At 60.7% G+C, this 57,007-nt stretch carries 53 protein-coding genes (2 of these 53 cut by a window edge); 24 read left to right on the top strand and 29 right to left on the bottom strand.

All coding sequences use genetic code 11. The features are described 5' to 3' along the window. The 11 genes from LOY55_RS27340 to LOY55_RS27290 all read right to left on the bottom strand — a co-directional run. Positions 1-1,737, bottom strand: partial view of an OsmC domain/YcaO domain-containing protein gene (locus LOY55_RS27340; RefSeq protein ID WP_223525632.1) — the 5' portion only. The gene continues 468 nt to the left of window position 1, outside the view; the window shows 1,737 of its 2,205 coding nt (coding positions 1-1,737); it begins with the start codon at positions 1,735-1,737; the stop codon falls past the left edge of the window. A gap of 158 nt (positions 1,738-1,895) precedes the next feature. Next, positions 1,896-3,053 carry a glutathionylspermidine synthase family protein gene (locus LOY55_RS27335; RefSeq protein ID WP_223525631.1) on the bottom strand — a complete coding sequence of 386 codons (1,158 nt, stop codon included), beginning with the start codon at positions 3,051-3,053 and terminating at the stop codon, positions 1,896-1,898. A gap of 12 nt (positions 3,054-3,065) precedes the next feature. Next, positions 3,066-3,785, bottom strand: coding sequence for a DUF1190 domain-containing protein (locus LOY55_RS27330; protein WP_046028842.1), 720 nt, complete (start codon positions 3,783-3,785; stop codon positions 3,066-3,068). A 19-nt stretch (positions 3,786-3,804) separates the two neighbouring features. Further along, on the bottom strand, positions 3,805-4,233 hold the full coding sequence (locus LOY55_RS27325) for a DUF350 domain-containing protein (RefSeq protein WP_027924370.1): 429 nt from the start codon (positions 4,231-4,233) through the stop codon (positions 3,805-3,807). 14 nt (positions 4,234-4,247) lie between these two features. Next, complete coding sequence (locus tag LOY55_RS27320) at positions 4,248-4,922, bottom strand: DUF2491 family protein (protein WP_046028840.1); 675 nt, start codon at positions 4,920-4,922, stop codon at positions 4,248-4,250. Continuing rightward, positions 4,909-5,943, bottom strand: a complete 1,035-nt coding sequence (locus LOY55_RS27315) for an ion channel (RefSeq protein ID WP_046028838.1) — start codon at positions 5,941-5,943, stop codon at positions 4,909-4,911. The genes LOY55_RS27320 and LOY55_RS27315 overlap by 14 nt, the downstream gene beginning before the upstream one ends. Positions 5,944-6,014: 71 nt before the next feature. Next, positions 6,015-6,578, bottom strand: coding sequence for a rhomboid family intramembrane serine protease (locus LOY55_RS27310; protein ID WP_109787313.1), 564 nt, complete (start codon positions 6,576-6,578; stop codon positions 6,015-6,017). A 66-nt stretch (positions 6,579-6,644) separates the two neighbouring features. Beyond that, the gene (locus LOY55_RS27305) at positions 6,645-7,343 is read right to left on the bottom strand and encodes a PspA/IM30 family protein (protein WP_046028833.1); all 699 of its coding nucleotides are present in this window, start codon (positions 7,341-7,343) and stop codon (positions 6,645-6,647) included. A 21-nt stretch (positions 7,344-7,364) separates the two neighbouring features. Next, positions 7,365-7,946 carry a YjfI family protein gene (locus LOY55_RS27300; protein WP_175648965.1) on the bottom strand — a complete coding sequence of 194 codons (582 nt, stop codon included), beginning with the start codon at positions 7,944-7,946 and terminating at the stop codon, positions 7,365-7,367. A gap of 250 nt (positions 7,947-8,196) precedes the next feature. Continuing rightward, positions 8,197-9,021 carry an alpha/beta fold hydrolase gene (locus tag LOY55_RS27295; protein WP_046028829.1) on the bottom strand — a complete coding sequence of 275 codons (825 nt, stop codon included), beginning with the start codon at positions 9,019-9,021 and terminating at the stop codon, positions 8,197-8,199. Positions 9,022-9,063: 42 nt separating this feature from the next. Continuing rightward, positions 9,064-9,618 carry a cysteine hydrolase family protein gene (locus LOY55_RS27290; RefSeq protein ID WP_046028827.1) on the bottom strand — a complete coding sequence of 185 codons (555 nt, stop codon included), beginning with the start codon at positions 9,616-9,618 and terminating at the stop codon, positions 9,064-9,066. A gap of 102 nt (positions 9,619-9,720) precedes the next feature. Here LOY55_RS27290 and LOY55_RS27285 point away from each other — a divergent pair, with 102 nt between their 5' ends. Further along, positions 9,721-10,716, top strand: coding sequence for a GlxA family transcriptional regulator (locus tag LOY55_RS27285; protein WP_046028825.1), 996 nt, complete (start codon positions 9,721-9,723; stop codon positions 10,714-10,716). A gap of 31 nt (positions 10,717-10,747) precedes the next feature. Here the strand turns inward: LOY55_RS27285 and LOY55_RS27280 are convergent, their stop codons facing one another. Continuing rightward, on the bottom strand, positions 10,748-11,710 hold the full coding sequence (locus tag LOY55_RS27280) for an IS110 family transposase (RefSeq protein ID WP_046031124.1): 963 nt from the start codon (positions 11,708-11,710) through the stop codon (positions 10,748-10,750). Positions 11,711-12,176: 466 nt separating this feature from the next. On the opposite strand from LOY55_RS27280, the gene LOY55_RS27275 reads away from it, so the two are divergent. Both LOY55_RS27275 and LOY55_RS27270 read left to right on the top strand, forming a co-directional pair. Then, positions 12,177-13,286, top strand: coding sequence for a DUF3182 family protein (locus LOY55_RS27275; protein WP_223525630.1), 1,110 nt, complete (start codon positions 12,177-12,179; stop codon positions 13,284-13,286). After that, a complete protein-coding gene (locus LOY55_RS27270) occupies positions 13,276-14,034 on the top strand; it encodes a S9 family peptidase (RefSeq protein ID WP_223525629.1) in 759 nt (252 codons plus the stop codon). The genes LOY55_RS27275 and LOY55_RS27270 overlap by 11 nt, the downstream gene beginning before the upstream one ends. A 113-nt stretch (positions 14,035-14,147) precedes the next feature. On the opposite strand, the gene LOY55_RS27265 is transcribed toward LOY55_RS27270, so the two are convergent. From LOY55_RS27265 to LOY55_RS27255, 3 genes are read right to left on the bottom strand one after another with little or no spacing between them, the layout of a single operon-like run. After that, the gene (locus LOY55_RS27265; RefSeq protein ID WP_223525628.1) at positions 14,148-15,134 is read right to left on the bottom strand and encodes a lysylphosphatidylglycerol synthase domain-containing protein; all 987 of its coding nucleotides are present in this window, start codon (positions 15,132-15,134) and stop codon (positions 14,148-14,150) included. After that, the gene (gene clsB / locus LOY55_RS27260) at positions 15,121-16,416 is read right to left on the bottom strand and encodes a cardiolipin synthase ClsB (protein WP_109787320.1); all 1,296 of its coding nucleotides are present in this window, start codon (positions 16,414-16,416) and stop codon (positions 15,121-15,123) included. The genes LOY55_RS27265 and clsB overlap by 14 nt, the downstream gene beginning before the upstream one ends. After that, on the bottom strand, positions 16,413-17,210 hold the full coding sequence (locus LOY55_RS27255; protein WP_077431182.1) for an endonuclease/exonuclease/phosphatase family protein: 798 nt from the start codon (positions 17,208-17,210) through the stop codon (positions 16,413-16,415). Before LOY55_RS27255 ends, clsB begins: the two co-directional genes overlap by 4 nt. A 330-nt stretch (positions 17,211-17,540) precedes the next feature. On the opposite strand from LOY55_RS27255, the gene LOY55_RS27250 reads away from it, so the two are divergent. Then, on the top strand, positions 17,541-19,664 hold the full coding sequence (locus LOY55_RS27250; protein WP_109787322.1) for a mechanosensitive ion channel family protein: 2,124 nt from the start codon (positions 17,541-17,543) through the stop codon (positions 19,662-19,664). A gap of 115 nt (positions 19,665-19,779) precedes the next feature. Here the strand turns inward: LOY55_RS27250 and LOY55_RS27245 are convergent, their stop codons facing one another. Further along, positions 19,780-24,096 (bottom strand): DEAD/DEAH box helicase, encoded by a 4,317-nt coding sequence (locus LOY55_RS27245; protein WP_223525627.1) that lies wholly within the window; start codon positions 24,094-24,096, stop codon positions 19,780-19,782. Between the two features lie 325 nt (positions 24,097-24,421). Between LOY55_RS27245 and LOY55_RS27240 the strand changes: the two genes are divergently transcribed. Beyond that, entirely contained in the window at positions 24,422-25,306 is an 885-nt protein-coding gene (locus tag LOY55_RS27240) for a sugar nucleotide-binding protein (protein WP_077431185.1), read from the top strand. After that, on the top strand, positions 25,299-26,228 hold the full coding sequence (locus LOY55_RS27235) for an NAD-dependent epimerase/dehydratase family protein (RefSeq protein ID WP_046028808.1): 930 nt from the start codon (positions 25,299-25,301) through the stop codon (positions 26,226-26,228). The genes LOY55_RS27240 and LOY55_RS27235 overlap by 8 nt, the downstream gene beginning before the upstream one ends. Positions 26,229-26,325: 97 nt before the next feature. On the opposite strand, the gene LOY55_RS27230 is transcribed toward LOY55_RS27235, so the two are convergent. The 5 genes from LOY55_RS27230 to LOY55_RS27210 form a co-directional block, all read right to left on the bottom strand. After that, positions 26,326-27,027, bottom strand: a complete 702-nt coding sequence (locus tag LOY55_RS27230) for an OmpW family protein (protein ID WP_109787325.1) — start codon at positions 27,025-27,027, stop codon at positions 26,326-26,328. Between the two features lie 177 nt (positions 27,028-27,204). Further along, entirely contained in the window at positions 27,205-27,723 is a 519-nt protein-coding gene (locus tag LOY55_RS27225; protein WP_046028806.1) for a DUF3299 domain-containing protein, read from the bottom strand. 11 nt (positions 27,724-27,734) lie between these two features. Further along, on the bottom strand, positions 27,735-29,000 hold the full coding sequence (locus tag LOY55_RS27220; protein WP_077431186.1) for an ABC transporter permease: 1,266 nt from the start codon (positions 28,998-29,000) through the stop codon (positions 27,735-27,737). A gap of 1 nt (position 29,001) precedes the next feature. After that, positions 29,002-29,712 (bottom strand): ABC transporter ATP-binding protein, encoded by a 711-nt coding sequence (locus LOY55_RS27215; protein ID WP_046028882.1) that lies wholly within the window; start codon positions 29,710-29,712, stop codon positions 29,002-29,004. A 131-nt stretch (positions 29,713-29,843) separates the two neighbouring features. Further along, positions 29,844-30,434, bottom strand: coding sequence for a DUF2796 domain-containing protein (locus LOY55_RS27210; protein ID WP_223525626.1), 591 nt, complete (start codon positions 30,432-30,434; stop codon positions 29,844-29,846). Between the two features lie 134 nt (positions 30,435-30,568). Here LOY55_RS27210 and LOY55_RS27205 point away from each other — a divergent pair, with 134 nt between their 5' ends. Continuing rightward, positions 30,569-30,922, top strand: a complete 354-nt coding sequence (locus LOY55_RS27205; RefSeq protein ID WP_109787328.1) for a hypothetical protein — start codon at positions 30,569-30,571, stop codon at positions 30,920-30,922. Between the two features lie 63 nt (positions 30,923-30,985). Here LOY55_RS27205 and trxA read toward each other — a convergent pair whose 3' ends face one another. Genes trxA through LOY55_RS27190 form a run of 3 tightly spaced genes read right to left on the bottom strand, consistent with a single transcriptional unit; the run spans position 30,986 to position 33,015 of the window. Next, entirely contained in the window at positions 30,986-31,858 is an 873-nt protein-coding gene (trxA, locus tag LOY55_RS27200) for a thioredoxin (RefSeq protein ID WP_109787329.1), read from the bottom strand. Positions 31,859-31,897: 39 nt separating this feature from the next. Next, entirely contained in the window at positions 31,898-32,554 is a 657-nt protein-coding gene (locus LOY55_RS27195; protein WP_223525625.1) for a methyltransferase, read from the bottom strand. Beyond that, a complete protein-coding gene (locus tag LOY55_RS27190) occupies positions 32,551-33,015 on the bottom strand; it encodes a YbaY family lipoprotein (RefSeq protein WP_046028791.1) in 465 nt (154 codons plus the stop codon). Before LOY55_RS27190 ends, LOY55_RS27195 begins: the two co-directional genes overlap by 4 nt. A 127-nt stretch (positions 33,016-33,142) precedes the next feature. Between LOY55_RS27190 and nrdR the strand changes: the two genes are divergently transcribed. From nrdR to LOY55_RS27130, 12 genes are all read left to right on the top strand, one after another. Next, positions 33,143-33,607: a transcriptional regulator NrdR gene (gene nrdR / locus LOY55_RS27185; RefSeq protein WP_003228656.1), complete on the top strand. Its 465-nt coding sequence runs from the start codon at positions 33,143-33,145 to the stop codon at positions 33,605-33,607. Beyond that, on the top strand, positions 33,604-34,737 hold the full coding sequence (gene ribD, locus LOY55_RS27180) for a bifunctional diaminohydroxyphosphoribosylaminopyrimidine deaminase/5-amino-6-(5-phosphoribosylamino)uracil reductase RibD (protein WP_046028789.1): 1,134 nt from the start codon (positions 33,604-33,606) through the stop codon (positions 34,735-34,737). The genes nrdR and ribD overlap by 4 nt, the downstream gene beginning before the upstream one ends. A 46-nt stretch (positions 34,738-34,783) precedes the next feature. Beyond that, positions 34,784-35,461, top strand: a complete 678-nt coding sequence (locus tag LOY55_RS27175; protein WP_109787331.1) for a riboflavin synthase — start codon at positions 34,784-34,786, stop codon at positions 35,459-35,461. 16 nt (positions 35,462-35,477) lie between these two features. After that, positions 35,478-36,569 (top strand): bifunctional 3,4-dihydroxy-2-butanone-4-phosphate synthase/GTP cyclohydrolase II, encoded by a 1,092-nt coding sequence (gene ribBA, locus LOY55_RS27170; RefSeq protein WP_007944233.1) that lies wholly within the window; start codon positions 35,478-35,480, stop codon positions 36,567-36,569. A gap of 91 nt (positions 36,570-36,660) precedes the next feature. Then, positions 36,661-37,137: a 6,7-dimethyl-8-ribityllumazine synthase gene (ribE, locus tag LOY55_RS27165; RefSeq protein WP_003185938.1), complete on the top strand. Its 477-nt coding sequence runs from the start codon at positions 36,661-36,663 to the stop codon at positions 37,135-37,137. Beyond that, positions 37,134-37,634 (top strand): transcription antitermination factor NusB, encoded by a 501-nt coding sequence (gene nusB, locus LOY55_RS27160; RefSeq protein WP_008033741.1) that lies wholly within the window; start codon positions 37,134-37,136, stop codon positions 37,632-37,634. Before ribE ends, nusB begins: the two co-directional genes overlap by 4 nt. A gap of 18 nt (positions 37,635-37,652) precedes the next feature. Further along, positions 37,653-38,618 (top strand): thiamine-phosphate kinase, encoded by a 966-nt coding sequence (gene thiL, locus LOY55_RS27155; protein ID WP_109787332.1) that lies wholly within the window; start codon positions 37,653-37,655, stop codon positions 38,616-38,618. Next, positions 38,615-39,118, top strand: a complete 504-nt coding sequence (locus LOY55_RS27150) for a phosphatidylglycerophosphatase A (protein WP_109787333.1) — start codon at positions 38,615-38,617, stop codon at positions 39,116-39,118. Before thiL ends, LOY55_RS27150 begins: the two co-directional genes overlap by 4 nt. A gap of 21 nt (positions 39,119-39,139) precedes the next feature. After that, positions 39,140-39,871, top strand: coding sequence for an ABC transporter substrate-binding protein (locus LOY55_RS27145; protein WP_109787334.1), 732 nt, complete (start codon positions 39,140-39,142; stop codon positions 39,869-39,871). A 282-nt stretch (positions 39,872-40,153) separates the two neighbouring features. Continuing rightward, complete coding sequence (gene ribA / locus LOY55_RS27140; RefSeq protein ID WP_046028778.1) at positions 40,154-40,771, top strand: GTP cyclohydrolase II; 618 nt, start codon at positions 40,154-40,156, stop codon at positions 40,769-40,771. Further along, positions 40,768-41,187: a hypothetical protein gene (locus LOY55_RS27135; protein WP_046028775.1), complete on the top strand. Its 420-nt coding sequence runs from the start codon at positions 40,768-40,770 to the stop codon at positions 41,185-41,187. Before ribA ends, LOY55_RS27135 begins: the two co-directional genes overlap by 4 nt. Further along, entirely contained in the window at positions 41,187-41,987 is an 801-nt protein-coding gene (locus tag LOY55_RS27130; RefSeq protein ID WP_223525623.1) for a cobalamin-binding protein, read from the top strand. Before LOY55_RS27135 ends, LOY55_RS27130 begins: the two co-directional genes overlap by 1 nt. 100 nt (positions 41,988-42,087) lie before the next feature. On the opposite strand, the gene LOY55_RS27125 is transcribed toward LOY55_RS27130, so the two are convergent. The 5 genes from LOY55_RS27125 to LOY55_RS27105 form a co-directional block, all read right to left on the bottom strand. After that, positions 42,088-43,971 carry a TonB-dependent receptor domain-containing protein gene (locus LOY55_RS27125; protein WP_223525622.1) on the bottom strand — a complete coding sequence of 628 codons (1,884 nt, stop codon included), beginning with the start codon at positions 43,969-43,971 and terminating at the stop codon, positions 42,088-42,090. A gap of 187 nt (positions 43,972-44,158) precedes the next feature. Further along, positions 44,159-46,057, bottom strand: a complete 1,899-nt coding sequence (dxs, locus tag LOY55_RS27120) for a 1-deoxy-D-xylulose-5-phosphate synthase (protein ID WP_109787337.1) — start codon at positions 46,055-46,057, stop codon at positions 44,159-44,161. A gap of 92 nt (positions 46,058-46,149) precedes the next feature. Continuing rightward, positions 46,150-47,037: a (2E,6E)-farnesyl diphosphate synthase gene (gene ispA / locus LOY55_RS27115; protein ID WP_077431191.1), complete on the bottom strand. Its 888-nt coding sequence runs from the start codon at positions 47,035-47,037 to the stop codon at positions 46,150-46,152. Then, positions 47,034-47,276: an exodeoxyribonuclease VII small subunit gene (locus LOY55_RS27110; protein WP_007894317.1), complete on the bottom strand. Its 243-nt coding sequence runs from the start codon at positions 47,274-47,276 to the stop codon at positions 47,034-47,036. Before LOY55_RS27110 ends, ispA begins: the two co-directional genes overlap by 4 nt. Before the next feature lie 155 nt (positions 47,277-47,431). Next, a complete protein-coding gene (locus LOY55_RS27105; protein WP_223525621.1) occupies positions 47,432-48,574 on the bottom strand; it encodes a Fic family protein in 1,143 nt (380 codons plus the stop codon). A gap of 279 nt (positions 48,575-48,853) precedes the next feature. Here LOY55_RS27105 and LOY55_RS27100 point away from each other — a divergent pair, with 279 nt between their 5' ends. The 5 genes in view from LOY55_RS27100 to LOY55_RS27080 are tightly spaced (at most 51 nt apart) and all read left to right on the top strand, a layout consistent with a single transcriptional unit that may run on beyond the window. Then, on the top strand, positions 48,854-49,645 hold the full coding sequence (locus LOY55_RS27100) for a YfaP family protein (protein WP_046028768.1): 792 nt from the start codon (positions 48,854-48,856) through the stop codon (positions 49,643-49,645). Between the two features lie 51 nt (positions 49,646-49,696). After that, the gene (locus LOY55_RS27095; RefSeq protein WP_046028766.1) at positions 49,697-51,409 is read left to right on the top strand and encodes a DUF2138 domain-containing protein; all 1,713 of its coding nucleotides are present in this window, start codon (positions 49,697-49,699) and stop codon (positions 51,407-51,409) included. Then, entirely contained in the window at positions 51,379-52,044 is a 666-nt protein-coding gene (locus LOY55_RS27090; protein WP_046028765.1) for a DUF1175 domain-containing protein, read from the top strand. The genes LOY55_RS27095 and LOY55_RS27090 overlap by 31 nt, the downstream gene beginning before the upstream one ends. Next, complete coding sequence (locus LOY55_RS27085) at positions 52,041-56,606, top strand: alpha-2-macroglobulin (RefSeq protein ID WP_223525620.1); 4,566 nt, start codon at positions 52,041-52,043, stop codon at positions 56,604-56,606. Before LOY55_RS27090 ends, LOY55_RS27085 begins: the two co-directional genes overlap by 4 nt. A 1-nt stretch (position 56,607) precedes the next feature. Next, a protein-coding gene (locus tag LOY55_RS27080) for a DUF2300 domain-containing protein (protein WP_223525619.1) crosses the window boundary here: on the top strand, positions 56,608-57,007 show its start. It continues 1,220 nt past the right edge of the window; only the first 400 of its 1,620 coding nucleotides appear in the window; its start codon is at positions 56,608-56,610; its stop codon lies off the right edge, out of view.

Genomic DNA, 57,007 nt, shown 5'->3' with positions numbered 1-57,007 from the left:
AACCAGCGATTGCAGTTCTTCTTCGTCCAGACGATGCAGGTTGAGGATATCGGCGCGGAAGAACAGCGCTTTGTTGGTGTTATCCCAGATCAGATCGTCCACGGGATAGATTTCCGAGTAGTCCGGCACCAGGATGCGGCACGCCTTGGCGCCGATGTGCTCGTAGACCGCCATGTACACTTGCTTGCCCATGCCTTCGAGAATGCCGAACAGGGTCGCGGCTTCCTCGGCATTCGAGTTTTCACCCTGGCCGGAGAAGTCCCACTCCACGAATTCGTAGTCTGATTTGGCACTGAAGAAGCGCCACGACACCACGCCGCTGGAGTCGATGAAGTGCTCGACGAAGTTATTCGGCTCGGTCACCGCATGACCTTCAAACGTCGGCTGAGGCAGATCGTTGAGGCCTTCGAAGCTACGGCCCTGCAACAATTCGGTCAGGCTGCGCTCCAGTGCCACTTCCAGGCTTGGGTGCGCGCCGAACGAGGCGAACACACCGCCGGTGCGCGGGTTCATCAGCGTGACGCACATCACCGGGAATTCGCCGCCCAGGGACGCATCCTTCACCAGCACGGGGAACCCTTGCTCTTCCAGCGCCTGAATCCCGGCGAGAATCCCCGGGTACTTCGCCAACACATCGGCTGGCACATCCGGCAGGGCAAACTCACCTTCGATGATTTCGCGTTTGACCGCGCGTTCGAAGATCTCCGACAGGCACTGCACCTGGGCTTCGGCCAGCGTGTTGCCGGCGCTCATGCCATTGCTGAGGAACAGGTTTTCAATCAGGTTGGACGGGAAATACACCACCTCGCCGTCCGACTGACGCACGAATGGCAGCGAGCAAATGCCACGCTCTTCATTGCCCGAGTTGGTGTCGATCAGATGGGAACCACGCAGCTCGCCGTCCCGGTTGTAAATTTTCAGGCAGTGTTCGTCGAGAATTTCAGTCGGCAGCGCATCTTTGCGACCAGGCTTGAACCAGCGTTCGTCCGGGTAATGCACAAACGGCGCGTTGGCGATGTCTTCGCCCCAGAACTGGTCGTTGTAGAAGAAGTTGCAGTTGAGTCGCTCGATAAACTCGCCCAGCGCCGACGCCAACGCGCCTTCTTTGGTCGTGCCCTTGCCATTGGTGAAACACATTGGCGAGTGCGCATCGCGGATGTGCAGCGACCACACGTTGGGAACGATATTGCGCCACGAAGCGATTTCAATCTTCATGCCCAGGTCAGCGAGGATGGCCGACATGTTGGCGATGGTCTGCTCCAGCGGCAGGTCCTTGCCGGCAATATAAGTGCTCGCCTCTGAGTTAGAAGCAGGCATCAGCAACGCCTGGGCATCGGCGTCGAGGTTTTCCACTTCTTCGATCACAAACTCAGGCCCGGCTTGCACCACTTTTTTCACGGTGCAACGGTCGATGGAGCGCAGGATGCCCTGGCGGTCCTTGTCGGAGATGTCTGCCGGCAACTCGACCTGAATCTTGAAAATCTGGTTGTAGCGGTTTTCCGGATCAACAATGTTGTTCTGCGACAGGCGGATGTTATCGGTGGGAATACTGCGAGTGTCGCAGTACAACTTCACGAAATAAGCCGCACACAACGCCGACGAAGCCAGAAAGTAATCGAACGGACCCGGTGCCGAGCCATCGCCCTTGTAGCGAATAGGCTGGTCGGCCACCACCGTGAAGTCATCGAACTTTGCTTCAAGCCGAAGGTTGTCGAGAAAGTTGACCTTGATTTCCATGGGGGATTACCAGAATAACGGGCTAGACGAATTGGCCGCCATTATCCGGCTTTTCGGGCGTAAGTCTTGTCGTTGTCTCGTCTTGACCTTGGTTTAGCCCTGTTTTCACCCGAACGCCCGATGCACGGCACCGGGGTTTCTTATGCACGACGTATTGCTCAGTCGAGTATCAGGTGCGGCAAAAACCGGCTCGAATCCTTGGTGATCAAACTGTTGTCTTCCCGCACGCCAATACCGGCGGCCTGATCGCCAATCACCCAAGAGCCAATCAGCGTATAGCTGTCGCCAAACTTCGGCAGCGGGGCGAACTCCTGGAGGATAAACGGCGCATCCGTGTAGGGCCCATCTTCTTTGACGATCAGGCCATCGGCCGTTTGCAGCTCGATGTTGGCGCCTTCACGGGAGAAGAACGGTTTACGCACCCAGCCCTTGGGCACCGCTTTGTTCGGATCCGTGTCCAGGTGAGCGGCGAGCAGGTTCGGGTGACCTTTGTTGAACTCCCACAGCAACGGCAGGATGCCCTTGTTGGAGATGGTGGATTTCCACGCCGGCTCGAAAAACTGGGTGTCACTCTGGGTAATCGCGGCGCCGAAGGGCTCGTGGAAAATGAATTCCCAGGCATGCAGCTTGAACAAGTGCGGGATCCAGCGATCTTCGAGATCGACGAATCGTCCGTCGCTGGTGAGGCCGATGTCTTCGATATCGATGTGCCGGGATTCTATGCCGACCTTTTCCGCGACCAGTCGCAAATAGTCGGTGGTGCCCTTGTCTTCGACCGAGTGTTTCATCGAGGCGAAATAGAAGGGCTGTTTGAGCTGCAGTTGAGCAAAGGCCTGATGGAGTTTGGTGTCGATGCTATTGAACTGGTCGGCATGCTTGGGCAGCAAGCCGCGTTCGATGCATTGCTCCAGCCAGCCCCATTGAAACGCCGCCGCCTCATACAAGCTGGTCGGCGTGTCGTAGTTGAGTTCCAGCAACTTGGCCGGCCCGGTGCCGTTGTAGGAGAAGTCCATGCGCCCATACAGGTGCGGGTGACCTTCAAGCCATGATGTGCGAATCATGTCGTAGAACGCCGACGGAATACTCAGGCGTTCCAGCAACTCCTCGCTCTGAACCACGCGGGCCACCAGGTCCATGCACATCTCATGGATCTCGGTGGTCGGGTCCTCCAGATCGTTTTCGATTTGCTTGAGCGTGAACTGGTAATACGCGCTCTCGTCCCAATAGGGTTCGCCATCGATGGTGTGAAACAGAAAGCCGAGACCTTCGGCGGTCTGTTTCCAGTCATGACGCTCTGCGCAATGGATCTTCTTCATGGCCCGGTTTCCTTAACTGCTCGACCCGCCGCCCCAGCCGCTGCGTGCGCTGGCCTTGCTGCCGAAACCGCCACGCGACGTCGACGAGGCAACGGAAGAAACCGGCTTGCTTGCCGATTTGCTGATGGTGTTGCTGTAGCTGCCGCTGCCGCCGTACTTCGCCTGGTTGGACCGGTTGAACGTCGAACCGTTGGCGATGCGTTGGTTGAGGGTTGAGGAGCCATAGTTGCCGCGATCATCGCGGTAGCGGTAGACCGGTTGGGAGTAATAGCTGTTGCGGTTGTTGCTCAGCATGTTGCCGATCAACAGCCCGGTCAGCAGGCTGCTGGTGGAAAACCCCGAGCCGCCGGTGTTGGCTTCCGAGGCCGGCAGTTGTGCCTTGGCGGCGTCCACCTGGGATTGCGTCACCTGGCCATCAGCGGTCAGCTCGAAGCCGCCCAGCCTGGGGATGAACTTGCCGGTCGAGTCCTGCTGGCACCAGTCGGCGACAAAATCGGCATCGCAATCGGCCTGGTTGTCGTACACCGGGGCAATGCGACGATGCTCGGCCATGGCGCTCATGTAGGCATCGGAGCAGACGTCCACCGGGAGTTTTTCATCGGCGCATTGCTGGACGGACTGGAAGTTGTACTTCTTCTGCACCGCATAGGTTTTTTCCGTTGGCCCGCAACCGGATATCGCCATGGCGACCGATGCGGCCAGCGAGAGCTGAACGTACTTGCTTCGTTTCATCGAAATCTCCGCTGCGCGATCAGTTCTGGGAAGGGGTCATGCACGCGGCGTTGAGCATGCCGACGCTGATGGCCACTGCCGCCACATAAATGCCCGCGGCGATTTCACCTTTTTTGATGCGCTCCGAGGTGCCTTTGAGTACCAGGCTGGTCATCAAGAACGCCAGCAGTTGCACGAATGCGGCGATGACGGCCCAGACAACGAAGTCGAGCAGGCTGATCGAATAGGCAATCACATTGCTGGCCGGGATGGCGAAACCAATGATGGCACCACCGAGGGCGATGGCGGCCGCCACGTTGCCCGAGCGGATCAGTTCGAACTCTTTGTGCGGCGTGATGCGGGTGTAGATGAACTGGAACAGCGCGAACAACACAGCGGCGCCGAGGATGTACGAAACAAACCCGAGCACAGCCGCCGGGTTCAGAGAGATGGAGAGTGCTTCTAGCATGGACGTCTTCCTTGTTAAAAAGTGTTCAGGTCGGTGGTGTACAGCGAGACACCCAGCGACGTGCTCAAACTGATGGTGCCTTCAGCGTCTTCTTCGACGGAGAACAGCAGGAATTCCCGGCGATCGGTCAGGCCGGTTTCGCGGGCGTACAGCATTGAACGGTGCTCGATGCTGTAGGCGTCCTCCGGGTTTTTCAGCTGTTCGCTCAGCGCCACCAATTCGGTCTGGCCATTCTCGGTGCCCCATTCGCGGGTGTATTCGACGCCGTTGTGGGTGTAGGTCGGCAAGCCGATCAGGCTTTGCGGGCCGGCCAGTCGGCGCAATTCCGCCTCGCTGCTGATGGTGATGTAGCTGAGGTAGTTGAACAGGATCACCGACTCGACCTGCCCGGCGATATCGCCGGTGGTGTGCACCTGCAGCCAGTATTCTTCGTCGTTCATGTAGTAGCGCGAGAGCCAGGTAGACTGCCCGAGATCGATGGTGCCGTTGCTCCAGATCTGCTGGGAACCCGGAATCGTCACGGTGGTGTTGCCGTCGAGCAACAATTTCAGGCTGGTGTCGAACATCACACCTTTGCCCAACCCCAGGCCCAGTGGGCCCGCTGCCGGCAGGGTTTCACTGGCGGTCCATTTCGAATCGGTATTCGCGTTCGGGGCCTCAAGCCCCATCAACTGTTTAAACCATCCCATGGGAGATCTCCTTGAGGCGAGTGGAGGCGATGTAGAAGAGTTCGCCGCCCTCAACGCGTGTCGCGTTGGGCGGGTTGATCGAAGGGTGTTGGGCGCCTTTGGCGCGATAGCCGATGAGGGTGGCGTTATGGCGTTCTTTCATCTGCGCGTACAAGTCACCAAAGGTGGCCTCATACGTTTCGGGCAGTTTCATCAGGTATTGGGTGGCGCCTTCACCCACGCACAGCAACTCATTGATGACCATGGACGATCCCGGGTCCTGAGAGGCGCGCACCAGCATCTCGATGGCCATGCTTGAGGTGCATTCCAGGGTGGGGGCGTAGGCGCTGGCGAGTGCGGCGATTTCGCTTTCATTGAAATGCGCGACCACGTGCCCGATGGGGTTCAGTTGATTGACCGCCAGCACGGTGGCCAGGGTCAAATCGTCTGACGGGGTTCGCACCAGCACGCGCTCGGCACCCGGAACACCGGCGCGCAGTAATAACGCCGCCGAGGACAGGCTGTCACCTTTGATGAAGCTGGCCTTGCCCGGCATGGGGTTTTCTTCAAGGGTGCAATCGCAAATCACGATCAGGTTGTCGTTGGAGGTTTCGTCCTGCAACAACAATTCAATGACCCGTTCGCTGCACGCGCCTTCCCAGCCGATGAGAACCGTATGGCCGACCTTACCGGTGAAATCTCCTTTGCCCTTCATGCCTTTTCTCCATGCATCGATAACACTGCTGGTGGTTTTGCCAATCGCCGCTGTCAGCAGCGCAATGCCGCCGAGCATGACCCAGGTCGCCACGAAAATCCGCCCGGCCGAGGTCTGCGGCGCGAGGTCGCCATAGCCGACGGTCAGCGTGGTGGTGAGATAGAAGTAGGTAAACGTGGCGGGGGTGGTGAGCTGATGTTCGCCCAGCAACACCAGCCCCAGCCAGGCGGTGGTCAGGTGGATGCCCAACGCAATCACCAGGCCCGCCCAGCCGAAACGGTGGAACAGGGACGAGGCATACAGGCGTAATAAAAGGAATATCGACATTTCGTCCCTGACTCTGTGGGGCACGCGTTCCTGGCGAAGTCATCGCCTCGGTGTCGGTGTGCCCGAATGCGTTAACGGGCGGCATTAAACCTGCTGCGTGGTGCAGATAGAAGTACCTTGGCTGCAATAAAACCGGCGAATGCCCCGAACAGATGCCCTTCGAATGAAATGCCCCGACGAGGCAGGAAGCCAAAGACCAATCCGCCGTACAACAAGGCAACGAGGCCTGCCGTCATAACGTTGCCCCAGCTCTTCTGGAACCAGGCGCGCGACAGAATGTACGCCCACAGCCCGAAAACCCAACCGCTGGCGCCAATGTGTACGCCGGTAAAACCGAACAGCCAGACCAGCGAGCCGCCCAGCAGAATAATGATGGCGCTGACGGCCATGAACCGATTGAGCCCATCGACGATCACCAGCGTACCCAGTACCAAAAAGGCAATCAGGTTGGCGCTCAGGTGCGAGAAGGACGCGTGCAAAAAAGGTGAAGTGACGATGCCCATCAGTCCATGCACGGTTCTGGGAACCAGGCCGAACGCCATAAGGCTGTAACCGGTGGCGAAATTGATCACTTGCAGCGCGACCATGACGATGGCCAGGCCGGCGATAATCTTGAAACCCTTCAGGGTGTCCATCGTTGCCCTCGACTCAAAAAAAGAAGGGCAATCAATGCCCTTCTTTTCGGGGTGTTGCCGGGTCGATTACTCGGCCGACTTTTGCTTCAGGCGTTCCAGGATCGCGTTGGCGCTGCCTTCGTTCGGCGTGATGCCGGCTTCGCGCAGTTTGCGTTCCAGATCGGTGCCAGTCGAGGCGTCGGCCAGTTGGTCCTGTGCTTCCAGTTCTGCAGCGCGTTGCTGCTGCTTGGCCTGCAAACGGTTCAGGGTGCCGACGGCGGTTTCCAGCTTGCCGTTGGCGCCGCCGCTGGCGATGGAGGCGCTGACCTGGGCTTTCTGCACGCTTTCGCGGGCCTTGGCCATGTCCACTTGCTGGCGCAGGCTCTTGATGCGGTTTTCGGCCTTGGTGATGTCTTTACGCATGTTGTCCGCGTAACCGCCGAATTCGGTGGCCTGCTTTTGCTCGACATCGAGTTCGTTGGTCAGGGTCGAAATCGCTTCGGCCACTTCCATCGCCAGGTCTTCGCGGTTGGCCTGGATCGCGGCCATGGCCTTGGATTCCAGGTCCTTGATTTTGGCGTGGTACTCGCTGACGCGGTCGGCCGACAGTTTGTGCTTGGCCATGATGGTGACCAGCTCGCGCTTGGCATTGGCCAGCGCGCTGTCAGCATCGCGAATTTCCTGGTCGAGGATGCGCAGGGCCTGTTGGTCGACGATTGCTTCGCCAACTTCGCTGGCACCGCCACGCAGCGCGGTGAACAGTTTGCTCCAGATGGACTGAGTCATTGGATCTTCCTTTCCTGATAATTACTTGAAGAAGCGTTCGAAGGCTTCGCTGGCACGCTGGACGTTGTCGACCAGGGTTTTCACCTCGGTCACCACGTTGGTCAGGCTGGAGTCGGAACTCAGCGCGCCGAACATGTTGTAAACGACCTGGCCGTTGGGCATGGACTCGATACCGATGGAGGACAGCGGGAACATTTCCCGGCTGCGCAACACGGCGTCGTTGAAGGCCGGCACGTCGTGGATGGATTCAACGTCGACCAGCACGGTATCCACGATGATCTGATCGCCCACCACCGCGATGTAAATCGGCAAGCCACCGAAATCGTTCATTTCCAGCTTGATGCTGGACTCGGAGCCTTGAACAAGGGAAAGGGTGATGTCGTTCGAAACCACTTCGTCGAGGGCCTTCAGGGCGTTGAAGAGGCTATCGATGTTCCAGTTGTTGCCTGCGCTCATGTAATTCTCCGACATGAATGAGCCAGCCAGAATCGGTTGGCGTAGCTGTTGCTCCATCTGCTTGAGCAAGCTTCGGTTTTCGGGAAGCACCCAAGTCTCGTGTTTCACATAACCGGCGGCTGCCAGGCCCGCGCGCATCTGCTTCATGTAGAAGCTCGATGGTTTTTTCGCGGACGGTTTCGAGCGCTCACCCTTGGGGCTCTTTGATGCAGCAGGCTCGACAGGCGAACCTGACGGGGAGCGGCTTTGCATGGCAGTGACTCCGTTGTGAACATCTCACGCGTGAGAAACCCTACGCCCAAAGCACAGCGTCTTCAATGGCTCACGCGTGAGTTTTTTCGGCCATACGCCAAAAGGCCCGCAGCATGGCGGGCCCTGTGGTATTTCAAAGTATTTCTCAGCCTTTGGCGAAGGCCAGCATGTCCGCGTTCACTTGCTCTTTATGGGTATCCGTCAGCCCATGCGGCGCTCCCGGATACACAATCAGCTCGGCATGCTCGATCAATCGCTTGCTCTCAAGCCCCGCCGCTTGAATCGGCACAATCTGGTCGTCATCGCCGTGGATGATCAAGGTCGGCACATCAAACTTTTTCAGGTCGTCACGGAAATCCGTTTCCGAGAAGGCCTTGATGCTGTCCAGGGTGTTCTTGTGACCGCCCATCATGCCTTGCATCCAGAACGAGTCGATCAACCCTTGCGATGACGTGGCGCCGGGGCGGTTGAAGCCAAAGAACGGCCCGCTGGCAACATCCTTGTAGAGCTGCGACCGGTCGGCGATAGACGCCGCACGGATGCCGTCAAACACTTCAATTGGCAGGCCTTTGGGATTGCTCTCGGTTTTCAGCATCAGCGGCGGTACGGCGGAAATCAGCCCGGCCTTGGCCAGACGGCGTGTGCCGTGGCGACCGATGTAGCGTGCAACTTCACCGCCGCCGGTAGAAAAGCCGAAAAGAATCACGTCCTTCAAATCCAGGTGTTCGATCAACTCGGCCAGGTCATCGGCATAGTGATCCATGTCGTTGCCGTCCCACGGCTGGCTCGACCGGCCATGGCCCCGACGATCATGCGCGATGGCACGGAAACCGTTGTTGGCGAAGTGCAGCATCTGCGATTCCCAACTGTCGGCGCTCAAAGGCCAGCCGTGGCTGAACACCACCGGTTGTCCGCTGCCCCAGTCCTTGTAGTAAAGGGTGTTGCCTTCGCGAGTCGTCAGAGTAGCCATGTCGATGATCTCCAATGAAGTACGTGAATCGGGCGTTTACATTTAGAAGCTGGCGGCGAGGAACTCGTCGGTGGACACTACCTTGGCGTAGGCAAAACCCAGCGCCGACATGAAGGCGGCGTGTACGTGGGCAGCCGGTACGGTCACACCGTTGAACTCCAGGTCCCGGGAGGCGCAGGCGTCGTGGATGACCGTGACAGCGTAGCCGAAGTCATTGGCGGCGCGAGTGATGCCGTCGACGCACATGTGGCTCATGCTGCCGACCACCACCAGCTCCTTGACCCCTTGCTCATCGAGGATCGATTTCAGGTCGGTTTCGCGGAACGAGTTGACGAAGTGCTTGAGGACCACCGGCTCATTGGCCTGGTTGAGGACCTTGGGGTGCAGCTTTGCGCCTTCGGAGCCCGGGGTGAAGAACGGTGCTTCTTCGGAGGTGAATTCGTGGCGGATGTGCACCACCGAATCACCGGCCTCACGAAACGCCTTGAGCAGGCGAACGGCGTTATCGGCAGCGGCGTCGGCGCCGACCAGCGGCCATTTGCCTTGTGGGAAGTAGTCGTTTTGGATATCAACTACGATGAGTGCTTGCTTGGCCATGACTGTTTCCTCGAAGTGCTTGTTGGGTGTGGGATGAAGTATTGGGTTTAGCAGGCCGTCCGAGGATTGGCCGCACCGACAATAGAAGGGGGAAAACTGACAATGGATGCAAAAAGGGCAATCGCCGAGCTGGGCGTGCTGATTTATCCCGGTGCGCAGATGGCGGCGGTGCATGGGCTGACGGATTTGTTCGACGTGGCCAACCGGATCGCCACCGAGCATCAGTCTGCGCAGTTGCCGCTGCTGCGAGTCAGCCATTGGCGGATAGAGGGCGATCAGGCGCCCGTTCGGGTCTACGACAGTCATCCCGCGCCGGACTCGGCCTTGGTGGCTGTGTTGATCCCGCCGTCGATTGCCAGTTTTTACGCAGGCCAGGTGCCGCCGGCATTGCTCGACTGGGTTCGCCAGCAACACGCGGGCGGCGCGACGCTCGGAGGCGTCTGCGTAGGCTCCATTCTATTGGCCGAAAGCGGCCTGCTCGACGGCCGCAGCGCCACCACGCACTGGACCTCGGCCAAAGGCTTCGCGGAGCGTTACCCAGCGATCAAACTCAAGGCTGACACGCCCATCGTCGATGACGGCGACCTGATTACCACGGCCGGACTGATGGCCTGGTCCGAGTTGGGGTTGCGCCTGGTCGACCGTTTGCTGGGGCCGAGTATTGCGACCGGCACGGCGCGGTTTCTGGTGGTGGAACACAGCGACAGTGCCAGCGAATGCGGGAGCAACTTTTCACCGATTCTCAGTCATGGCGATGCGTCGATTCTCAAGGTCCAGCATTGGCTGCAAAGCACCGGCGCGACCGATGTGTCACTGACGGCCATGGCTGAGCGGGCGGGACTGGAAGAGCGCACGTTCCTGCGCCGATTCCGCGCAGCCACCGGGCTCAAGCCAACCGAGTATTGCCAGCACCTGCGGGTCGGCAAGGCCCGGGAGATGCTCGAGTTCACCAACGGCACCATCGATCACATCGCCTGGACCGTGGGTTATCAGGACCCCGGTGCGTTTCGCTCGACCTTCAAGAAGATCACCGGGCTGGCGCCGAGCGATTACCGGACACGGTTTGGTGTCTCACCGACGGCAGCAACCCCACGGTAGCCAGATCATTACATTGCCCATGTGGGAGATTCTATGTTGCAGGGGAACCCTGCAGCCTTAAATTTGGCTGGTATTCGCTCTGGTTTTTCATGAGAGCGAATGCCACCCGGCATAGCTTGCGGGCGAGGATCACCAGGGCTTGGGTTTTTGCCAAGCCTCTGACGAGATAGGACTCATAGTACGGTTTCCAGGTGGCAGACCGACAAGCCGCCATCGCCGCGTTGTGAGCCAGGCGCCGCAGCTCCGTATCGCCTTTTTTGGACAGGTGGCGAGGGCTGTTCTTCTTGCCTGAATCCTTTGCTCGCAAGTCCATCCCCAAAAAAGCAATGAATGCATCGCCGTTGGCGAAGTGACCGCGCATGAATGCGGTCGCCAAGCCCATAGCCGTAAGCTCACCGATCCCCTCAATGGCTTTGCAGCGCTTGATGTTTTCGGTGATGCCTGCCTTTTTGCTGACTTTGTGCAGTAATTTCTGGATGGCTTGCTCCGCTTGTTTGAAGGACTTCAATTGCCGGGCCAATTCATCCTTCAGAAGCGGTTCACCTGACCAACTCAGCGTCATGCCCACACGCACATTGATAAGCTCTGCGCGTCTATGAAGCAGACTTTTCAACACCTTGTAGGCCTGCGGAGGTGGACTCCAGAGGCGCAGTCGATCCTGCTCGCTAGACAGGTAACGCGCGAGCAGGCGCGCATCACAAGGGTCGGTTTTCGCCCGTTGGCCAATGCTTTCGCGGTAGTGGCTCAGACGATAAGCATCCACAACGTAAACCCGGTGTCCCATTTCATGGGCCAGTTCGACCGTGTCCAAGTGGTAAATGCTGGTGGCTTCCAAAGCAATTGAGCTTTGCGCAGGCAGAGCTTTGAGCCAACGCCCAAGAGTCTCTCGGTCGTTGTTGATGTGTTGAGTGGTTTGCATGTCTTCGCGGTAAGCGACGATTTCGGCCTTGGCTACATCGATACCGATTACCGTTGGCGAGGTAAGGATTGTCATGACGAATCCTCGGAGCTAGGGTTTAAGGGCTTGTCGGGGTTTACCCTTGCGCTGGCTTGCCTCTATCGTCGGTTTTACCGATGAATTCCTTATCGGCGCTTCGGGTAGAAGGGGCGGGACGAGAAGTCTCCCACGGTCCGTACTGGCTAGAGTCGGAATCGAGCTTTTAGTCCCGCCCACCCCTTCAAGTCTAAACATACAAGCCGAGCTTGCTCGCGATTGCGCCATAACATTCAACAATGATGTGTCTGATACATCGCCATCGCGAGCAAGCTCGGCTCCCACAGGATCATGCGCCAGGTATGAGTCGTGCAAAATGCAGGCTGTCGTGCAGAATAAAACAGGCCTGGTGCCATTACGCTTTGCGCAACTATCTGATTTAAAAGTTGTTGGCGGCGCCCGCCGCTTGGCCTGATCTCTGCACCTCTCCCTATACACTCATCAAGCGACGATTGAAGGGGGACGCATGACCCCAACAAACCGCAGGAAACTGGTGGTCGCCCATTCCGTGCACCCGGATGCACCCTTGCACGAAGTTGAAACCAATCGTGCACTGGCCCGTTGGCTGGCGCAGATTCTGGGCCTCAAGTACGGGGGCAGTTTCGATCGGGAACTGCACAACGGTCGTGACCTGTATCTGCTGCCGACGCAAACCCTGGTCGGCACCGATGCCGCCCGGCAAGTCGGCGTCAAAGGGCCGCAAGATTTGTGGGGCGGTTACGTCGATCACGATTTCATCTGCACCAAAGCCATCAGCCACGGCTTGCTCAATAAAAATGCCTACGCCCCGCCAGGTTGGTCACCGCTGTTTTCCGAGCGCGTGCGCAGCGTGGTGCTGGACGGCCTCAGCGTGTTCTCGTTCGACGATGCGCGGCCCGCCGCCGAACACTTGCTCCACAACGGCCCGATCCGCCTCAAGCCTGTACATGCCTGCGCCGGACGTGGCCAGGAGGTGATCGAAAGCCTCGACCAGTTCGACGAAGTTCTTGCCCGGCCCGATGCCAGCAAGTTGTTCACAGAAGGTGTGGTGCTGGAACAGGATCTGGACAACGTGATCACCCACAGCGTCGGCCAGAGTTTCATCGGCAACACCGTGCTGAGTTACTGCGGTGATCAATACTTGACTGAGGATGCTCAAGGCGAGCAGGTGTATGGCGGTTCCAACCTGTTGGTGGTGCCGGGTGACTACGAGGACTTGCTCAAGCTGCCGTTGCCTGACGATGTGCGGTTGGCGATCCGGCAGGCGCAGGTGTTCGACCGCGCTGCGGACGAGGCCTATCCCGGTTTCTACGCCTCACGGCGCAACTACGACATCGCCCAGGGCCTGGACTGTAACGGCCAACAACGCAGCGGCGTGTTGGAGCAATCCTGGCGCATGGGCGGCGCCAGCAGCGCGGAAGTGGCGGCGTTGCAGAGCTTCGTCAACGATCCGGGGATGCGCGCGATTCGCGTGTCGTCTGTCGAAACCTACATCGATCAGCCGCTGCCTGCGGACGCCATCGAGGTGTATCGCGGGCCAGCGCAAACCAGTGACTTTCTACTCAAGTACGTAACGGTCAAATCCTATGACGGCTAGAAGCGAAACCATTCAGATCGACATCGACGATGAACAGATGAGCGGGACTTTTCTGAGCCCCAAGTCGAAGGTTCCCGGCGTGCTGTTTGTGCACGGTTGGGGCGGCAGCCAGGAACGGGACCTGGAACGGGCCAAAGGCATCGCGGGCCTGGGGTGTGTGTGCCTGACGTTCGACTTGCGCGGCCACACCGGGGGCACCGGTATTCCGCTGACGCGCGTCACCCGCGAAGACAACTTGCGCGACCTGTTGGCGGCGTATGACCGCCTGCTCGCGCACCCGGCGCTCGATACGTCGGCCATCGCTGTGGTGGGTACCAGTTATGGCGGTTACCTGGCTGCGATCCTGACGTCGTTGCGACCGGTGCGCTGGCTGGCGCTACGGGTGCCGGCGCTGTATCGCGACGATCAATGGCACACGCCCAAACGTGACCTGGACAAGACCGACCTGCGTGATTATCGCGGCACCCTGATTCGCGCCGACAGCAACCGCGCGCTGCATGCCTGTTCGCAATTCACCGGTGATGTGCTGCTGGTGGAGTCCGAGACGGACGACTATGTGCCGCACGCGACCATCATGAGTTACCGCGCGGCCTGTCAGCAGACTCATTCGCTGACCCACCGGATTATCGACGGCGCCGATCACGCCTTGAGCGAGCCCGTTTCACAGCAGGCGTACACCTCGATCCTGGTGGACTGGATTACCGAAATGGTGGTGGGCGAACGGTTGAGCATTATTCAGTCCCGCTGAAAAATCTTCGGTGTTTTGGAGACCATCGCGGGCAAGCTCGCTCCCACATTTGGAACGCATTCCCCTGTGGGAGCGAGCTTGCTCGCGATGGCGGCCTCAGACTTATAACACCCTCAAGAAGGCTTCTTCGAGATCCGCAACGACTTGGCCTTGGCCTCCACCAGCAAATACATCACCAGCGTAATCAACAACGGCAGGATGAAATAAATCGCCCGGTACGCCAGCAACCCGGCCACCAGGCTTCCCCGCGAAACCTCGTGTTGCAGCAGCGCCACAAACACCGCCTCCAGCACGCCAAGCCCTGCTGGAATATGGGTGATGACCCCGGCGATGGCGCTGATCAGCAACACACCCAGCACCAGTGGGTAGTCGAGCTTGCTCGGCAACAAGGTAAAAATCACCGCCGCCATCAACGACCAGTTCAGCGCGCCGAGGGCCAGTTGCAGCACGGCCATGCGCAATGACGGCAGATCAATTTCTATCCCGCGAATGGCCCATTCACGCCGCTTGGAAAACCGGCAGGCCGCCAGATAACCCGCGCTCACAATCAGCAACAACACGCCTACGCCTTGTAATGCGCCACTGCTCAGTTTCCAGCCGGGCGGCATGCGCACCAGCCCACTGCTGAACACCGCGCCGGCAATGACCATGTAACCGAACCAGTTGGTCGCCAGGCTCAAGCCGAGGATTTTCGCGATGTTGCCCTTGCTCACGCCCAACCGTGAATACAAGCGATAGCGCATGGCGATGCCACCCACCCATGCACTCAGATTGAGGTTGAAGGCATAGCTGATGATCCCCACCGGCAGGATCTGTTTCCACGTCAGGTCCTGGCGAATGTAGGTTCGCCCGATCAGGTCGAAACTGGCATACACCAGAAAACTCAGCAGCGTCAGTCCTGAAGCGATGACCAGCGTTCGCACCTTGAAATCGGCCAGGGTGTTGAACACTTCGTCCCATTCGAGGCGCTCGGCCAGCATCGTCAACAAGACAATCAGCGCCAGGAAAAACAACATCGTCAACGGCCGTTTCCAGCGGCTCCAGCGAGACTTGCCGGGGTGCTCGGTGTGACTGCCCGAATGCGCTTCAGCGTGGCTCATGATGATCGCTCCCGGTCGGCTGGGTGAAGGGCTTGAGGCGCGGCTTGTGTGCCGGCAGCCAACCCGCCCAGGCCGGGAAGTGCCGCAGGAAGTGGAACACCAGAAAGCCGACCGTCATGTGCCAGATGCGGCCGCGCGGCGCGGTGTCGACGGACATGGCTTTGCAGTGGTTGTCGCTCAGGTGTTCAAGGCGTTCAAACAACGTGCGATTGAACGCGCGGTCGCGGATCAACACGTTGGCTTCCAGGTTCATCGACAAGCTCAGTGGGTCGAGGTTGCTTGAGCCGACGGTGCTCCAATCCTCATCGACCAGCGCGACTTTGCCGTGCAGCGGCCGTTGGCAATACTCATGAATCTGTACACCGGACTTGAGCAAATAGTCGTAGGTCATGCGTGCGGCGAGTTTGGCCACCAGCATGTCTGGTTGACCTTGCAGAATCAGCCGCACGTCGACGCCCCGGCGCGCCGCGTTACGGATCTCGCGCAGCAAGCGGTAACCGGGAAAGAAGTAGGCGTTGGCGATCACCACGCGGCGTTTGGCACTGCGCAGCACCAGCCGATATACCTCTTCGATGTCGGTGCTGTGGTCGCCATTGTCGCGGTACACCAGGCGAACCTGGCCGTCATGATCGTCCAGGGCCAGTTCCGATCGCCGTTGGCGACGGCGCTGCCACCAGTATTTGGCCCGGGCCGGGCGACCGCATTGCAACAGCGCGAAATGATGGATGTCGGCCACCGCCGGGCCTTGCACTTCAACGGAATAATCCTGTTTGGCTTCGGGGCCGAAGTCGCCCAGATGGTCGGCGGAAAAGTTGATCCCGCCGATAAAGGCCACCGCGCCGTCGACCACGACAATCTTGCGGTGCAGGCGACGGAACCAGTTGGTGCGAATGCCCAGACGCTTGGGCGCCGGGTCGAATATCTGGATGTGTACGCCGGCCTCGCTCAATGCGGCCAGAAACCCGGTGCTCAATTCGCCACAGCCAAAACCGTCGAGGCTGGCCGTGACCCGCACACCGCGCCGAGCCGCGTCGATCAGCACTTGCTGCATTTCATTGCCGACCTTGTCCTCGAACACGATGAAAGTTTCCAAGAGGATTTCCGTCTTGGCCTGGCGCATGGCCTCGAACACCCTGGGGAAATACTCCTCACCGTTTTCCAGCAACTCGACGCGGTTGTTGCCTTGCCAGCCATAGTCGACATCGACCACGGCGGGCTCTCGGGTTTTCGGGGGAGTGGACACGTGTTCCACGCGGGCTTCTTCCATCGATGGGCTGCTCATAGCTCGATCTCCACCGACAGCGGTGCATGGTCGGAAAGGTGTGACCAGGGACGCGCCGCCAGCACTTGCGGACGGTGGGCCTTGAGGTTGCGCACGTAGATGCGGTCTAGTCGAAGTGCCGGCATTCGCGCAGGAAAACTGCGCGCCGGTTTGCCGTGATGTTCGGCGAACACTTCGCGCAGTCCGCAGGGTTTGAGCAACGCATCGGCGCGTTGGCGCCAGTCATTGAAGTCGCCGGCCACGATCACCGCAGCATCGTCCGGCAACTGTGCCAGGCGTCGGCTCAATAGCTTGAGCTGTTCGGTGCGATGGGTTTCGCGCAGCCCCAGGTGCACGCAAATGGCGTGAACCTCCTGACCGTCACCGGGCAGGCGTAACACGCAATGCAGGATGCCGCGGTTTTCATGGCCGCTGATCGAGACGTCGAGGTTGTCATGGCGAATGATCTGGAATTTCGACAGCAGCGCATTGCCGTGATCGCCCGCCGGGTAAACCGCATTGCGGCCATAGGCAAACTGCGGCCACAGGGTGTCGGCGAGGAATTCGTATTGCGGCATCGTCGGCCAATCGCTGTAGCGCCGCGGATGCTGTTCATGGGTGCCGTGGACTTCCTGCAAAAACACCACGTCGGCGGACACGCTGCGCACCGCTTCACGCAACTCCGGGAGGATGAAACGCCGGTTGAGCGCGGTAAACCCTTTGTGCGTGTTGACCGTCAGCACGGTGAAGCTGCGCACGGCGGTGAGGATAGGCGATGGCTCGTCGGCGGCGCCAAGCGGCTCGGAAACGTTCATGGCAGCACGCCTTCGGCCACCGGTTTGCCGGGGACGCTGTAGCGCCAGCCTGAACTACCCACATGAATCGCCGCCATGCCGCCTCCCGCCTGATGGTCTTCGAACAACCCTGTCTTTTGATGACTGCGGGGCGAGCGAGAAAGTTTCGACGGAACTACGGACGGTACAGGCCCACAAAATAACCAACGTGGGGGCGATGTACGGCAGCAATCGGGCTGGCCCCGCATACACCGCCAGGTCTGAAACTTCCTGCCGGTCTACGCTTGTAGGCGCGGCCGAAGGCTGCGATCTTTCGTGTTCATATCGACTCACTAAAAGGAGCACCGCGTTTTGCATCCGTTCAAGACTGCGATATGGCTGGCGCTACTTCTGTTCACCACCAGCGTCGGGCTGCAAGCGGCAGCGCTGCCGGGCATGCCGGCCAGCAGCGCCGCGACGCCACCGGCTCACCCGGAACCGCTGGTCCAGGGCGGTTTGCTGGGGGCCATCAGTTCGAGCATTGATGAGGTCCAGGGCAAACTCGATCTCAACGAAGGCCTGGTCGACGCCTGGCGTCTGCGCGCAGACCGCGCGGCGGATGAAGTGGATCAACTGGTCAATCATCCATCGGCGCGTTCCAGCTGGAGCGTGGCGGGGGATTTCCTGCTGTTGTCCGGCGTGTGGGTGGGCGTCTTTGCGTTGCTCTGGCTGCTCGGCGGGTTGTTGGCCAAGCGACTGAGCGAGCACCGCTTGCTGCTCACACGAGAACGCGGCCAAGCCGTGCTCGGTTATGCATTGCCTTACAGCATTCCGGCGCTGGTCAGCCTGCCGCTGACGATTTTTGTCAGCCACTTCCTGCCCGTGTCAGCCGGGCGGGCGCTGGCGCTGTGTTTCGCCTATGCCACCAGCAGCGGGATCTTTGCCGCCTCGCTGGTCATGACGCTGGTGGTCCTGTTCAACACCGGGCACAAGCGCCGGGCGGTGCAGATCCTTCGTCAGTTCAGCCCGCGACCACTGTTTGGCATCGGCTTTCTGGTCGCGATCAGCGATGCCCTGACCAGCCCGCAAATCGCCCACCAATTGGGCGGCAATCTCACCAGCAGCATCGCGGTATTGACCGGGCTGGGGGCGTCGATTTCCTTCGGTTTGCTGGTGATCAAAATGCGTCGTCCAGTCGCGCATCTGATCCGCGTTCTGCCGTTGGCCCAGCGTCAGAGTCAGCCTGCACTGCGCGAGACGCTGCGGATATTTTCCGGCCTGTGGTACTGGCCGATCCTGTTGATGGTGATGGTGTCGATCATGAACCTGGTCAGCATCAGCGATGACAATCAGCAGGTGTTGCGCAGTGCACTGCTCACCACGGTTCTGTTGATCGCGACGGTGTTCCTCAGCACCACGTTGCATCACCTGTTCAAGTCCCGCAGCGAGCAAGCGGTACGGCGTAGCAATGCCTATAAAGAGCGCTTCCTGAGCCTTTCTCACGCCTTGCTGCGGATCGGCATGGCAATTGTGTTCATCGACATCCTGGGACGTATCTGGGGGGTGTCACTCTTCGAGTTCGCGGTGAGCAATTCGGTCGGCCGGGCGATCAGTGATTCGCTGAGCCGCATCGGCTTGATTTTCCTGATGACCTGGATGGTCTGGGTGGTGCTCGACACGGCGATTCAGGAGGCCCTGAAACCACCGGTCAGCAAACGCTCGGCACGCCAACCGAGCACGCGGGTGAAAACCATCCTGCCGCTGCTGCGCAATGCGATCAAAATCCTGCTGGTGGTGATCTGTGCGATCACCACCATGGCCAATCTCGGGATCAATGTCGCGCCGTTTCTGGCCGGCGCCGGGGTGGTGGGGCTGGCCATCGGTTTCGGCTCCCAGCAACTGGTGCAGGATGTGATTACCGGGCTATTCATCATCATCGAAGACACCCTGTCGATTGGCGATTGGGTGGTGCTCGATTCCGGGCATGCCGGCACGGTCGAAGGCCTGACCATTCGCACCCTGCGTCTGCGTGACGGCAAGGGCTTTGTGCACTCGGTGCCGTTCGGCCAGATCAAGGCGGTGACCAACCAGTCCCGACAGTTTGCTTATGCGTTCTTCTCGGTGCAGTTCACCTACGACACGGATGTCGACAAGGCGATTGAGTTGATTCGCGAGGCCGGGCATTCGATCAGCGACGACCCGTTTCTCAAGTACAACCTGCAAGGACCGCTCGACGTATTCGGGGTCGACAAAATGGACCTCAACGGCGTGGTGCTGACGGCGCAGTTCCGTACGGTGTCGGGCGGGCAGTATGCGGTGAGCCGAGCCTTCAACCAGCGATTGAAAAAGCTTGTGGATAACAGCCCTTGGGTGCATTTCGCGCAGACTTATCCACAGCAGGTTTTTATTCCCCAGCGGCAGGTGGATGAGGGAGAGGGCGGGCTGGCGCCGGAGCATTCGTCGGTTTTGCTGCCGGATCAGCCGCGTACCCAGTAGTACCAGGACAGATCGTTCCCACGCTCTGCGTGGGAATGCCTCACCGGACGCTCCGCGTCCACTCTTGAGACGCAGAGCGTCTCTGGCTGCATTCCCACGCAGAGCGTGGGAACGATCAATGCCGGATCAGTTTGTTGTGCAATTCAGCAGTCGCCTGCTGATCCAGCTCCATCCAGAAATGCTGCTTGCCGGCAATCTCCGCCGCCGCCGGCAATCCATCGCGGTACACCAGCCGATTATTCGCCAACGCCGGCACTTTCACGCCCGGTAAAAGCGTGCCTGCCAGGTTCAGCGGGTCAACCCCGCACACCGCGATCAAACTGCCGTCATGCGGCCGTCGGCGTACTTCGCGTAGTAACGGGATCGCCTCGGGCAGCGCAAACTGCTCCCCCGCCAGACCACTGACAAACCGCCCGCCACGTATTTCGCCCCGTGCCTCCAGTCGGTGAAATGTGCGCAGCAATTCGCGCCAACTTGGCAGCCAATCCGCCTCACGCTCCAGCAAGCGCCAGAACACCACGCCATAGCGCCGCAGCAAGGTCATGGCGATGTGTTCCAGGGTTTCGTTGGGTGTGGGCGCCGGGCGTTTGTTATCCACAACCGGCGCGGCAGGCCCGCGTCGCAACAGGGCCCAGCGACCGGCATCGTCCATGCCGCCCACAAACGCTCCGCGCCCGCGTCGGCTGCTGCGATTCTGGCGTTTGCTGGCCGGGGTAATCAGCGCCCGCAACCCGGCGAAGCTGTCAGCGTTCACAAGCCCCGCACCGACCAATTCCTGCAAGGCGATTTCCAGTTCCGAGCGCAACAGGTGCGCTTCATGAATCAACTCATCGAAAAACAGCGCGCCATGTTGGCTGAGCGCTTCATAGACCTTTTGCGTCTTGGGCGACAACTCGCTGACCGGTGTCTGCTCGGTCAAGCTGACCCATAACCCGATCTGGCCGCGCGGCAACAACACAATGGGTGTGCTGCGCAGTGCCGTGCTGGCGCCTTTGTTGCGAGCGGTCAGGCGTGTCCAGACGAGTTTTCCGCTTCGGCACAGGTCATCCAGCCAGCCCGGCGAATAGTCTTTGATACGTCCGGGCAACATATCGCTGTCCCAGGCTGACGCAGCGGCCGGGTAGCCTTCGAACTGACTGATGATCGCCGGCAATACGGCACTGCCCTGGCCTTGAGTCGCCGCCGACAGGTGCTGCCAGTCGAACAGAAAACGCATGAAGTCCTGCAACGCCACCGGCTCGATTTCCCGACGTAGACGCTTGACCGTGTAGCGGTGAATTCGTGCCAGCAGATGCCGTTCGCACCATTGCTCCACACTGGCGCCGGGTGTGAAGCGACCGCGCAATACATAGCCTTCGCGTTCCAGTTGGGCCAAGGCCTGGGTGACTTGATTCACTGTCAATCCAAGCGGTTCGGCAATGGCGTCGAGCGGTAACGGCCCGAAGGCGCTGAGCCGCGCGCGGATCACTTCAAGCATCGCTTCGTCGGGCTCCCAGACTTCATCGAAGCCGGGTAGCGCTTGCAGTGCCGGCAACAACCTGGCCTGTGGATAAATCGATTTGAAACAGGTGAGTCGCTCCAGTGCCAGCCACAATGATTGCCTGGCGTTGATCCGCAAAAGGCTGGCGCGACCGCTGTCGGCCAAGGCGTTCAGCCAATCGAGCCAGTGCGGATTGGCCTGCGCTTCCGCGTCGGTGATGCACGCCAGGCTCATCAATGCCTCGTGCATCTCATCGATGCCGGAAGGTGTCGGCCAAGCCTCATCGCGCACCGCTTGAATCGCCTCGGCATCCAGCGCGCCGAGGTCGTCAGTGGATTGCGGGTCGGTCCAGCGACGGTTGAGCACCGCTTGCGTGCGGCGTTCTTCCAGCGGCGCATCGTCGAGAAAAGTGTAGGGCCGGGCGCTGAGGATTTCGGCCGCCAAAGGGGAGGGCGCCGGCAAGTCACGGCTGATCAGCCGCACATCACCGCGTTCCATGCGCCGCAGCAGCGCCAGCCAGCCGTCACTGTCCATCGCCTCGTGCAGGCAATCGTCGAGGGTTTGCTCCACCAGCGGATGGTCGGGAATTTCGCGCTCGCCGGCGAGGTTTTCCACGCAGGCAATCTGGTCGGGGAAGACGCTGGCAATCAAGTCTTCGCTTTTCATCCGCTGGATCTGCGGCGGGACTTTGCGTCCGCCACTGTAGCGCGGCAATGCCAGGGCGACGCCGGCATTCCAGCGCCAGCGCACACCGAACAACGGCGCGTCGAGCACTGCTTGAATCAGGATGTGCTCGGCGCTGTTGCTGTGCAGGTAGCGCCAGACATCGTCGAGTTCGAAACTGTGGCTGGTGGACAGCGACAGGACAATGGCGTCTTCGCTGGCGGCGGCCTGCAATTCGAAGTTGAAGGTGCGGCAGAAGCGTTTGCGCAGGGCCAGGCCCCAGGCCCGGTTGATGCGGCTGCCGAACGGCGTGTGGATGATCAGTTGTGTACCGCCGGACTCGTCGAAAAACCGCTCCATCAGCAGCGTGTCTTGTGACGGCAGGGCGCCGAGCGTCAGGCGCGCACGGGCGAGGTAATCCACCAGTTGCCCGGCGCTGTCGAGGTTGAGGCCGAGGGTGTCGGTCAGCCAGTCGAGGGCCGGTTGCAGATGGCCCGGTGTGGCGCCGAGCAGGTCGTCGAGGTGCGCCTGCAAGCGAGCGACGGCAAAGGACAGTTCGGCGCTGCGACCGGGCGCTTCACCGAGCCAGAACGGAATGGTCGGCGGTTGCCCCTGAGCGTCTTCGACCCGGACCTTGCCAGTGTCGACCCGCAGGATCCGGTAGGAGGTATTGCCCAGCTGGAACACATCCCCGGCAATGCTTTCCACCGCAAAGTCTTCGTTGACGCTGCCGATGTTCAGCCCTTGGGGCTCCAGCAAGACGCTGTAGTCGGCGTTGTCCGGAATAGTCCCGCCACTGGTCACGGCGGTCAGTTTGGCACCCCGACGACCGCGTAAAGTACGGGTCACGGCGTCGCGATGCAGGTAAGCGCTGCGGATACCCTGACGACCGTTGTAACCCTCGGCAAGCATGTGCAGCAGCGCCTGATAGTGCTTTTCGTCGAGCCCGGCGTAGGGCGAGGCGTTGCGCAACATCTCCAGCAGCGCCTGTTCCGGCCATTCCTGGCAACTGACCTCGGCAATGATTTGCTGGGCGAGCACGTCCAGCGGTGCCTCGGGGATCTGCAACGTATCGAGTTCGCCGCGTCGTACACAGTCGAGCAGGGCGGCGCATTCGATCAGGTCGTCGCGAGTGGTGGCAAACAAACGGCCCTTGGGCGTACCGCCGACTTGGTGCCCGGAGCGGCCGACCCGTTGCAGAAACCCTGAAATCGAGCGCGGCGAGGCGATTTGGCACACCAGGTCTACGTCGCCAATGTCGATGCCCAATTCCAGCGAAGCGGTGGCGATCAGCACTTGCAGGTCGCCGCGCTTGAGCCGTTGTTCGGCGTCCAGGCGAAACTCTTTGGCCAGGCTGCCGTGGTGGGCGGCGACGGCGTCCTTGCCCAGGCGTTCGCTCAGGTGCCGGCTCAAGCGTTCGGCGAGTCGCCGGGTGTTGACGAAAATCAGTGTGGTCCGGTGTTCGCGGGCGAGGGCGGCGAGGCGGTCATAGACCAGCTCCCACACATCATTGGCCATGACCGCCGATAGCGGCACCGGTGGCACTTCGATGTCCAGGTCCCGTGGACGGGCGTGGCCGATGTCGACGATCTCGCAAGGGCGGTCACGGCCCACCAGAAAACGCGACACCGCTTCGATGGGTTTTTGCGTGGCTGACAGACCAATGCGCACCAGCGGATCTGCGCACAGCGCCTGCAATCGCTCAAGGCTCAAGGCCAGGTGGCTGCCGCGTTTACTGGCGGCGATGGCGTGAATTTCATCGACAATGACCGTGCGCGTGGTGCCGAGCATTTGTCGGCCGGAATCGGAGCCGAGCAGCACGTAAAGGGATTCTGGCGTGGTCACCAGAATGTGCGGTGCGGTCTTGCGCATGGCCGAGCGATCTTTTTGCGGTGTATCGCCGGTGCGCACGGCGGTGTTGATCTGTAATGGGGGCAGGCCCATCACGCGCAATTGCTCGGTGATCCCGGCGAGCGGGTCTTGCAGGTTGATCTGGATGTCGTTGGACAACGCCTTGAGCGGCGAGACATAGACCACCAGGGTTTCGTCTGGCAGCCCGTCGTCGGTTTCCAGGCCCCGGTGAACCAGGTCGTCGATGACCGCGAGGAAAGCGGTGAGGGTCTTGCCGGACCCGGTGGGCGCGGCGATCAGGGTCGAGCGCCGCTGACGAATCAACGGCCACGCCCGGGCCTGGGCGGCGGTGACCGTCGGGAAGGTACTGCTGAACCAGGCGCTGACGGCGGGGTGGAAGCCTGCCAGTGCAGCGTCCGTGGGAATGGGCAGATTCATGGGGTAATTTATGCGGGTGGGGTGGTTCAGATGCAAGTACCATTCAAGCCCTTCGCCGAGCCTGAGGGCCTCATCGCGGGCAAGCCCGCTCCCACAGTGGTTTCTGTTGTTCATAAATTTTGTATTCATAGGAGATCCCTGTGGGAGCGGGCTTGCCCGCGAAGGGGCCATCACCGGCGGCACAAATCCCGGGCATCTACACTTTACGGATGACGGTTGCGCACTAAACCCGCAAAATGCAACGATTCCGGCAACTATCAACGGCATTGCCTGCGGGCATTGTCGATAAAGCCATCGTTCCAATCAGACTGGGCCTGCTGACTCTATGCGAATGCGCCTTATGTTACTGGGCGGCGGAAATGCCCTTGGGCAGGCGCTGATTCGCCTCGGTGCGGAGGAAGACATCGGTTTCCTCGCCCCCCGCCCCCCGCAAGACGGCTGGGATGCCGCGAGCCTGACGCAACTGCTCGACGACACCCGTCCGGACGCGTTGATCAACCTCGCCTACTACTTCGACTGGTTTCAGGCAGAGACGGTCAGCGAAATGCGTCTGGCCGGGCAGGAGCGGTCGATCGAGCGTCTGGCCGAACTGTGCCAGCATCACAACATCGTTCTGCTGCAACCCTCGAGCTATCGTGTGTTTGATGGCTCGCGTGCCACCGCCTACAGCGAAAAAGATGAGCCGGTTCCTCTGGGGCTACGCGGTCAGTCACTGTGGCGCATCGAACAAAGCGTTCGCGCAACCTGTCCACAGCACGTACTGCTGCGTTTTGGCTGGTTGCTCGATGACAGCCCTGACGGCACGCTCGGGCGCTTCCTTGCACGAGCGGAAACGCCTGACGAACTGTTGTTGGCCGACGACCGCCGGGGCAACCCGACTCCGGTCGACGATGCAGCCCGGGTGATCATTTCGGTGCTCAAACAACTCGATTGTGCAGCGCCGCTGTGGGGCACCTATCATTACGCCGGGCATGAGGCGACCACGCCGCTGGCGCTGGGGCAGGCCATCCTGACTGAAGCACGCAGCCTGCATCCGTTGGCCATCGAAGCGCCGACGGCCCAGGCTCACGCCGCGCGACCGGATGCCGCCGAAGAGCCACAACACGCGGTGCTGGCCTGCAAGAAAATTTTGCACACGTTCGGGATCAAGCCCCGCGCCTGGCGCGCGGCACTCCCGGGCTTACTGGACAGGTTTTATCGCCATGGCTGACGGCCCTGTTTTTATCACCGGCGGCGCCGGTTTTATCGGTTCGCACCTGACCGATGCCTTGCTCGCCAAAGGGCATTCGGTGCGCATTCTCGATGACTTGTCCACCGGCAAACGCAGCAACCTGCCGATGGATAACCCCAACCTGGAATTGATTGTCGGTGATGTCGCCGATGCGTCGCTCGTGGCTCAGGCGATGGTCGGTTGCAGCGCGGTGGCGCACTTGGCGGCAGTGGCCTCGGTGCAAGCGTCGGTGGATGATCCGGTGAAGACTCATCAGAGCAACTTCGTCGGCTCGCTGAATGTCTGCGAAGCCATGCGCCAGGCAGGCGTCAAACGCGTGCTGTTCGCTTCCAGCGCGGCGGTCTACGGCAACAATGGCGAAGGTGAATCGATCGATGAGGACACCCCCAAGGCGCCCTTGACGCCCTACGCGTCGGACAAGTTGGCGAGTGAGCACTACTTCGATTTCTACCGCCGCCAGCATGCGCTGGAACCGGTGATTTTCCGCTTCTTCAACATTTTCGGCCCGCGTCAGGACCCGTCCTCGCCGTATTCCGGGGTGATCAGTATTTTCAGCGAGCGGGCGCAAAATGGCCTGCCGATCACTGTTTTCGGTGACGGTGAGCAGACGCGTGATTTCGTTTACGTCGAGGATCTGGTGGACCTGCTGGTGCAAGCCATCGAAATGCCGCAGGTTGAAGTCGGCGCGGTGAATGTCGGCTGGAACCAGGCGACCAGTCTCAAGCAAATGCTCGAAGCCCTTGAGACGGTGGTGGGCCAGCTGCCCCCCGTGAGCTTTGGCCCGGCACGTTCCGGTGACATCCGTCATTCGCGAGCGAGTAACCGGCGTTTGCTGGAGCGTTTTGTCGTACCCGGGCAAACACCGATGAGTGTTGGATTGGCCCGGTTGCTGGGACGATAGCCAATAGAAAAGGCGCCTGTTCAGGCGCCTTTTTTGTTGCTGATCGTTCCCACGCAGAGCATGGGAGCGATCGATTCACCACCACGTGAATGTACCTTTAGAACTTGTAGCCCAGGCCTACCATGTAGACGAACGGGTCTACATCCACGTCGACCTTGGCCCGAGTGCCCGGCGCAATCCCGTTGTTTTCCACGGTCGCAGTGGTGTCGATGTCGATGTAGCGCACCTGGGCGTTGAGCAAGATGTTGTCGGTGATCATGTAATCGGCGCCGACCTGGAACGCCATGCCCCAGGAGTTATCCGCTTCGAAGTTGCTGAAGCCCTTGGCCTGCGCTTCGCTGCCGACGTGTTCGTCGTAGATCACGGTGTAGTTGATACCGGCGCCGAGGTACGGCTGGAAAGCGGACTTCGGGTCCAGCGGGTAGTACACGACGCTCAAGGTCGGTGGCAGGTGTTTCAGAGTGCCGAGTTTACCGTTGGCCGCTGAGCCCAGGGCAGTGCCTTTGAGTTTCACGTCATGCTCGAACGGAGTGGCCGCCAACAGCTCGATCCCCCAGTGGCTGTCCAGCATGTAGGCAAAGTTCAGGCCCAGTTGCGTGTCGCTGTCCATGGTGGCCTTGCCACCCAGGTTGGTACCGGCCAACGGGCCCTGGTCGACCTTGACGCTGGAGCTGTCGGCTTTAGGGTTGACGGTGATTGCACCGGCACGAATCAGGATATCGCCTGCCTCGAAGGCGTGGGCGAGCGGGGCGGCGAGCGCGAGGGTAATCAGCGAGGCACTGAGCAAAGACTTGTGCATGGGAGGCTCCAAAGGACGTTAAAAATTTTTGATGTCCAATGGTACAAAGCTGCCTGATACGGTCTTTTGATTCAGCTCAATGAAACTGTGATGACCGGGTTTTGTGGTGAATTTGATAGCCCCATCGCGGTCAAGTCGAATCGTCGCACCCTTGTGAGTGACTCAGAATTACCGGATTCATTCGGGCAATTCATACACATAAATCTTGTCCGCTTCCATCTGATACCCGGCATCCGCCAGCTCACTGGTCGACGCCTTGACCTGCATCGCGCCCTCGATCCAGTACGGCTGATACAGCTCATCAAGCTTCACGCCGACTTCGCTTTTTACATGCACGATCTGGTTTGACGGTGGTGGCGGCACATGGATGCAGGCGCCGAAATACGGCACCAGCAAAAACTCGGTGGTACGCCCGTCTTCACCGACTTCCAGCGGCACGATGTAGCCCGGCAGGCGAATGTTCTGGCCATCAAGGCTGTTCACCACCGGCGCATTGGGCATGTCCTGCTTGGCGGCGGGCGCTGACTCGGCAGACAGCGTGCTGCTCATCTGCGACAAGTCGTGCAGCGGCGTCATGTTCGGCACTTCCGGCGCGGCGTCCGGCGGGATCATTTCCGACCAGGTCAGGTCTTTCGGCTCGGCCGCCCAAAGGGGCAGGGCGACCAGCATCAGCAGCGCAAGCAAGGCGCGGGGCATGTTCAACGTCCTCATAGTCGGATCGACAGACCATCGGCCAACGATTGGCGATACGCGCGCCAGGCCGGCACGCTGCCCATCAACAAAGCGGCGATCAGGATGCCACCGAGCAGCGTCCATTCATACTCGCTCGGCCACGCCAGCGGCAGGTACAAACCGTAATTGGCTTGCACGTAACCCTGGGCGGCGGCGATGCACACATACAGCAGCGCCACGCCGGCAATCACCCCGGACAGCGCCAAGGCAAAGGCCTCGAGCACCAGCAAGGTCGCGATGTGCCAAGGCCGGGCGCCGACCGAGCGCAGAATCGCCATCTCGCGGCGACGTTCATTCAGGCTGGTGAGAATCGCCGTGAGCATGCCGATCAACCCGGTCAGCACCACGAACAGTGAAACCACGAACAAGGCTTTTTCCGCCGTGCTCATCAAACTCCACAGCTCTTGAAGCGCCACGCCGGGCAGGATCGCCAGCATCGGTTCACCACGGAATTCGTTGATTTCACGTTGCAACGCAAAGGTCGAAATCTTGCTGTTGAGGCCGAGCATGAACGCGGTGATCGCTTGCGGCGTGAGGTCCATGTTGCGTGCCTGATCGGCACTGATTCGGCCTTTTCCTTGTGCCGGCACGCCGTTGTGCCAGTCGACATGGATCGCCTCCATGCCGCCAAGGCTGATGTGCAACGTGCGGTCCACGGGCGTGCCGGTGCGTTTGAGGATGCCGACCACGGTGAACGGTTTGTCGTCGTGCTTGACCAGGCTGATCACCGCCACGCCGTGGGCCAACACCAGTTTGTCGCCGAGTTTGTAGTGCAGAGCATCCGCGACTTCGGCGCCGAGTACTACTTCAAACGGGTCGGTGGCGAAAGCGCGGCCGTCGGCCAGTTCCAGGTGTTGCTGATGGCCGTACTGGTAATGCTCGAAGTACGCCTCGGTGGTGCCCATCACCCGGTAGCCGCGATGGGAGTCGCCGAGGGACATTGGAATCGCCCACTTCACTTTCGGGTTGTTGGCGAAGTGTTCGAAGCTGTCCCAGCGAATATTGTTGGTGGCATTGCCGATGCGAAACACCGAGTAGAGCAACAGGTTCACCGAACCGGAGCGTGCGCCGACGATCAGGTCGGTGCCGCTGATGGTGCTGGCAAAACTGGCTTTGGCTTCGGTGCGCACGCGCTCCACGGCCAACAGCAGGCACACCGACAGGGCGATGGCGAACGCGGTGAGTATCGCGGTGAAGCGCCGGTTAGCCAGACTGGCCATGGCAAGACGAAACAAATACATCTCAGACCTCTGCAGGCGTGGCGGCGCGATTGAGTTCGGCCAGCGACAGGTTGCGATCAAACAGCGGCGCCAGGCTCTGGTCGTGGCTGACAAACAACAGGCTAGAGCCGGCTTCACGGCATTCGGCGAACAACAGGCGAATGAAGTTTTCCCGAGCGTCGTAGTCCAGGGCTGATGTCGGTTCGTCGGCGATGACCAGTTCCGGCTGGCCGATCAGCGCTCGTGCAGCGGCCACTCGTTGCTGTTGGCCGATGGACAGCGAATCGGCGCGTCGGCTGAGGATGCTTTCGTCCTTCAAACCCAAATGGGCGAGCAGGGTGGCCGCCGCCTGATCGACACTGCCGTGGCGCTGTTTCGCCCGTTCGGCGCGCAACCTGGAGAAGTGGCAGGGCAGTTCGACGTTTTCGCGAACCGACAGGAAGGGCAGCAAATTGAATTGCTGAAAGATGTACCCGGTGTGATCGACGCGGAAACGGTCGCGTGCGCCGGCACCCAGTTCGGTCAATTCCTGTCCGAGCAGCCGAATGCTCCCGCGATCAGGTTTCTGCACGCCGCCGAGCAGGCCGAGCAGGGTGGTTTTACCACTGCCGCTGGGGCCTTTGAGGAACAGGGTTTCGCCAGGCTCCAGGCGAAACGCCGGGATGTCCAGCAACGGCGGGTGACCGGGCCAGCTGAAGCCCAGGTCGGACAGTTCGATGAGTGCTTGGGTCATAGCGCCGATTTCATGGGTGTTGATGACCTGTAGGAGCATGGCTTGCCCGCGATGAACGATGACGCGGTCTAATCGAAACCTGCGACGTCTTTATCGCGGGCAAGCCTTGCTCCTACAGGATCGGGGTGGATTCAGAATTTCAGGGGCGCCGTCTTCGCAGTCACTTCGACGCCTTGCTGGCCGCTCGGGCTGATCAGTTGTACCTGAATTTTCTGGGTCGCCGGGAACGTGTTGAAAATAGTTGCCAGGTCGAGGTTCTTCAGTGCACCCGGAGCTGCGCAGGTGAATTGGTAATGAGCGTGGATCTCGCTGTGGTCGTGATGATGTTCATGACCGTCCTTGTCCGTTTCATCTTCGTCGTGATCATCATCGGCGTCAGGTTTGTCGCCGAACAACGGGCTTTCCAGTTCCTGCATGGCGACTACGCAACCGGCGGCTTTCGGCAGATTGAACAGCGCCAGCGGTTTCTCCAACTGTGCCCGGGCCGCAGCGACCTTGGCTTTATCGGCGTCGGTGGTGGCCGCGTGTTCGAAGCCCACCAGGTTCATCGCCGGGCTCTCCAGTTCAAGCTCCAGGGTCTGGCCGTCCAGCGCCGCGTTCAAGCGCGCGACACCATGTTCGTGAGCGCCAAGGCTGCCGTGCTCGTGATCATGCTCCTCGGCGGCGTGGGCGGCGGCCAATGGCAACAAGGCAAACGGCAAAGCGAGCAGCAGACGGTGCATGGTGGGTCTCCGGCAGTAAGATGAATAATTTGTTATGTAATCTTATAACGTAAGCGTGGAGAGTTTGACCGCCTGCTTGGCGTTGCACAAGTCCCATGGGAGCATGCAAGTCAGAAATGTGCAGGAGCAGACTCATGTTGCGAATACGCGGAAGCATCGGCGACTGGCCGGTGGATTTGACGCTGGAGATGGATGACGGTGATTGGGCGCGGCTCGGTGCGCAGTTGCAGGTGAGCAAGCCCGAGGCTAGCGCGGCTGCGGCCAAACCACTGAATCAGGATGATGCGCTGTGGCAGATCGCCAAGGACTTGTTGCGCAAGGCCGGACAAATGAGCGGGCCGGATTTGCTCGAGCAACTGGAAGGGCTGACCGGTAGTGCGGCGTCGGGCAAACGCCTGTTGGTGCGCTTGCGCCATAGTGCCGATGTGAAGGTGTCGAGCGGCGGGGATACGCCGCTCTACAGCTGGCAAGCGCCAGGTAGGAGCTGAGCTTGCTCGCGATGGCGATCTTTAGGACGCCATCGCCGGCAAGCCGTGCTCCTACAAGGTGACTTAATACAGCGCGGCAAACAGTTTGCGACGGTACGTAGTCACCAGCGGGTGGTCATTGCCCAGCAGTTCGAACACTTGCAGCAAGGTCTTGTGCGGCAAGCCTTCGCTGTAGCTGCGATTGCGGATGAACAGCTTGAGCAACGCATCCAGGGCCGCTTCGTACTGCTGGCGAGCCAATTGCTGAACCGCCAGCTGATACACGGCTTCATCATCCAGCGGGTTTTTCGCCAGCCGTGCTTTCAGGTCCGCCGCATCCGGCAGGTCCTTGGCCTGGCCGAGAAACTGGATCTGCGCCTTGGCGCCGGCCAGGGCCGCTTTATGTTCATCGCTCTTGACCGCGTCGAGCACGGTTTGCGCTTCACCCAACTCGCCACGCTCGGTGAGGCAGCGGGCGTAGAGGATCAGTGCTTTGGCATTGGTGTTGTCTTCGCCCAGCAGCACTTTGAGCACGGCTTCGGCGTCGGCGAAACGACTGTCATCGAACAAGGCCTGAGCCTGCTCGAACGGGTCGGAGGCGGCCGGAGGCGGCATTTGTACGTGAGGCTCAAGCATCGTGCGCACGGCGGATTCCGGTTGCGCACCGGCAAAACCGTCAACCGGTTGGCCATCCTTGAACAGCACCACGGTCGGCAGGCTGCGAATACCGAAACGGGCAACGATGTCTTGTTCCAGGTCGCAGTTGACTTTGGCCAGCAGCAACTCGCCCTGATAGCTTTCGGCGATGGTCTGCAGCATCGGCATCAGCACTTTGCAGGGCGCACACCATTCGGCCCAGAAATCCACCAGCACCGGTTTGTGGAAGGAGTTCTCGATCACCGACTGGTCGAAATCGGCAGTCGTGGCGTCGAAGATGTACGGCGTTTCCTGACTCATGGGGGATCTCGTAAAAGCGTGAATGTGGCAACTATAAGGCTAGGTACGCCGCGCGTGGTAGAGGCTCACATGCCGAAACTCTTCGGGTTCGGCCAGATCCGGCAGGGTCATCGCTTCCAGCATCTCGATGCGTTGATACAACGGGTGACGGAAATCCCTGACACGCGAGTCGGCCACCAGCGCCTCATTGCCGCGCGTTAAAAACTCATCGAGCAAGGGCAAATTCGCCCGGTCGTACAGCACGTCCGCTACCAGAATCAGATCGAACCGGTCGGCCTCGGCGAAAAAATCTGCCGAATAGTTGAGCTGTACGTCATTGAGTTCGGCATTCGCCCGGCACGCGGCAATGGCCAGCGGATCGAGATCACAGGCCACAACTTCGAGGGCGCCGGCTTTCACCGCGGCAATTCCCGCGATACCCGAACCCGCGCCGAAGTCCAGTACCCGCTTGCCTTTGACCCACTCGGGGAATTCGACGAGATAGCGCGCCACCGCCAGGCCGCTGGCCCAGCAGAAACTCCAGTACGGCGGCTCATGCAGAATCCGTCGGGTTTCTTCAGGGCTGAACGCACGGTCCATGTTGTCGCCGTCGATTAGCCAGAGCTTCAGGTCGGTATCGGGCAATGCAACAGGGACAAGCTGCGCATCACCCAGCAGTTCACCCAAGGCCTGTTGCAGGTCGAGCGGTGCAATCATGGTGCTTTGACAAATTGCAGCTGACCCAGTGCCTGTGTCGTTGGCTGCGAAATGACCTGCGACGGCAGATGCAAAATCAGCTGGCCGGACTGGCTGGCGCGGCCGCGCAGTTCAACGCGAGCACCGCTCGGGAAGGAGTCCGGGTTGAAGCGTAGATGAAACGGCAACACTTGATTGGTGCCGATCAGGCTGGAACTGGCGAGCAATTGCTGCGGGCGATCTTTCTCGTCGATCACCAGCAACGCCAGTTCGACTTCGGCGCCGGCCGGCACGCCTTGCAGGGTGCCGCTCAACTCACGTTGATACGCCGGCAGCGGTCCGAGGTTGGCCGACTCCTGCGCTTTTTTCTGCGCAGCTTGCGGTGCCGGGCCGGGTGTCGGTGGCTGGGGCTTGGGCGCATCGCTGCCGCAGGCCACCAGCAGGCTGAAAAGACTGAGCAAAACGAGCGGTCTTAAGGACATTTATGGCTCCAGCAAGATGAAATCCACGGATCAAGCGCTATAGCCGACTGTATACCGCAAACCCTATGGCTTGTCTTGCCACCGGGATGCGCTACCATGGCCCTCCCTTTTTTTGTTGCCTGCCACCATGCACTGTCCCTTCTGCGGTGCCAACGACACCAAGGTCATCGACTCGCGTCTGGTCGCCGAGGGCGAACAGGTGCGCCGCCGGCGTGAATGCCTGGCCTGCGGCGAGCGTTTCACGACGTTTGAGACCGCCGAACTGGTGTTGCCGCGCCTGATCAAAACCGACGGCAGTCGCCAGCCGTTCGACGAAGAAAAACTGCGTGCCGGCATGCAGCGAGCGCTGGAGAAGCGCCCGGTGAGTGTCGAGCGCCTCGAATCGTCGCTGGTGCACATCAAACACAAACTGCGCGCCACTGGCGAACGCGAGGTCAAATCCCTCGTGGTCGGTGAGCTGGTGATGGCCGAGCTGCAAAAGCTCGACGAAGTCGCCTATATCCGCTTCGCTTCGGTGTATCGCCGCTTCCAGGACCTCAACGAGTTCCGCGAAGAGATCGATCGCCTGGCCCGTGAGCCGGTGAAAGAATGAGCACACCCGCCGAACTCGCCATCCTCGACGCCCATTACATGGCCCGCGCGCTGGAACTGGCGCGCAAAGGTCATTACACGACGCATCCCAACCCGCGGGTCGGCTGTGTGATTGTGCGTGACGGGCAGATTGTCGGTGAAGGCTGGCATGAGCGCGCCGGTGAGCCTCACGCCGAAGTCCACGCCTTGCGCGCCGCCGGTGAATTGGCCCGGGGCGCCACGGCCTACGTGACACTTGAGCCTTGCAGCCATCACGGCCGCACGCCGCCCTGCGCCGATGCGCTGGTGACTGCCGGGGTTGCCCGTGTGGTCGCGGCGATGCAGGACCCGAACCCGGACGTCGCCGGTCGCGGTCTGCAACGTCTGGCCCAAGCCGGTATCGCCGCCGAAAGCGGCGTGCTGGAAGGCGAAGCGCGCAAGCTCAACGAAGGCTTCCTTAAGCGCATGGAACACGGCTTGCCGTTCGTGCGGGTCAAGTTGGCCATGAGCCTGGACGGTCGCACGGCGATGGAAAGCGGCGAGAGCCAGTGGATCACCGGCCCCGCCGCGCGTTCGGCGGTGCAGCGGCTGCGTGCCCAGGCCAGCGTGGTGCTGACCGGCGCCGACACGGTACTGGCGGACAACGCCCGTCTGACCGTGCGCGCTGACGAGTTGGGCCTGGATGCGCAGCAAACCGCGTTGGCCATGAGCCGTCCGCCGCTGCGCGTATTGATCGATGGTCGCCTGCGGGTGCCGCTGGATGCGCCGTTCTTCAAGGCCGGCCCGGCGCTGGTCGCCACCTGCGTGGCAGTGGAAGAACAGTACGCCAACGGCCCGGAATGCCTGATCGTGCCCGGCTACGATGGTCAGGTCGATCTGCGGCAATTGCTGGTCGAGCTCGCCGCCCGTGGCGTCAATGAGGTGTTGGTCGAAGCCGGCCCGCGCCTGGCGGGCGCATTCGCTCAGCAAGGCCTGGTGGATGAGTTCCAGATTTTCATCGCCGGCAAGTTTCTGGGTTCTTCGGCGCGACCGCTGCTCGACTGGCCGCTCGCGCAAATGAAGGATGCGCCCGAGCTTAAAATCACCGAAATTCGCGCGGTTGGCGATGACTGGCGGGTCACAGCCATTCCTTCGCCAGCCGCGAGCGTATAATTCCTGGCCGCAGCCTAGCGACGGCTTTGTTCTCGAGGAGGACCACATGTTTACCGGCATTATCGAATCCATCGGCAGTATTCGTGCATTGACCCCAAAAGGCGGAGATGTGCGGGTCCACGTAGAAACCGGCAAGCTCGACCTGAGCGACGTCAAGCTGGGTGACAGCATCGCGGTCAACGGCGTGTGCCTGACGGCGGTTGAACTGCCGGGCAACGGCTTTGCCGCCGACGTCAGCCGCGAAACCCTCGACTGCACCGCCATGAACGACCTCAAAAGCGGCAGCCCGGTGAACCTGGAAAAAGCCCTGACCCCGACCACTCGCCTCGGCGGGCATCTGGTCAGCGGTCACGTCGATGGCGTGGGTGAAGTGGTTGCCCGCACCGAAAACGCGCGTGCCGTGGAATTCCGCATCCGTGCGCCGAAAGAACTGGCCAAGTACATCGCCCATAAAGGCTCGATCACCGTCGACGGCACCAGCCTGACCGTGAACGCGGTCGATGGCGCCGAATTTATGCTGACGATCATCCCGCATACCCTGAGCGAAACCATCATGGCGTCGTACCAGCCAGGTCGCCGGGTGAATCTGGAAGTCGACTTGCTGGCCCGTTACCTGGAGCGCCTGCTGTTGGGCGACAAGGCCGCCGAGCCGAGCTCTTCGCAAAAGCCTGGCAGCACCATTACCGAAAGCTTTCTGGCCGCCAACGGCTACCTCAAATCCTGACCCAAGGGGGTGCCTTGTGGCGCTCAATAGCATCGAAGAACTGGTTGAAGACATCCGCCAAGGCAAGATGGTCATCCTCATGGATGACGAAGACCGCGAGAACGAAGGCGACCTGATCATGGCCGCCGAGTGCTGCAAGCCCGAGCACATCAATTTCATGGCCAAGCACGCCCGTGGCTTGATCTGCATGCCGATGAGCCGCGAGCGTTGCGAGCTGCTGAAGCTGCCGCTGATGGCGCCACGCAATGGTTCCGGTTTCGGCACCAAGTTCACCGTCTCCATCGAAGCCGCCGAAGGCGTGACCACCGGCATCTCCGCTGCCGATCGTGCGCGCACCGTGCAAGCCGCTGCCGCCAAAGACGCCAAGGCTGAAGACATCGTCAGCCCGGGTCACATCTTCCCGCTGATGGCCCAGGCCGGCGGCACCCTCGCTCGCGCAGGCCACACTGAAGCGGCCTGTGACCTGGCGCGCATGGCCGGTTTCGAGCCGAGCGGCGTGATCTGCGAAGTGATGAACGACGACGGCACCATGTCCCGTCGTGCTGAACTGGAAGCGTTCGCCGCTGAACACGACATCAAGATCGGCACCATCGCCGACCTGATCCACTACCGGATGATCCACGAACGTACCGTTCAGCGGATTGCCGAGCAGCCACTGGACAGCGAACTGGGCCAATTCAACCTGGTGACCTATCGTGATTCCGTGGAAGGCGACGTGCACATGGCACTGACCCTGGGCACTGTCTGCGCCGAAGAACCAACGCTGGTTCGGGTGCACAACATGGACCCCCTGCGCGACCTGTTGATGGTCAAGCAGCCGGGCCGCTGGAGCCTGCGCGCCGCCATGGCCGCGGTTGCCGAGGCTGGCAGCGGCGTGGTGCTGTTGCTCGGTCACCCGCTGGATGGCGACGTGTTGCTGGCGCACATCCGCGAAACCGCTGACCAGGCGGCGGTGAAAAAACCGACCACCTACAGCATCGTCGGTGCCGGTTCGCAGATCCTTCGGGACCTGGGCGTGCGCAAAATGCGTCTGATGAGTGCGCCAATGAAATTTAATGCGATATCCGGTTTCGATCTGGAAGTTGTAGAATACGTGCCCTCCGAATAATGACCGGTTATTTCCAGTCCTTGATTCGCGGTTAACACATCACTGAGGGACGCGTAGAAAACGCGTCCCGGCTCTTTAAGAGATCTAACGAATGACCCTGAAGACCATCGAAGGTACCTTCATCGCCCCTAAAGGCCGCTACGCTTTGGTAGTGGGCCGTTTCAACAGCTTCGTCGTTGAAAGTCTGGTCAGCGGTGCAGTGGATGCCCTGGTTCGCCACGGCGTAAGCGAAAGCGACATCACCATCATCCGCGCTCCTGGCGCCTTCGAAATTCCGCTGGTTGCGCAGAAAGTCGCTCAGAAGGGCGAATACGCGGCAATCATCGCCCTGGGCGCGGTCATTCGTGGCGGTACTCCGCACTTCGAATACGTGGCGGGCGAATGCACCAAGGGCCTGGCCCAGGTGTCCATGGAATTTGGCGTTCCAGTCGCGTTCGGCGTGCTGACCGTTGATTCCATCGAACAAGCCATCGAACGTTCCGGCACCAAAGCCGGTAACAAAGGTGCCGAAGCTGCCCTGTCCGCTCTGGAAATGGTCAGCCTGCTGGCGCAGTTGGAGGCCAAGTGATTAGCGACGAAAGCGATCGTTTCAACCCGCGCGATCCAAAGCCTGCGGATGCCGGCAAGCCATCGAAAAGCGTCAAGCGTCGCGAAGCCCGTCAGCTCGCAACTCAGGCGCTGTACCAATGGCACATGGCCAAGCAGTCGTTGAACGAGATCGAAGCGCAGTTTCGGGTCGATAACGATTTCAGTGATGTCGACGGTGCCTACTTCCGTGAAATCCTCCACGGGGTTCCGGCACAGAAGGACAAGATCGATGCGGCGCTCAAGCCTTGCCTCGACCTGACCATCGAAGAACTGGACCCGGTTGAACTGGCGGTATTGCGCCTGTCCACCTGGGAACTGCTCGAGCGCGTCGACGTGCCGTACCGCGTTGTGATCAACGAAGGTATCGAACTGGCAAAAGTCTTCGGTTCCACCGACGGCCACAAGTTCGTCAACGGTGTACTCGACAAGCTGGCCCCACGTCTGCGTGAAGCTGAAGTCAAGGCGTTCAAGCGCTAATTAGCGCTTGGGTCTGCGATGGGCGAGTTTGAGCTGATCCGCAATTTCTTCGCCGCCGCGCCTTGTGCGCAGGGCGGCGAAGGCGTTGCCCTTGGAATCGGCGATGACTGCGCCTTGCTGGCTGTTCCCCCCGGGGAGCAGTTGGCGATTTCTACCGATACGCTGGTGGCCGGTGTACATTTCGCCGACCCTTGCGATCCGTTTCTGCTCGGTCAGCGCTCGCTGGCCGTAGCGGTCAGCGATCTGGCCGCCATGGGCGCCACCCCCGTTGCCTTTACCCTTGCCCTGACCTTGCCGACGGTGACCGCCGATTGGCTGCAAGCCTATGCCCGTGGTTTGAACCTGATGGCGCAAGGCTGCGGCGTGGCGCTGGTGGGCGGCGATACCACCCGTGGGCCGCTGAGCCTGACCATGACCGTGTTTGGCCGTGTGCCGGTCGGTCAGGCGCTGACCCGCAGTGGCGCGAAGCCGGGCGATTTGTTGTGCGTCGGTGGCGAGTTGGGCAATGCGGCCGGGGCACTTCCACTGGTGCTTGGCCAGCGGATGACCGAGACGGCCATTGCCGAGCCATTGCTGGCGCACTACTGGGCGCCACAACCGCAACTCGCGTTGGGCCAGGCGTTGCGTGGCAAGGCGACATCGGCGCTCGATATCTCCGACGGCTTGCTCGCCGATTGCGGGCATATTGCGCTCGCCTCGCAGGTCGGCATTCAGGTCGAGCGTAGTAAGTTGCCTTTGTCGAAGGCATTGGTCGCCTTCCTCGGCCAGTCCGATGCTGAAATGGCTGCCCTGAGTGGCGGCGACGATTACGTGCTGGCCTTTACCCTGCCGTCCGTCGAATTGCCTGCCTTGCTGACCGATGGCTGGCCAATCCATGTGATCGGGCGCGTTGTGTCGGGGCAGGGCGTGCAACTGCTGGACGCCGCAGGACAAGACATCACCCCGCAAACCCGGGGCTATCAACATTTTCGGGAGACACCGTGACAGATCATCCCAAACAGGTCCCGGCGGAGTTCGTACCGCCATCGGTCTGGCGCAATCCCTGGCACTTCCTGGCGTTCGGCTTCGGCTCGGGCACCCTGCCAAAAGCACCGGGCACCTGGGGTTCGTTGGTTGCGCTACCTTTTATTCCGTTGTGGCAGATGCTGCCCGATTGGGGTTACTGGCTGATGCTCGGCATCACCATGCTGTTCGGCTTCTGGCTGTGCGGCAAAGTAGCCGACGATTTGCGAGTGCACGACCACGAGGGCATCGTCTGGGACGAAATGGTCGGGATGTGGATCACCCTGTGGCTGGTGCCGGAAGGTTGGTACTGGTTGCTGGCGGGTTTCCTGATGTTTCGCTTCTTCGACATTCTCAAGCCCTGGCCGATTCGCTGGATCGACCGGCATGTGCATGGCGGCGTCGGGATCATGCTCGACGACGTGTTGGCAGGCGTATTTGCCTGGTTGGCGATGCAAGGGCTGGTACGGATGTTCGCCTGATGGGCGAAGAGAGGGTTCAGGATGGCTCTGCGCGGGTTGGTGGTGATGTTTTTCGCCCTGTTTTGCTCGCTTGCACAGGCGGGGGACGAGCCGCCGACCGTGATTCATCTGGCCAGCGAAGAATGGGAAGACTACACCGCTGCTGACGGGCATGGCCTTGGCTGGGACGTGTTGCGGGCTATCTTCGAGCCGGCCGGGGTCAAGCTGGACATCCGCATTGAACCTTATACCCGCGCCGTGGGCCTGACCCAGCGCGGTGACGTGGATGCCTGTGTCGGCGCGTATCACAATGACGTCAGCGACCTGCTATATCCGCGCTGGAATTACGATACCGATCACATCTATGCCCTGGGCCTGGCCAGTCATCCGGTGCCGACCCCGCAGACCCTCGGCAACTATCGACTGGCCTGGGTCCGCGGTTACGAGTACCAGAATTACCTGCCCAACGTGCGTCGCTATAACGAGGTCATTCGGCGCACCGGCATTTTGTCGATGCTGATTCACGACCGCGCCGACTTTTACATCGATGCGCTGACCGAGATCGATTACGTCCTCAAGCGGGCCAAAGATCCCTCCCTGTTCCGTCGCACGCCTATCGCAGAATTGCCGCTTTACCTGTGCTTCGCCAATACGCCCAGGGCTCGTACGTTGATGGAGTTGTTTGACCAGCGCATGGATACGCTGGTGAAAAGCGGTCAGTTGAAGCCGATCTTCGAGCGCTGGAAACAGCCTTACCCCTTTGACGCGAACTGAACACATGTAGCCGCTGGCGAAGCCTGCGTTCGGCGGCGCAGCCGTCGTAAATTCAGGTGGCGCGGTGTATCAGACTGATCGAGTGTGCAGGTTTCACGACGGCTGCGCCGCCGAACGCAGGCTTCGCCAGCTGCTACAGGGGATCTGCACGCCGGGCGTCAGGCGTCTGAGATCTAACATTTTGATCGTTATGTCCCATAATTCAGCCTAAGCGTCTGTAGGAACCTGCTGTTACAATGCCGCGTCTGCGAATCTCCAGTAATTATGATCAGGAGCACACCGGTGCCTGTCGTTTTTGTCGCCGCTTCCAAGCTGCCAACGCCTTTTGCGCAATTCACCATGCATGGCTTTCTCGATGAAGCCACTGGCCGCGAGCATGTCGTGCTGAGCCTGGGTGATTTCGCCGACGGTGCCCCGGTACTCGGCCGGCTGCACTCCGAATGCCTGACGGGCGATGCCTTGTTCAGCCAGCGTTGCGACTGCGGTTCGCAACTTGAAGCCGCCTTGCAGGCCATCGCCCGTGAAGGCCGTGGCGTATTGCTGTATTTGCGCCAGGAAGGCCGTGGCATTGGCCTGCTGAACAAGATTCGCGCCTATGAGTTGCAGGACGGCGGTGCCGACACCGTTGAAGCCAACGAGCGTCTGGGCTTTGCTGCCGACCAGCGCGACTACGCCATGTGCCTGCCGATGCTTGAGCACCTGGGGGTGAAGTCCGTGCGCCTGATGACCAACAACCCACGCAAGGTCAAAGCCTTGACCGACATGGGCATCGTGGTTGCCGAGCGCGTGCCGCTGCACACCGGTCATAACCCGCACAACAAACTTTACCTGGCCACCAAGGCCAGCAAGCTCGACCACATGATGGGCAACGAGCATCAGGGCGAGGCGGATCGGGCGTGACCCGCGGTCAGGTTCGGCGTCGACTGTCGTTCAATTGGTGGCAATACCTGGCGTTGGCCTTGTTGCCGCTGTTCGTGATCAACGGTGTGTTTGGCCAGGGCGAGGCCATCCTGCCGGTGCTGGCGATGCCATTGTTCATCGCCGGTGTCGCCTCGATGTTTGTCAGCCTGAAGTTTTTCGGTGGCTACAAGCACGCGCTGATCGCCACTCAAAAAGCCCTCGACACCCCTGAAGAGCCCGCTGCCTGGATCGCCCTGGCCGCCAAGCGGCGTACCGCGTTCCTGGCGGCTGCATTGCCCGCCTGGATTGGCGCGCTGGCGGTATTCGTCGGCCTCGAAGCCGTGCCATTGGTGTTGCTGGCACTGTCGACCACGGTGTTGTTCTACCTCTACCGTATTCCGCGTCAACTCGGCTGATGTTGCGCTATTGGCTGGCGGTTTTGCTGCTGGCCGTCAGCGGTTCGGCGGCTGCCGTCGAACGAGTCGTCAGTCTGGCGCCGTCCCTCTCTGAAATCGTTGTCGAACTGGGATCAGCCGACCTGCTGGTCGGTGTCCTGGATGCCGGTGAGCGTCCCGCTGAACTCAAAGACCTGCCTTCGGTGGGCCGCTACGGTCAGTTGGATATGGAGCGCTTGCTCAGTCTCAAACCCGATTTGCTGTTGCTCTGGCCGGGCAGCGTTGGCCCGGCCCAGCGCGAGCAGCTCAAGCGATTGAACATCCCCACCTACGTCGCCGAACCGCATTCGCTGGAACAACTGACGGCGCAGATTGAAGCCATTGCCATGCAACTGGGCCGCCCGGAACGTGGACGTTCATTGGCTACCGATTTGCACCAGCGGCTGGAAACATTGCGTCTGCGCTATCGGCGAGACACGCCATTGCGGGTGTTCTATCAGGTGTGGGACCGGCCGTTGTACACCGTTGGTGGCGGTCAGATTATCAGCGATGCGTTGGCGGTCTGCGGCGCCCGCAACGTGTTTGCCGACCTGACATTGCCGGCACCGCAGGTCAGTGTCGAAGCGGTGTTGCAGCGTGATCCCGAGGTGATTCTGGCCAGTGATCAGGCGCAGTTGGACGCGTGGAAGGCGTGGTCGCAGGTCGCGGCGGTGAAGCAGGGGCAATTGTTGCTGGTAACGGACAAAGGCCTGGAGCGGCCGAGTGGACAAATGATCGAAGCGACGGCCAAGCTGTGCCAGTTGATCGTACCATCACGCTGATCGTTCCCGCGTTCTGCGTTGATCGTTCCCACGCTCTGCGTGGGAATGCCGCCACGGGATGTATTCCCACGCGGAGCGTGGGAACGATCAGGTGATCAAGTTAAATTGTCGGTGTCCAGGTCACCCCGAACATCAATGCCCGACCTTCTTCGCGGTACCCATACTGATTGCTGTCGTGGCTGTACAAGGCCCGGCTGTAGCCTTTGTCCAGCAGGTTATCGACCTTCAGCTCAAGCTTGATCTCACGATCGAGTTCCCAACTGCTGCGCAATCCGAGCAACGCATACCCACCCAACGGCTGCTCATTGTTCAAGTCGTCGTAGCTGCTGCTGACGGCTTGCCAACTGGCACCGAGACCGAGGCGATCAAACTGTCGATCCAGGTCCAGACTCAACGTCCGTCGTGCCCGGCGAGCCAAGGTGTGGCCGGTGTCGCGATCGCGAGGGTCGATGATTGCGACGCCAAGGTTGCTCTGCCAGCCGAACAACTCCTGTTTCAACGCAGCTTCAAACCCGTTGATCCGTGCTGAAGCGACGTTCTCTGGCCGAGAGTTGCTGCCGAAAATAATCGCGTCTTCGAGGTCCGTGCGGTATAGCGACGCTTCCAGTCGACTGGTTTCAGTCAACTGGCTGCGCCATTGCAGTTCATAGCTTTTCGACGTTTCAGGTTTCAGGTCCGGGTTGCTGAAATCCGGGTAGTACAAGTCATTGAACGTCGGCGCACGAAAGCCTTCGCTGTAGCTCAGCAGTACGTCGTTGTCCGGGTTCAGCGGCAAAGTGAAGGTGCCGCTCCAGCTGTTCTGACTCCCAAACTGCTGGTTCTCGTCGTGGCGCAGGCCCAGCTCAGTGGAAAAACTGTCCGCACGGTAGTGATGCTGGAAAAATGCCGCGCGGTTCCAGCGACTGTCTTCATCGAAGGCCGTGCTGCTGTTGACCCTGTCTTCGTACCAGTCGCCGCCCAGGAGCAGGTTGTTACGGTCGTTGAGCGTCAGGTCGTTCTGCCAGTTCACCGAGTCGCGGTAGGTGTTGAATACGCTGCGTTCATCGCTGAGCTTGTCTGAGGTTTTCTCGCGGTTTTCGCTATGGCCGAATTCGAGGCGGGTTTTCCAGGCGTCGTTGACCCGTGCATCGACGTAACTGCTGACGCTGCTCACGGCGAAATCGCTGGAAGGCTGCTGCTGGACCGACTCGAAAGTGGTGGTGTCGAAGCGGCCAAACGGGTTGTCGAACTCGCTTTTGCCCCGGTTATCCAAGACGTTGGCGCCGATTTCGAGATCGTCGGTGAGCGCGTGGCTCACGCTGAAACTGACCGATTGATTGCGGTACTCATCGTGATCGCCATCACTGGGAAACGACTGCTGCGTGCGATTGATCCCGGCGGTTTCATTGAGGCTGGCACCGAGATTGAAGCGGGTTTTCTCATCGCCGCCGGACAGCCCGAGGCTGCGTTCCCAGGTCTGGTAACTGCCAAATCCCACGTGCATCCGCGGTTGCAGGCCTTGCTCGTCACCACGGCGGGTGAAGATCTGAATCACCCCGCCGATAGCGTCGCTGCCATAAATCACCGAACGGGAGCCGCGCAGCACTTCCACGCGCTCGACCTGTTCGATGTTGATGTGCTGCAGGTTGCTGTCGCCCGACGTCGAATTGCCGATGCGCTGACCGTCCACCAGCACCAGACTTTGCGCCGACTGAGTGCCGCGAATGTAAACCCCCGGCAGACTGCCGCGCCCGCCGGTTTGCGTAACTTGCACACCCGGCACCCGGCTGAGCAGGTCGGTGATGCTGTTCGGCTGCAGGCGGTCGATGTCTTCGCGGGTGAATACCGTGTTGGCGGCGCTGCTGTCGTTGCGCGCTTCAACCTGACGGTTGGCAGTGATCAGAACGTCCGGCAGCTTCAGGGCTTGATCGCGTTCGAAGGTATCGGCCAGCAGCTGGCCGGCCGGCAGCAGGGTCAGCGTCAGGGCGAGGGGGGAGAGTTTCATTGGCAATCCGTTGGCTCGTTCTAGCGAACACAATTTTGATAGGTCCACAAAACACTGTGGGAGCGGCGGTGCGGCGATCCGACTTGCCCGCGAAGGCGTCGGCACGATCAACATTGAAGTTGGATGTGCCGGCCTTTTCGCGGGCAAGTCGGATCGCCGCACCGCTGCTCCCACAGGGAGAGTGTATTTAGCGGTTCAGCAGTTGCAGGCGTTCGCGGATCGAAGCTTCGATCCCGGCCTCGTCCAGCCCGCACTCGGCCAGCATCTGCGCAGGCTTGGCGTGTTCGACGTAGAGGTCCGGCAAGCCCAGGTGCAGCACCGACTTGAGGATGTTCTCGCGCGCCAGGAATTCACTGACCGCGGCACCGGCACCGCCCATGATCGCGTTTTCTTCGATGGTCACCAGCAGCTCATGGCTGGCGGCGATGTCACGAACCAGCGCTTCATCCAGCGGTTTGACGAAACGCATGTCGACCACGGTCGCATCCAGCGTCTCGGCGACTTTCAGCGCCTCGGCCAGTTGCACGCCGAACACCAGCAGGGCGGCTTTGTTGCCCTGACGACGAACGATGCCTTTGCCGATTTCGATCGGTTGCAGGTCCTTCTCGATGGGCGCGTTCGGCCCCGAACCGCGCGGATAGCGCACTGCCGCCGGGCCGTTGTAGAGGTGGCCGGTGGTGAGCATTTTACGCAATTCGTTTTCGTCGCTCGGGGTCATCACCAGCATGCCGGGGATGCAGCGCAGGAACGACAGGTCGAAGCTGCCGGCGTGCGTCGGGCCGTCTTCGCCCACCAGACCGGCGCGGTCGATGGCGAACAGCACGTCGAGGTTTTGCACCGCGACGTCATGGATCAATTGGTCGTAGCCGCGTTGCAGGAAGGTCGAGTAAATCGCCACCACCGGTTTCGCGCCTTCGCAGGCCATGCCGGCGGCGAGGGTTACTGCGTGTTGTTCGGCAATCGCCACGTCGAAGTAGCGCAGCGGGAATCGTTCGCTGAACGCCACCAGGTCCGAGCCTTCTTTCATCGCCGGGGTGATGCCGACCAGGCGTGGATCGGACGCGGCCATGTCGCACAGCCATTCGCCAAAGACCGCCGAATACTTCGGCCCGCCGGCTTTCTTCGGCGCGGCGGCCGGTGCGTCCAGCGGTTCGAGTTTGGTGATGGCGTGGTAACCGATCGGGTCGACTTCAGCGGGGGCGAAGCCTTTGCCTTTCTTGGTGACGACGTGCAGGAACTGCGGGCCCTTGAGGTCGCGCATGTTGCGCAACGTGGCGATCAGGGTCGGCAGGTCGTGGCCATCGATCGGGCCGATGTAGTTCCAGCCCAGCTCTTCGAACAGCGTGCCGGGTACCAGCATGCCTTTTGCGTATTCTTCGGTGCGACGGGCGATTTCCCAGGCGCCTGGAAGACGCGAGAGAACTTTTTTGCTGCCCTCACGCATGCTCGCATAAGTGCGGCTGGAAAGAATTTTCGCCAGGTAGTTCGACAGCCCGCCGACGTTGCGCGAGATCGACATGTCGTTGTCGTTGAGGATCACCAGCATGTTGGCGTCCACTTCCGGCGCATGGTTCAGCGCCTCGAACGCCATGCCGGCGGTCAACGCGCCGTCGCCAATCACTGCAATCGCCTTGCGATCGCTGTTTTGCAGACGGGCGGCAATCGCCATGCCCAGTGCAGCGCTGATCGAGGTGCTGGAGTGGCCGACGCCAAAGGTGTCGTACTCGCTCTCGGAACGACGCGGGAAGGCGGCGACGCCATCCTTCTGGCGCAGGGTGCCCATGCGCTCGCGACGGCCGGTGAGGATTTTGTGCGGATAAGCCTGATGACCCACGTCCCACACCAACCGGTCGTCCGGGGTGTCAAAGACGTAATGCAGCGCGATGGTCAGCTCGATGACGCCCAGGCCGGCGCCGAAATGCCCGCCGGTCTGACCGACCGTGTAGAGCAATTCCAGGCGCAACTCATCGGCCAGGGTTTCCAGCTCGGCTTCGCCTAACCGGCGCAGGCCGTCCGGCGTGTTGGCGCGGTCGAGCAGGGGCGTGGTCGGGCGTTTGCGGGGAATCTCATGAAACGTCGTGGGCATCAGGCGAATCGTTATAGGTATAAAAGATGCGGCAGTTTACCTGATGCTTCGCCCCCTGCCCACGCGTTGGTCTTAACTTGGCCGATACGCTGTCAGCTACGCCGTTCGACGATGTAGCGGGCCAGATCGCGCAAGGGCTCGGCGGCCGCGTCAAACGGTCGCAGCGCGTGCAGGGCCTGGTCGCGCAGTTCCAGCGCGTAGGCCTTGGCCGCGTCAAGACCGAGCAGCGCCGGGTAGGTCGGCTTGTCGCGAGCGATGTCAGCGCCCTGGCGCTTGCCGAGGGTTTCGGTATCGCTTTCGACGTCGAGAATGTCGTCCTGGACCTGAAACGCCAGGCCGATGGCTTGTGCATACGTTTGCAGCGCTTTGAGTTCGTCCTTCTCGGCGCGGCCGCTGGCCAGGGCGCCGAGTTTGACGCTGACTTCGATCAGCGCGCCGGTCTTGTGCCGGTGCATGTACTCAAGGGCTTTTTGATCGAGCTTGAGGCCAACCGAGCCGAGGTCGATGGCTTGACCGCCGACCATGCCCGCCGGGCCTGCCGCGACGGCCAGTGCGCTGACCATCTGCAGGCGGATCTCGGCGTCAGCTTCGTTCAGGTGCGGGGCAAGCAGGGCGCTGAAGGCCAGGCTCTGCAAGCCGTCGCCAGCGAGGATGGCGCAGGCTTCATCGAATTTCTTGTGCGTGGTCGGCTGGCCGCGACGCAGATCGTCATCGTCCATGGCCGGCAAATCGTCGTGCACCAGAGAATACGCGTGGATCAGCTCCACCGCGCAGGCCGCACCGTTGGCTTGCTCGGCCTTGCCACCCAATGCTTCGCAGGCGGCATAGGCCAGCAGCGGGCGTACGCGTTTGCCGCCATTCATCACGCTATAGCGCATGGCTTCATAGAGGCGGGCGAGTTCAGGGCCTGGCGCGTTGAACAGGGTTTCCAGGGCCGCGTTGACCCGGGCCTGGCTGGTCGCAGAGTACGCTGCAATCATTCTGGCTGATCCGCGTCGAAGGGTTCCTCGGCCAACTCGCCATCACGCTCGAGCAGCACTTGAACCTTTTGCTCGGCCTGGGCCAGCGCCGCCTGGCAATCGCGAGTCAGACCGATGCCTTGCTCGAAAGCCGTCAGCGAGTCTTCCAGCGACAATTCGCCGTTCTCCAGACGCTCCACCAGCGTTTGCAGGTCAGCGAGAGATTGTTCGAAATCCAGTGCAGCTTTTTTGCGGGCCATGGCGGCTATTTCCGGTTGACGTTAAACCGGCGCGACACTAGCAGACATGGGGGTTATGGGCAAATGAGCAGGGCAGTTCTGCCACAGTGCCGGCGGCAACCGTTTCAACTGCGACGCAGGCTTCGCCAGCTGCTACAGGTCACCTTATGGCTTAATTATGTTGAGTCATCCGGATAGTGGACTTGATAGCGGGTACTACGCCCACCGCCGGGCAGGCGTTGCAGGCAACCCTTCTCCAGCAACTCAGCCAAATGACGGGTCGCGGTGGCTTTCGATACTTTCGCCACAGCTTGATATTGAGCCGCACTGATCCCGTCCTCGAAGCCTCGCTCACCACCGTCCAGCAAGCGATTCAGTACCTTAATCTGCTCGGCTGACAATTTTGAGTCCCGATGCGCCTGCCAGAAGCGCGCCTTGCCCAGTACCGCTTCGATTCGCGTCATGGCCTGCTGCAAGCTGCGCAGCAGTGTTTGCAGAAACCATTGCAGCCACTCGGTAATGTCCGTGGAGCTTTTCTGGCTGGTTTCCAGCACTCGGTAATAGCTGGAGCGGTCCTCCAGGATGCTCGCCGACATGGCGTAGAACCGGATCGCCTGCGCCTCTCCCTGAGCCAGGGCGAGATCGGTAATGGTTCGCGTGAGGCGACCATTGCCATCGTCAAAGGGGTGCAAGGTGACGAACCAGAAGTGCGCGATGCCGGCCCGCAGCAATGGATCGAGCCCGTTCTGCTTCTGGCTGGCTTCAAACCAGGCAAGAAACGTATCGAGCTGCTGTTCAAGCCCAGGCCGTGGCGGTGCTTCGAAGTGAATGGTCGGTTTGTCCAGTCGCCCGGACACCACCTGCATCGGTTCATCGCCGCGCAGTTCGCCGATTCGGATCGCCCGGGCGGCGAAGTTCATGTCCTGATCCGGAAACAGCCATGTATGCCATTCCAGTAACCGCGGCAGTGTCAGCGGTTGCGCAAAGTGCTGAGTGGCATCGAGCATTAACTGCGCCAGCCCTTCGCTGCGTTGGCTGACTTTATCGCCATTGACCACCTCCAGACCCAGGCGCCGCGCCAGCGATGAGCGGACCGAGCCCACATTGAGCTGTTCGCCCTCAATGGCTGAAGACGTCACGATGTTTTGTAACAGCGCATCCAGTTCGTTCTGTGCGCTGAGTGAGCTATCTACGGAACTGGCCATGCCCATCAACTGACCTTGCGCCTGCACGCACTCACGCAATAGCGGCGTCAGGCGTTCGGATTGCCAAGTGAAATTCGGCCATTCGGGCTGTTGCCAAATCCAGTGAGGTGCCATGACCACGGGTAACTCCAGAGTGAATGAGCCGAATAATAGTCTTATTCGGCTCATGTTGTGAGCCGAATAAGATCGCTATTCGGCTCACGCCCCAAACTTCTTCGTGATGGCTACAACAAATCAAGATGTATCTGATTGTTAAAAAACTGCCGAATCGCTAACCTTCGCGCCAACTACGACCCAATAGTCACGGGTCTTTTTGACGAAACGCAGTATTTGGATCTGTAACGCGCCGAGGATCGGGCGCAAGGTTTCGTTATGCATGGCAGGAGGCGTCACATGCGTTCACTTCTTTTGCTGCTGATAGGGCTGGTCTGCGCGAGCGCGGCCTTGGCCGAGCCTGCGGCCGTGCTGTCGGAGCCGGTCGGTGGCTGGCGCTTCAACGGCCTGCTCGACCGCAGCGAAAATCCTCAAGTCGCCTACCCCACGCCACCCATCGACCGAGGGGTGCAGCGCAATCGCACGATGATCGAAGGCCAGCTCAAGGCCTTGGGCACTCAGCGCGGGCCGCACACGTTGGCGGTCAATGGCAATCCTTTGAATCTGTACACCGACGAGCAGGGGCGGTTTGCCCGGCCGTATGCGTTCGGCGCCGGTTCCAACAGCGTCGAAGTGCGCAGTGCCGAAGGTCAGTCGCTCAAGCGCGTTCAATTCTATGAAGCCAACAACCTGCGCACCCCGGCACGGATTCGTGTGGTGTTGGGTTGGGATGATCCGAAAGCCGAACTCGACCTGCACATTGTCACCCCCGACGGTCAGCATGCGTTCTGGGCTCATCCGGCATTGACCAATGGCGGCGGCCTGGACCCGGACGGTGTCGACGGCCCCGGTCCGGAAATGTTCACCATGACCGCGCCGCTGCGTGGCACCTATCTGGTTTACGTGAACTATTGGGGCAACTTCGGCAACGGCGGCTATAACTTCGATGAGACCAGCAACCAGAACGAGGTGATTACCTCGCAGATCAACCTGGTGCTCAACGAAAACACCGTCGACGAAAAACGCGAGACCTTCATCGTGCCCCTGCGGGCCATCGGTGACCTGCTGCTGGTCAAGACTTTCAACTATTAAGCATCCCGCTCCACGGATGAATTGCTGAACTTTGGGAACATGAGCGTAAACATGAGCGAAAAGACTGTTTCCCCGGCCGCTGAAACGCCTGCTGCCAAAACTCCTCGCCGCTGGCCGGCGCTGCTGGTCGGGCTGTGCCTGGTGGCGGGCGTGGCGGGCGGTCTGGGCTGGTTCATGCACAAACCCAAGTTGCCGGTGGCGGCGCTGGCCAGTGACAAACTGGGCATGAGTCGGCCGGACGGCCTGCTCGAAACCCGCTCCTTGAGCCAATTGCCCAAGGACTTGCTGGCGGTGCCGTTCCTCAAGGAAACCCTGACCGAAGATTTCGTCTTCTATTACGAAGCGCATGCGGATCGCCTGGGGTTAATCGGCAGCCTGCGGCGGATAATCTACGAGCATGACCTCAAATTGCAGGACAGCCTGATCGAGCAACTGTTCGATCAACCGGCCGACGTGGCGCTGTGGCGCGGGGCGGATGGCCGGCTCAAGGATTTCCTGCTGGTGATGGATCGCGGCGGTCTGGCCAAGGTGCTGGAACCGCTGGCCAAAGTGGCGCTGGACGATGCGCAACTGACAACGCTTGGCGAGGTGAAAGTCGGCACCGACGAGGTGGCGCTGTACCAGCTCACCTACAACAACAGCAAAGCGCTGGTGTTCGCCTCCCATGGCGACAAACTGGTGGTGCTGTCCAATCCCGCCAAACTCTATGACCCGGCCAATGGTCCGAGTGAAGAGCCGGGCAGTGTCTCGACCCTGGCGCTGGCGGCATTGCTCAATGGCGACAAACTGTTCCCGGAGGCGTTCGGCCTGCCACCGCGCGCACCGGAAGTGAAGCAACGCCTGTCGGTCAATTCCAGCGTCCTGGCCATGGGGTATCAGCGCTTCATCCCGAACTTCGCCGGCGTCCGTTTCGACATGGACGACAAGGGCTGGCACAGCTTCCTCGCCCTGGATGAACTGGAGGATCAGCCGGACTTCGACTTCAAGCCGATCTGGCAAGCCATGCCGATGGGCGCCAGTGCCTGCGTGGCTTTGCCGCTCGCCGCCGAACAACAGAAACCGTTGCTGGTGAAACTCGGCGCCGAAGAACCGGTGGCCGAGGCCCTGACCGAACACATGGCCGGCGCGGCGGGCCTGTGCTGGTACGCCGATTCTCGTCTCTACACACCGTTGCTGGTGGCCAGCCTGAACGACAAGGGCAGCGCTAAACTCGATGCGGACCTGGGCACTTTGTTCGGCTCGATGGTCGGTGCCTTTGAACCCAACGTTGAAGAACACGCCTTCCCGGTGGTCGAGAAACAGACCGACCAAACTCATCAATGGCTGCGTCAGGTCAGCTCCAACTTCGGTCCTTATAAAGCCAAGGAGGCGCAAGACCCGGAAGCGATCTCCGGCAAGGCTTTCATGAAAGTCAGCCTCGCGCGTCACGGCTCGACGCTGCTGTTCTCCCTCGACGACAAACTCGTCGACAAGGCCCTCGGCACCCTCGACAAGCGCTTCCCGCCGATGGCCGACGTGGTGCCCAAAGACCTGCTGATGCCGATGTACTTCGGTCCGGATTCCATGGCGCAACTGATGCAACAGGAAACCCTCGACAGCCTGCCGCAAGACATGGAGCCGGTGTTTTACAACGCCGCGCAAACCTACCTGATCCCGAAACTGCGCAAGCTCGGTGGTTATGGCAAGTACGCCCTGACCTTGCCTGAAGGCAGCGAGCCCGACGGCCACTGGCAATGGCTGCCGCTGGAGTGGAAAGCCCTGTGACCGCACTCATCCGAGGCCTCGGCTTGCTGGCGATGTTGCTGGGCAGTCGCGCCTTTGCCACTGAGGCGGCGCCGCTGGACCCGCAGCAGTCCCAGGTGTTTCGCGCCTGGTTTGTGCGCATCGCCCAGGAGCAACTGACCCAAGGCCCAAGCCCGCGCTGGTATCAGCAGGACTGTGCCGGGCTGGTGCGTTTCGCGGCCAACGAAGCGCTGAAAGTCCACGACGATAAATGGCTGCGCAGCAACGGCTTGTCCAATCGCTATCTGCCGCCAGAGCTGCAATTGAGCGAGGCCCAGCGCGGCCTCGCCCAGCAATGGCAGCAGGGCGGTGGCAAGGTCGGGCCGTACGTCAACGCGATCAAACTGATTCAGTTCAACAGTCATCTGGTGGGCCGTGACGTGGCGCAAGCCCGGCCCGGCGACCTGATGTTTTTCGATCAGGGCGACGACCAGCACCTGATGATCTGGATGGGCCGCTACATCGCCTATCACACCGGCACCACCACCCCCACTGACAACGGCATGCGTTCGGCAAGCCTGCAGCAACTCATGACATGGAAGGACACCCGATGGATACCCGACGCAGCCAACCCCAACTTCATCGGCGTCTATCGACTGAACTTTCTCTCCCAATGACCGGTGCCCGCATGCTGCGTTTTCTGCCTCTACTGTTGGTATTAGTGCTGCCTTTTTCGGCGGTCAATGCCGAAGACACCGTCGAGCCGAGCGGCTATACGCCGGTGGCCGGCGAAAGCTTTTTCCTGCTGGCCGACAGCAGTTTCGCCAGTGACGAACAGGCCATGGTGCGCCTCGAAGCGCCGGGTCGCGATTACCGTCGGTTCCGCATGGAGCCTTATGGCGGCGCCGACATTCGCGTGTACCGCATCGACAAACCGCTGGATTTTCTCAAGCGCCAGAAGAACCTGCACCGCGTGGTCAGCGATGGTCAGTTCAAGGGTGAAGGCCTGTCGAATACCCTCGCGTACCTGTGGGACAACTGGTACCGAAAATCCCGTCGCGTGATGCAGCGGGCGTTCTCCTACGAGTCGCGTCAACAGGTCACCGAGGAAGTGCCGGAACTGAAGATGGGCAATGCGATGTCGGCGCCAACGCCCTACGACGCTCAGCCACAATTCGCCCTGATCCCGGGCCTGCCGGTGGTCAGTCAATTCCGCTATCCGCTGTGGCAAGCCAAACCGATCCAGCCACCGACCGGGGTGAACCTGGCCGGCTCTTCCAGTGAGTTCGTCAGCGTTGCACCGGGCAATGTGTACATCCCGTTGGGCAACCTGAAACCGGGTCTGTATCTGGTGGAAGCGTTGATCGGCAAATACCGTGCGACGACCATGGTGTTTGTCTCGAACACCGTGGCCGTGAGCAAGATTGCCGGTGATGAACTGCTGGTCTGGGCCGCGCGCAAACACGAAGGCAGTTCGGTGCCCAAGGTCAATGTGCTGTGGACCGATGGCCTCGGCGTAATGAGCAGCGGCGCCACCGATGCCGATGGTTTGCTGCGTCTGAAACACGTCAGTCCCGAGCGTTCGTTCGTGATTGGCGAGGACGAAGAGGGCGGGGTGTTTGTCTCCGAGAACTTCTACTACGACAGCGAAATCTACGACACTAAACTCTACGCCTTCACCGACCGGCCGCTGTATCGGCCGGGGGATTGGGTGTCGCTGAAAATCGTCGGGCGCGAGTTCAAGAATGCCCGGGATTCAGTGGCACCGAGCGCTGCCGACGTCAACGTGACCGTGCTCGATGCCACTGGCACGGCGCTGCAATCGCTGGCGCTGAAACTCGATTCCAAGTCCGGCACACAAGGTCGCTTCCAGTTGCCGGACAACGCGGTGGCGGGCGGTTATGAGCTGCGTTTCAGCTACAAGGATCAGGCTTACAGCAGCGCGTTCCGGGTCGCCGAATACATCAAGCCGCACTTCGAGATTTCGCTGAACCTGGCCAAACAGGATTACCGCACCGGCGAACCGGTCAAGGGCAGCCTGGTGTTGTTGTACCCGGACGGCAAACCGGTGGCCAATGCCAAATTGAGCCTCAGCCTGCGTGCCCAGCAATTGTCGATGGTCGACAACGAGCTGCAATACCTCGGGCAATTCCCGGTTGAGTTGACCAGCACCGAACTGACCACCGACGCCAAGGGCAACGCGACCCTCGACCTGCCGGCCGCCGAGAAGCCGAGCCGCTACATGCTCACCGTTTTCGCCAGCGATGGCGCTGCGTATCGGGTCAAGACCACCAAGGAAATCCTCATCGACCGTGGCGCGGCAAGCTTCAGCCTGAGTGCGCCGCGTCGCTTCAGCGCGGTAGGCGACAAGGTTGCTTTCAGCTACGTCAATGAAGGCGCCAACGAGCAGAGCAAAGCGGTGACGCCGAGCAGCTACAGCTGGGTGCGTCTGGAGGACCAGACCACTGGCGAGGGCAAACTCGCGGCCACCGATAAAAGCTTCACTCTGGCCTTCGACCGTCCGGGCACTTACAACCTGACGTTGAAGGATGAGCATGGCCGCGTGATTGGCGCGACCGGTCATTCGGTCACCGGCGACGGCGTCAAAGCCGTGCCGGGCACCGTGGAAATCGTCCTCGATAAACCCGAGTACAAGGCCGGCGACGAAGCCCTGGCATTGATCACGTTCCCGGAGCCGATCAGCGATGCGCTGCTGTCACTGGAGCGCGACAAGGTCGAGGCCACGGCGTTGCTGTCCAAGGGCGGTGACTGGTTGAAGATGGAAAAACTCAGCGACACCCAGTACCGCGCGCGCATCCCGGTGAAGGACAGTTTTGCGCCGAACCTGACCTTCTCCGTGCTGTACACCAAGGGCGGCCAGTACAGCTTCCAGAACGCCGGCATCAAAGTGATTGCACCGCAAATCGACGTGGCCATCGCCACCGATAAAGAGACGTATCAGCCCGGCGATACCGTGTCGGTCGACCTGACCACGCAGTTCGCCGGCAAGCCGATTCCGGCGCACCTGACCGTCAGCGTGGTCGACGAAATGGTCTACGCGCTGCAACCGGAAGTCGCGCCGACCATCGACCAGTTCTTCTATCACCCGCGTCGTAACAACGTGCGCACCAGCGCCAGCCTGTCGTTCATCAGCTACGACGTTGCACTGCCGGGCAGCCCGGGCGCACCGGGCAAAGCCAACCGCAGTGAGCGCGGGGTGAAAGTGCTGGAGCGGCCGCGTCGTGAAGACGTCGATACCGCCGCGTGGCAGCCGGAACTGCTGACCGATGCCAACGGCAAAACCCGCTTCACCTTCAAGATGCCGGACTCGCTGACTCGCTGGCGCATTACCGCCCGGGCCATCGCCGATGACGGTCAGGTCGGGCAGAAGAAACAGTTCGTGCGCTCGGAAAAACCGCTGTATCTGAAGTGGAGCGGCCCGACCAAATTCCGTAGCGGCGACCAGCCTTCGCTCGGTGTTTTCGCCTTCAGCCAGGCAGAAAAGCCGGTCAAGGCTGAGCTGGTGATTCACTTCGCAGGCACCGAACAACGCGTGCCGGTGACGCTGAACAACGGCATCAACTACATCGCACTGCCCGCGTTCGCCTTGGCTAACGGTGAGTGGACCGCTGAGCTGGTACAGGACGGCAAAACCGCCGACGCTTTGGCTGTGCGTCTGACCGCGACCGGCGAAGGTTGGCAGGTCACACAAAGCCAAAGCCTGGACGTGGCCAGTGGCAATACGCCGCTGACATTGCCGGCAGACGCCAGCGACATTCGCCTGCGTCTGGATGACAGCCCGCAAGCGCTGTTCCGTTCGGCGCTGGATGATCTGTTGAGCTACCCGTACGGTGGCGTCGAACAGACGTCCAGCCAGTTGTTGCCGCTGAGCATCGCTTACCCGACCTTGTCGTCGAATCCGCAAATCCGTGATCGCTTGCGTTTGATCATGCAGAACAGCCGTCTGCGTCTGGTGCAAATGGCCGGGCCATCCGCGAGCTTCACCTGGTGGGGCATGGACGGCGAACCGGATGCCTTCCTCACCGCTTACGCCTACTACGCCGACTGGAATGCCAGCAAAGTGCTGGATCTGAGCCTGCCGCCGGAGCATTGGCAGCGGGTGCTGGAGGTCTATGCCAAGCAAGCCAAGAACACGCCGCTGTTGCAGCGCGCGCTGATCCTGTCGTTCGCCAAACAAATGCAATTGCCGGTGAACACCTTGCTCAGCGGCTTGATGGACGATCTGGCGAAAGCCGGCGAGGGCAATGCCGCCAACCTGATGGAGGACGGCGAAGACAGCCTCGTCATGAGTGATCCGGATTCGGCGCTGGGCCTGGCCGCAGCACGTACCTTGACCGCCTCGTTGGCCAAGCAGTCGAAGGTCGCTCTGCCGGACGCGTTCAATCGGCAACTGGCGGCTGCGCAGCAACGGTTGGCGGTCAGTTCCCAGCCATTTGCCGAAGCGCTGAACCTGTCGCTGCAAGCCTTCGATCAGGCTCACGCGACAGCGCTGTTGCAACGGTTGCTGCCACAGCAATCGACGCTGGAGCGCGCCCTGGCGCTGACCTGGTTGCAACGCAGCATCGAGCAGGCGTCGCCGACCATCGCCCTGGCACCGGGCGAAGGCTGGAAGAAAAACTACGGTGATACCGGTGAGATGTACTGGACGTGGCAGGGCGCTACGCCTGTGCCGGCGGTGTTGTCGTTGAGTGGGGAGCAAGAGCGTCCCTTGCGTGCCGCGCTGAGCTTCCAGACCAGGCAACCTGCGGTTGATCCGATGGCCGTGACCATCACCCGTCGCCTGTCGCGTCTGGTGCCGGGTGACGAAGCCTTCACCTTCAAACTCGAAGCGGTCGGCTCCCAGCCGTTGTCCAGTGACAGTCTGTACCTGGACGAAGTCATCGTTACCAGCAAAGCCGCCAAACCGCTGCGTTACGGCATGCTCGAAGTGCCGTTGCCGCCGGGTGCCGATGTAGAGCGCACGACGTGGGGCATCAAGCTGATGGGCAAGGCGGGTACCGAACCGACTTCGCTGGAAAAAGCGCGTTTTGAACCGGGGCAAATGGCCTATGCCATTCCGGTGGATGCCTTGAGCGGTGAGTTGCGCCTGCGGCATCTGGTGCGTTTCTCGCAGAAAGGCCAGTTCAACCTGCCGCCGGTGCGTTTCACTCAGGTCTACGCGCCGCAACATCAAGCGCAGGAGCAGAAACCGGCCCTGGGCCAGGTCACGGTCAACTGACATGACCCGACCTCTGGTCTGGTTACTGCTGTGTTTGATCCCTGCGCTGGCGACAGCGCAGGACGAACTATTGCGGCTGGGCTTTAACGGTGAATTGCTGTCGCTGAGCCGGACTCAGGTGATAGCCCGCGAGCCCATGCCCGCTGATTTTCAAGCGCCGCTGGGCAGTCTGTGGAAGTTGTTCGTTTATGGCTGGCTGGTGGATACCGGCGCCCATGAATCGCCTTATGAGTGTCACGGCCAGTCGAAGGACGAAGTGTATTGCTGCACGGCCGGCGGAAAAATTGAGCGCGATCAGGCGTTGGTCAAATCCTGCGGCTTGTACTTTGAGCCGGCGCGTCTGGGCATTGTTTCTGCTGATTGGCGCCAGTATTGGCAAAACCGACAAGCACCGGAGTGGC

This window comes from Pseudomonas sp. B21-040 (genome assembly GCF_024748695.1).
Classification (GTDB): Bacteria; Pseudomonadota; Gammaproteobacteria; order Pseudomonadales; family Pseudomonadaceae; genus Aquipseudomonas.
This window is presented reverse-complemented; position numbering and strand designations above follow the sequence as displayed.

Coding starts and splice junctions, on each gene's coding strand:
- nrdR (WP_003228656.1), top strand. CDS start 33,143: ATGCACTGTCCCTTCTGCGGTGCCAACGACACCAAGGTCATCGACTCG.
- LOY55_RS27110 (WP_007894317.1), bottom strand. CDS start 47,276: ATGGCCCGCAAAAAAGCTGCACTGGATTTCGAACAATCTCTCGCTGAC.
- ribD (WP_046028789.1), top strand. CDS start 33,604: ATGAGCACACCCGCCGAACTCGCCATCCTCGACGCCCATTACATGGCC.
- LOY55_RS27145 (WP_109787334.1), top strand. CDS start 39,140: ATGGCTCTGCGCGGGTTGGTGGTGATGTTTTTCGCCCTGTTTTGCTCG.
- trxA (WP_109787329.1), bottom strand. CDS start 31,858: ATGAGTCAGGAAACGCCGTACATCTTCGACGCCACGACTGCCGATTTC.
- LOY55_RS27220 (WP_077431186.1), bottom strand. CDS start 29,000: ATGTATTTGTTTCGTCTTGCCATGGCCAGTCTGGCTAACCGGCGCTTC.
- LOY55_RS27315 (WP_046028838.1), bottom strand. CDS start 5,943: ATGTCGATATTCCTTTTATTACGCCTGTATGCCTCGTCCCTGTTCCAC.
- LOY55_RS27335 (WP_223525631.1), bottom strand. CDS start 3,053: ATGAAGAAGATCCATTGCGCAGAGCGTCATGACTGGAAACAGACCGCC.
- LOY55_RS27310 (WP_109787313.1), bottom strand. CDS start 6,578: ATGGACACCCTGAAGGGTTTCAAGATTATCGCCGGCCTGGCCATCGTC.
- ispA (WP_077431191.1), bottom strand. CDS start 47,037: ATGATTGCAGCGTACTCTGCGACCAGCCAGGCCCGGGTCAACGCGGCC.
- LOY55_RS27280 (WP_046031124.1), bottom strand. CDS start 11,710: ATGACAATCCTTACCTCGCCAACGGTAATCGGTATCGATGTAGCCAAG.
- LOY55_RS27190 (WP_046028791.1), bottom strand. CDS start 33,015: ATGTCCTTAAGACCGCTCGTTTTGCTCAGTCTTTTCAGCCTGCTGGTG.
- LOY55_RS27235 (WP_046028808.1), top strand. CDS start 25,299: ATGGCTGACGGCCCTGTTTTTATCACCGGCGGCGCCGGTTTTATCGGT.
- LOY55_RS27105 (WP_223525621.1), bottom strand. CDS start 48,574: ATGGCACCTCACTGGATTTGGCAACAGCCCGAATGGCCGAATTTCACT.
- ribE (WP_003185938.1), top strand. CDS start 36,661: ATGACCCTGAAGACCATCGAAGGTACCTTCATCGCCCCTAAAGGCCGC.
- LOY55_RS27265 (WP_223525628.1), bottom strand. CDS start 15,134: ATGAGCCACGCTGAAGCGCATTCGGGCAGTCACACCGAGCACCCCGGC.
- LOY55_RS27245 (WP_223525627.1), bottom strand. CDS start 24,096: ATGAATCTGCCCATTCCCACGGACGCTGCACTGGCAGGCTTCCACCCC.
- LOY55_RS27325 (WP_027924370.1), bottom strand. CDS start 4,233: ATGCTAGAAGCACTCTCCATCTCTCTGAACCCGGCGGCTGTGCTCGGG.
- LOY55_RS27100 (WP_046028768.1), top strand. CDS start 48,854: ATGCGTTCACTTCTTTTGCTGCTGATAGGGCTGGTCTGCGCGAGCGCG.
- LOY55_RS27275 (WP_223525630.1), top strand. CDS start 12,177: ATGACCCCAACAAACCGCAGGAAACTGGTGGTCGCCCATTCCGTGCAC.
- LOY55_RS27095 (WP_046028766.1), top strand. CDS start 49,697: ATGAGCGAAAAGACTGTTTCCCCGGCCGCTGAAACGCCTGCTGCCAAA.
- LOY55_RS27320 (WP_046028840.1), bottom strand. CDS start 4,922: ATGGGATGGTTTAAACAGTTGATGGGGCTTGAGGCCCCGAACGCGAAT.
- LOY55_RS27330 (WP_046028842.1), bottom strand. CDS start 3,785: ATGAAACGAAGCAAGTACGTTCAGCTCTCGCTGGCCGCATCGGTCGCC.
- LOY55_RS27215 (WP_046028882.1), bottom strand. CDS start 29,712: ATGACCCAAGCACTCATCGAACTGTCCGACCTGGGCTTCAGCTGGCCC.
- LOY55_RS27240 (WP_077431185.1), top strand. CDS start 24,422: ATGCGAATGCGCCTTATGTTACTGGGCGGCGGAAATGCCCTTGGGCAG.
- LOY55_RS27125 (WP_223525622.1), bottom strand. CDS start 43,971: ATGAAACTCTCCCCCCTCGCCCTGACGCTGACCCTGCTGCCGGCCGGC.
- dxs (WP_109787337.1), bottom strand. CDS start 46,057: ATGCCCACGACGTTTCATGAGATTCCCCGCAAACGCCCGACCACGCCC.
- LOY55_RS27285 (WP_046028825.1), top strand. CDS start 9,721: ATGGATGCAAAAAGGGCAATCGCCGAGCTGGGCGTGCTGATTTATCCC.
- LOY55_RS27270 (WP_223525629.1), top strand. CDS start 13,276: ATGACGGCTAGAAGCGAAACCATTCAGATCGACATCGACGATGAACAG.
- LOY55_RS27175 (WP_109787331.1), top strand. CDS start 34,784: ATGTTTACCGGCATTATCGAATCCATCGGCAGTATTCGTGCATTGACC.
- LOY55_RS27210 (WP_223525626.1), bottom strand. CDS start 30,434: ATGCACCGTCTGCTGCTCGCTTTGCCGTTTGCCTTGTTGCCATTGGCC.
- LOY55_RS27290 (WP_046028827.1), bottom strand. CDS start 9,618: ATGGCCAAGCAAGCACTCATCGTAGTTGATATCCAAAACGACTACTTC.
- LOY55_RS27130 (WP_223525623.1), top strand. CDS start 41,187: ATGTTGCGCTATTGGCTGGCGGTTTTGCTGCTGGCCGTCAGCGGTTCG.
- LOY55_RS27305 (WP_046028833.1), bottom strand. CDS start 7,343: ATGACTCAGTCCATCTGGAGCAAACTGTTCACCGCGCTGCGTGGCGGT.
- LOY55_RS27295 (WP_046028829.1), bottom strand. CDS start 9,021: ATGGCTACTCTGACGACTCGCGAAGGCAACACCCTTTACTACAAGGAC.
- LOY55_RS27230 (WP_109787325.1), bottom strand. CDS start 27,027: ATGCACAAGTCTTTGCTCAGTGCCTCGCTGATTACCCTCGCGCTCGCC.
- LOY55_RS27085 (WP_223525620.1), top strand. CDS start 52,041: ATGACCGGTGCCCGCATGCTGCGTTTTCTGCCTCTACTGTTGGTATTA.
- LOY55_RS27300 (WP_175648965.1), bottom strand. CDS start 7,946: ATGAAGCAGATGCGCGCGGGCCTGGCAGCCGCCGGTTATGTGAAACAC.
- LOY55_RS27255 (WP_077431182.1), bottom strand. CDS start 17,210: ATGAACGTTTCCGAGCCGCTTGGCGCCGCCGACGAGCCATCGCCTATC.
- thiL (WP_109787332.1), top strand. CDS start 37,653: ATGGGCGAGTTTGAGCTGATCCGCAATTTCTTCGCCGCCGCGCCTTGT.
- LOY55_RS27195 (WP_223525625.1), bottom strand. CDS start 32,554: ATGATTGCACCGCTCGACCTGCAACAGGCCTTGGGTGAACTGCTGGGT.
- LOY55_RS27205 (WP_109787328.1), top strand. CDS start 30,569: ATGTTGCGAATACGCGGAAGCATCGGCGACTGGCCGGTGGATTTGACG.
- LOY55_RS27090 (WP_046028765.1), top strand. CDS start 51,379: ATGGCTGCCGCTGGAGTGGAAAGCCCTGTGACCGCACTCATCCGAGGC.
- LOY55_RS27225 (WP_046028806.1), bottom strand. CDS start 27,723: ATGCCCCGCGCCTTGCTTGCGCTGCTGATGCTGGTCGCCCTGCCCCTT.
- clsB (WP_109787320.1), bottom strand. CDS start 16,416: ATGAGCAGCCCATCGATGGAAGAAGCCCGCGTGGAACACGTGTCCACT.